This window comes from Ruegeria sp. AB10 (assembly GCF_056542745.1).
On sequence record NZ_JBQGAI010000017.1, the window covers coordinates 1 to 47,434 of the forward strand.

45 protein-coding genes and 1 tRNA gene are annotated in these 47,434 nt (G+C 60.7%); 14 read left to right on the forward strand and 32 right to left on the reverse strand.

Features of this window, described 5'->3' with window-relative positions:
* Positions 1-80: 80 nt before the first annotated feature.
* The 10 genes from ACR0NT_RS18785 to ACR0NT_RS18830 all read right to left on the reverse strand — a co-directional run bounded on the left by ACR0NT_RS18785 (position 81) and on the right by ACR0NT_RS18830 (position 10,124).
* Positions 81-842 (reverse strand): mechanosensitive ion channel family protein, encoded by a 762-nt coding sequence (locus ACR0NT_RS18785; protein ID WP_480443503.1) that lies wholly within the window; start codon positions 840-842, stop codon positions 81-83.
* A gap of 219 nt (positions 843-1,061) precedes the next feature.
* Positions 1,062-1,511, reverse strand: a complete 450-nt coding sequence (locus tag ACR0NT_RS18790) for a YtoQ family protein (RefSeq protein WP_170446365.1) — start codon at positions 1,509-1,511, stop codon at positions 1,062-1,064.
* Positions 1,512-1,615: 104 nt separating this feature from the next.
* On the reverse strand, positions 1,616-4,012 hold the full coding sequence (gene pheT, locus ACR0NT_RS18795; protein WP_170446367.1) for a phenylalanine--tRNA ligase subunit beta: 2,397 nt from the start codon (positions 4,010-4,012) through the stop codon (positions 1,616-1,618).
* Positions 4,013-4,090: 78 nt separating this feature from the next.
* Positions 4,091-4,885, reverse strand: a complete 795-nt coding sequence (locus ACR0NT_RS18800) for an alpha/beta hydrolase family protein (protein WP_170673639.1) — start codon at positions 4,883-4,885, stop codon at positions 4,091-4,093.
* 267 nt (positions 4,886-5,152) lie between these two features.
* A complete protein-coding gene (locus ACR0NT_RS18805) occupies positions 5,153-5,449 on the reverse strand; it encodes a hypothetical protein (protein ID WP_170673642.1) in 297 nt (98 codons plus the stop codon).
* Positions 5,450-6,523, reverse strand: a complete 1,074-nt coding sequence (gene pheS, locus ACR0NT_RS18810) for a phenylalanine--tRNA ligase subunit alpha (RefSeq protein ID WP_170673645.1) — start codon at positions 6,521-6,523, stop codon at positions 5,450-5,452.
* A 70-nt stretch (positions 6,524-6,593) separates the two neighbouring features.
* Complete coding sequence (locus tag ACR0NT_RS18815) at positions 6,594-7,964, reverse strand: glutamate--cysteine ligase (RefSeq protein ID WP_170673648.1); 1,371 nt, start codon at positions 7,962-7,964, stop codon at positions 6,594-6,596.
* Positions 7,965-8,029: 65 nt separating this feature from the next.
* Positions 8,030-8,557, reverse strand: coding sequence for a hypothetical protein (locus ACR0NT_RS18820; RefSeq protein ID WP_170446376.1), 528 nt, complete (start codon positions 8,555-8,557; stop codon positions 8,030-8,032).
* Positions 8,554-9,402, reverse strand: coding sequence for a GNAT family N-acetyltransferase (locus ACR0NT_RS18825; RefSeq protein ID WP_480443494.1), 849 nt, complete (start codon positions 9,400-9,402; stop codon positions 8,554-8,556). The genes ACR0NT_RS18820 and ACR0NT_RS18825 overlap by 4 nt, the downstream gene beginning before the upstream one ends.
* A complete protein-coding gene (locus ACR0NT_RS18830; protein WP_170673651.1) occupies positions 9,399-10,124 on the reverse strand; it encodes a 16S rRNA (uracil(1498)-N(3))-methyltransferase in 726 nt (241 codons plus the stop codon). Before ACR0NT_RS18830 ends, ACR0NT_RS18825 begins: the two co-directional genes overlap by 4 nt.
* Before the next feature lie 12 nt (positions 10,125-10,136).
* On the opposite strand from ACR0NT_RS18830, the gene ubiA reads away from it, so the two are divergent.
* The 3 genes from ubiA to ACR0NT_RS18845 all read left to right on the forward strand — a co-directional run bounded on the left by ubiA (position 10,137) and on the right by ACR0NT_RS18845 (position 13,402).
* Positions 10,137-11,099, forward strand: coding sequence for a 4-hydroxybenzoate octaprenyltransferase (gene ubiA, locus ACR0NT_RS18835; RefSeq protein ID WP_170446380.1), 963 nt, complete (start codon positions 10,137-10,139; stop codon positions 11,097-11,099).
* A 64-nt stretch (positions 11,100-11,163) separates the two neighbouring features.
* Complete coding sequence (locus tag ACR0NT_RS18840; RefSeq protein ID WP_170673654.1) at positions 11,164-13,080, forward strand: OmpA family protein; 1,917 nt, start codon at positions 11,164-11,166, stop codon at positions 13,078-13,080.
* Between the two features lies 1 nt (position 13,081).
* On the forward strand, positions 13,082-13,402 hold the full coding sequence (locus tag ACR0NT_RS18845) for a hypothetical protein (protein ID WP_170446384.1): 321 nt from the start codon (positions 13,082-13,084) through the stop codon (positions 13,400-13,402).
* Here the strand turns inward: ACR0NT_RS18845 and ACR0NT_RS18850 are convergent.
* From ACR0NT_RS18850 to pgsA, 4 genes are all read right to left on the reverse strand, one after another.
* Positions 13,399-14,118, reverse strand: a complete 720-nt coding sequence (locus tag ACR0NT_RS18850) for a hypothetical protein (RefSeq protein WP_170673657.1) — start codon at positions 14,116-14,118, stop codon at positions 13,399-13,401. The genes ACR0NT_RS18845 and ACR0NT_RS18850 overlap by 4 nt on opposite strands.
* 67 nt (positions 14,119-14,185) lie before the next feature.
* Positions 14,186-14,629, reverse strand: a complete 444-nt coding sequence (locus ACR0NT_RS18855) for a molybdopterin synthase catalytic subunit (protein ID WP_170673660.1) — start codon at positions 14,627-14,629, stop codon at positions 14,186-14,188.
* 1 nt (position 14,630) lies between these two features.
* Positions 14,631-14,876, reverse strand: a complete 246-nt coding sequence (gene moaD / locus ACR0NT_RS18860) for a molybdopterin converting factor subunit 1 (RefSeq protein ID WP_170673663.1) — start codon at positions 14,874-14,876, stop codon at positions 14,631-14,633.
* A 3-nt stretch (positions 14,877-14,879) separates the two neighbouring features.
* Entirely contained in the window at positions 14,880-15,548 is a 669-nt protein-coding gene (gene pgsA, locus ACR0NT_RS18865; RefSeq protein ID WP_170327279.1) for a CDP-diacylglycerol--glycerol-3-phosphate 3-phosphatidyltransferase, read from the reverse strand.
* 183 nt (positions 15,549-15,731) lie between these two features.
* On the opposite strand from pgsA, the gene ACR0NT_RS18870 reads away from it, so the two are divergent.
* Complete coding sequence (locus tag ACR0NT_RS18870) at positions 15,732-16,616, forward strand: DMT family transporter (protein WP_170673667.1); 885 nt, start codon at positions 15,732-15,734, stop codon at positions 16,614-16,616.
* On the opposite strand, the gene uvrC is transcribed toward ACR0NT_RS18870, so the two are convergent.
* The 7 genes from uvrC to ACR0NT_RS18905 form a co-directional block, all read right to left on the reverse strand.
* Positions 16,613-18,487, reverse strand: a complete 1,875-nt coding sequence (gene uvrC / locus ACR0NT_RS18875) for an excinuclease ABC subunit UvrC (protein ID WP_170673670.1) — start codon at positions 18,485-18,487, stop codon at positions 16,613-16,615. The genes ACR0NT_RS18870 and uvrC overlap by 4 nt on opposite strands.
* Positions 18,488-18,777: 290 nt before the next feature.
* A complete protein-coding gene (locus tag ACR0NT_RS18880) occupies positions 18,778-19,557 on the reverse strand; it encodes an SDR family oxidoreductase (protein WP_170673673.1) in 780 nt (259 codons plus the stop codon).
* A 21-nt stretch (positions 19,558-19,578) separates the two neighbouring features.
* Positions 19,579-20,541 (reverse strand): calcium/sodium antiporter, encoded by a 963-nt coding sequence (locus tag ACR0NT_RS18885; protein WP_170673676.1) that lies wholly within the window; start codon positions 20,539-20,541, stop codon positions 19,579-19,581.
* Positions 20,538-20,708 carry a hypothetical protein gene (locus ACR0NT_RS18890; RefSeq protein WP_170446400.1) on the reverse strand — a complete coding sequence of 57 codons (171 nt, stop codon included), beginning with the start codon at positions 20,706-20,708 and terminating at the stop codon, positions 20,538-20,540. Before ACR0NT_RS18890 ends, ACR0NT_RS18885 begins: the two co-directional genes overlap by 4 nt.
* A gap of 1 nt (position 20,709) precedes the next feature.
* Complete coding sequence (locus ACR0NT_RS18895; RefSeq protein ID WP_170673680.1) at positions 20,710-21,507, reverse strand: S49 family peptidase; 798 nt, start codon at positions 21,505-21,507, stop codon at positions 20,710-20,712.
* Positions 21,508-21,620: 113 nt separating this feature from the next.
* On the reverse strand, positions 21,621-22,382 hold the full coding sequence (locus ACR0NT_RS18900) for an ABC transporter permease (RefSeq protein ID WP_170673683.1): 762 nt from the start codon (positions 22,380-22,382) through the stop codon (positions 21,621-21,623).
* Positions 22,379-23,308, reverse strand: a complete 930-nt coding sequence (locus ACR0NT_RS18905; protein ID WP_170673685.1) for an ABC transporter ATP-binding protein — start codon at positions 23,306-23,308, stop codon at positions 22,379-22,381. Before ACR0NT_RS18905 ends, ACR0NT_RS18900 begins: the two co-directional genes overlap by 4 nt.
* 154 nt (positions 23,309-23,462) lie before the next feature.
* Here ACR0NT_RS18905 and ACR0NT_RS18910 point away from each other — a divergent pair, with 154 nt between their 5' ends.
* Positions 23,463-24,572, forward strand: coding sequence for a CaiB/BaiF CoA transferase family protein (locus tag ACR0NT_RS18910; protein ID WP_170673687.1), 1,110 nt, complete (start codon positions 23,463-23,465; stop codon positions 24,570-24,572).
* A 60-nt stretch (positions 24,573-24,632) separates the two neighbouring features.
* On the opposite strand, the gene hemE is transcribed toward ACR0NT_RS18910, so the two are convergent.
* Complete coding sequence (gene hemE, locus ACR0NT_RS18915) at positions 24,633-25,667, reverse strand: uroporphyrinogen decarboxylase (protein WP_170673690.1); 1,035 nt, start codon at positions 25,665-25,667, stop codon at positions 24,633-24,635.
* Between the two features lie 108 nt (positions 25,668-25,775).
* Here hemE and hemC point away from each other — a divergent pair, with 108 nt between their 5' ends.
* Complete coding sequence (gene hemC / locus ACR0NT_RS18920; RefSeq protein ID WP_170673693.1) at positions 25,776-26,735, forward strand: hydroxymethylbilane synthase; 960 nt, start codon at positions 25,776-25,778, stop codon at positions 26,733-26,735.
* 223 nt (positions 26,736-26,958) lie between these two features.
* On the opposite strand, the gene ACR0NT_RS18925 is transcribed toward hemC, so the two are convergent.
* From ACR0NT_RS18925 to ACR0NT_RS18955, 7 genes are all read right to left on the reverse strand, one after another.
* The gene (locus ACR0NT_RS18925; RefSeq protein ID WP_170673696.1) at positions 26,959-28,236 is read right to left on the reverse strand and encodes an aminotransferase class III-fold pyridoxal phosphate-dependent enzyme; all 1,278 of its coding nucleotides are present in this window, start codon (positions 28,234-28,236) and stop codon (positions 26,959-26,961) included.
* A gap of 1 nt (position 28,237) precedes the next feature.
* The gene (locus ACR0NT_RS18930) at positions 28,238-29,341 is read right to left on the reverse strand and encodes an enolase C-terminal domain-like protein (protein ID WP_170673699.1); all 1,104 of its coding nucleotides are present in this window, start codon (positions 29,339-29,341) and stop codon (positions 28,238-28,240) included.
* Positions 29,342-29,450: 109 nt separating this feature from the next.
* Complete coding sequence (locus ACR0NT_RS18935; protein ID WP_170673702.1) at positions 29,451-30,566, reverse strand: enolase C-terminal domain-like protein; 1,116 nt, start codon at positions 30,564-30,566, stop codon at positions 29,451-29,453.
* Positions 30,563-31,669, reverse strand: a complete 1,107-nt coding sequence (locus ACR0NT_RS18940) for an enolase C-terminal domain-like protein (RefSeq protein ID WP_170673705.1) — start codon at positions 31,667-31,669, stop codon at positions 30,563-30,565. The genes ACR0NT_RS18935 and ACR0NT_RS18940 overlap by 4 nt, the downstream gene beginning before the upstream one ends.
* Positions 31,666-32,244: a dimethylsulfonioproprionate lyase family protein gene (locus ACR0NT_RS18945; RefSeq protein ID WP_170673708.1), complete on the reverse strand. Its 579-nt coding sequence runs from the start codon at positions 32,242-32,244 to the stop codon at positions 31,666-31,668. The genes ACR0NT_RS18940 and ACR0NT_RS18945 overlap by 4 nt, the downstream gene beginning before the upstream one ends.
* Positions 32,241-33,323 (reverse strand): alcohol dehydrogenase family protein, encoded by a 1,083-nt coding sequence (locus ACR0NT_RS18950; RefSeq protein WP_480443499.1) that lies wholly within the window; start codon positions 33,321-33,323, stop codon positions 32,241-32,243. Before ACR0NT_RS18950 ends, ACR0NT_RS18945 begins: the two co-directional genes overlap by 4 nt.
* The gene (locus ACR0NT_RS18955; RefSeq protein ID WP_170673710.1) at positions 33,323-35,776 is read right to left on the reverse strand and encodes an FAD-dependent oxidoreductase; all 2,454 of its coding nucleotides are present in this window, start codon (positions 35,774-35,776) and stop codon (positions 33,323-33,325) included. Before ACR0NT_RS18955 ends, ACR0NT_RS18950 begins: the two co-directional genes overlap by 1 nt.
* A 68-nt stretch (positions 35,777-35,844) precedes the next feature.
* Here ACR0NT_RS18955 and ACR0NT_RS18960 point away from each other — a divergent pair, with 68 nt between their 5' ends.
* Genes ACR0NT_RS18960 through ACR0NT_RS18980 form a run of 5 tightly spaced genes read left to right on the forward strand, consistent with a single transcriptional unit; the run spans position 35,845 to position 39,812 of the window.
* A complete protein-coding gene (locus ACR0NT_RS18960; RefSeq protein WP_170673713.1) occupies positions 35,845-36,732 on the forward strand; it encodes a MurR/RpiR family transcriptional regulator in 888 nt (295 codons plus the stop codon).
* Positions 36,729-37,820 (forward strand): aromatic ring-hydroxylating oxygenase subunit alpha, encoded by a 1,092-nt coding sequence (locus ACR0NT_RS18965; RefSeq protein WP_170673716.1) that lies wholly within the window; start codon positions 36,729-36,731, stop codon positions 37,818-37,820. Before ACR0NT_RS18960 ends, ACR0NT_RS18965 begins: the two co-directional genes overlap by 4 nt.
* A gap of 7 nt (positions 37,821-37,827) precedes the next feature.
* Positions 37,828-38,652, forward strand: a complete 825-nt coding sequence (locus ACR0NT_RS18970; protein WP_170673719.1) for an aspartate racemase/maleate isomerase family protein — start codon at positions 37,828-37,830, stop codon at positions 38,650-38,652.
* Between the two features lie 18 nt (positions 38,653-38,670).
* Entirely contained in the window at positions 38,671-39,411 is a 741-nt protein-coding gene (locus ACR0NT_RS18975; protein WP_170673722.1) for a sulfotransferase-like domain-containing protein, read from the forward strand.
* A 17-nt stretch (positions 39,412-39,428) separates the two neighbouring features.
* The gene (locus ACR0NT_RS18980) at positions 39,429-39,812 is read left to right on the forward strand and encodes a carboxymuconolactone decarboxylase family protein (RefSeq protein WP_170446434.1); all 384 of its coding nucleotides are present in this window, start codon (positions 39,429-39,431) and stop codon (positions 39,810-39,812) included.
* A 127-nt stretch (positions 39,813-39,939) separates the two neighbouring features.
* Here the strand turns inward: ACR0NT_RS18980 and ACR0NT_RS18985 are convergent, their stop codons facing one another.
* Both ACR0NT_RS18985 and ACR0NT_RS18990 read right to left on the reverse strand, forming a co-directional pair.
* A complete protein-coding gene (locus ACR0NT_RS18985; protein ID WP_170446435.1) occupies positions 39,940-40,902 on the reverse strand; it encodes a formylglycine-generating enzyme family protein in 963 nt (320 codons plus the stop codon).
* Positions 40,899-41,039, reverse strand: a complete 141-nt coding sequence (locus ACR0NT_RS18990; protein WP_170446436.1) for a hypothetical protein — start codon at positions 41,037-41,039, stop codon at positions 40,899-40,901. Before ACR0NT_RS18990 ends, ACR0NT_RS18985 begins: the two co-directional genes overlap by 4 nt.
* Before the next feature lie 124 nt (positions 41,040-41,163).
* Between ACR0NT_RS18990 and ACR0NT_RS18995 the strand changes: the two genes are divergently transcribed.
* From ACR0NT_RS18995 to ACR0NT_RS19005, 3 genes are all read left to right on the forward strand, one after another.
* A complete protein-coding gene (locus ACR0NT_RS18995) occupies positions 41,164-41,634 on the forward strand; it encodes a YbaK/EbsC family protein (protein WP_170446438.1) in 471 nt (156 codons plus the stop codon).
* Positions 41,635-41,917: 283 nt separating this feature from the next.
* The gene (locus ACR0NT_RS19000; RefSeq protein ID WP_170673725.1) at positions 41,918-45,235 is read left to right on the forward strand and encodes an adenylate/guanylate cyclase domain-containing protein; all 3,318 of its coding nucleotides are present in this window, start codon (positions 41,918-41,920) and stop codon (positions 45,233-45,235) included.
* A gap of 359 nt (positions 45,236-45,594) precedes the next feature.
* The gene (locus ACR0NT_RS19005; RefSeq protein ID WP_170673728.1) at positions 45,595-46,779 is read left to right on the forward strand and encodes an aminotransferase class I/II-fold pyridoxal phosphate-dependent enzyme; all 1,185 of its coding nucleotides are present in this window, start codon (positions 45,595-45,597) and stop codon (positions 46,777-46,779) included.
* Positions 46,780-47,332: 553 nt separating this feature from the next.
* Here the strand turns inward: ACR0NT_RS19005 and ACR0NT_RS19010 are convergent.
* Positions 47,333-47,409: transfer RNA gene (locus ACR0NT_RS19010), tRNA-Met, on the reverse strand.
* Positions 47,410-47,434: the final 25 nt, after the last annotated feature.

The window sequence follows — 47,434 nt, forward strand, 5'->3', positions numbered from 1 at the left end:
CAAAAAAGCACCGCGCCTTAGCGCGGTGCCCGGCCCAACCAGAGGATGGCATTTCAATGCCCGATCGACGGGCGGGAGGCTTACGCCTCTTTGTGGATCTCCACCGAATGTGGATAGGGGATCGACACGCCCTTGGCATCGAACGCCTCTTTCACCGCTTTGGTCACCTCGAATTTTACGTCCCAGTAATCCGCCGCGGCACACCACAGGCGCGCGGTCAGATCGACCGAGCTGTCCCCCAGATTGGTCACCCGCACCCAGGGCTCGGGATCGCTGTGAACACGTTCATCCGCCTTGGCAACGTCCAGAATGATCTGCATCGCCTCATCCGCGCTGTCGCCGTAATCAATGCCAAACACCAGATCGACACGCCGCGTATCATGGGCCGAGTAGTTGGTGATGATCGAGCCCCAGCTTTGTCCGTTAGGCACAATGATCTGCACATTGTCCGGTGTCACCAGTTCGGTGGTGAACAGGTTCAGGTCCTTCACCGTCCCCGCGGTGCCGCCAATATCGACATACTGGCCCAGCTTGTACGGACGGAACACCACCAGCATGACACCGGCGGCCAGATCGCTGAGAGTTCCCTGCATCGCCAGACCAATGGCCAGCGACGCGGCACCCAGAATGGCAACGATACTGGTGGCCTCGATTCCGAAAATCCCCAGAACGGCGACCAGAACCATCGCAAGGATCACCCATTTGACCAGACTTGCGGCGAAATTGCCCAGTGTCGGGTCAATCTGCGGGGCCGCGTTGATCCGGCGACGCACCAGTCCTCCGATCGCGCCGGCAACGATCCAGCCCAGGATCAGAACAACCAGCGCCTTGACCGCGCTCATGATCAGCGGTGCAAACGCATTCACCTGTGTTACGACTTCATCCACGCGTCTTTCCTTTCCACAACAATAAACCCGCGTCTTTCGCGCGGGATTTGCCGAAGTCTTAGCAAAAATGGAATCGTGGTCTAGGTGCCAGTTGCCCCGGTTTTCCCCGTTGATCGGCAGGCCCAACATGGCCGCCCCGCGTGCACGGGGGGCCATAATCCAGGTTGTGCCTTTTTAACCCGGCAGCATTCCGGTCAACACATAGCGCAGCACCTCAACCACCTGGCGCGGCTCTTCGGTTACGGCCAGCGCGGCGGCGTCGACCTCTTTCAGGGCGTGCTGGTGATCGGGGCCGTGAAGAACGATCAGCGACTTGCCCAGCGCCGCCGCATAGCCCGCGTCAAAGGCGGCATTCCACTGTTTGTACTTTTCGCCAAAGCGGACCACGACCACATCGGCATCCGCGATACCCTTGCGGGTGCGGATCGCGTTGACCATCGCGCCCTTGTGGTCATGCCAATACTTGTTCGGCTCGGCGCCCAGAATAGCAACGCCACAATCATCGCTTGCGGCGTGATCGGTGACCGGGCTGTTGAAGGTTATGTCCAACCCCTGCGCGCCGTCGATGATCTGTTCGCGCCAGTCAGTATGAATTTCGCCAGAGAGATAAACGTTCAGGCCCATGACAAACTCCGCTTGTGTTCCCAAGCTTACTTATGACGCAATCCAGGAAAGCCCAACGAAAAACGCGCCCGTAGGCGCGTTGATCTGTTTCCGGACATCAGGGTTTAGCCGCGCAGAACGCCACCGGTCGCTTTGGTGACCTTGGCGATGATCTTCTCGGCCACCGCTTCGATGTCTTTCTCCTTCAGCGTCTTGTCCGTTGGTTGCAGGCGTACGGTGATGGCCAGAGATTTCTTACCCTCACCCAGGCTGCCTCCGATGAATTCATCAAAGACGCGCACATCTTCGATCAGCGCCTTGTCGGCCCCCGCCGCAGCGTTAACCAGCGTCAGCGCCTCGACGCCTTCGTCGACGACAAAGGCAAAGTCACGCTCAACCGCTTGCAGATCGCGCAGTTCCAGCGCGGCACGGGTGGCACCGGATTTACGGGGCAGAGGCACCTCGTCCGGCCAGATGGTAAACGCCATTGCCGGGCCTTTGATGTCCATTGCCTGCAGGATGCGCGGGTGCAGTTCACCAAACACGCCCAGCACCTTCTTCGGGCCGAGGCAAATCTTGCCGTGACGGCCCGGATGCCACCAGGCATCCCCATCGCGCAGAACCTGCACCTTGGCGGGTGCGCCGATGGCGGCCAGCACAGCCTCGGCATCGGCCTTGGCGTCGAACACATCCACCGGGCGCGAGGCGCCGTGCACGTCCTTGGGACCGTTGCGACCGACCAAAAGGCCGGTGATCTGGGTTTTCTGATCGCCGGGCTCGCCGTCATGGAAGACCGGACCGACCTCGAACAGCGCCACATCTGCATAACCGCGCGCCTGATTGCGGGCGGCAGCCTGCAGCAGACCGGGCAGCAAATCGGGGCGCATATGACTCATCTCGGACGAGATCGGGTTTTCCAGCTGAGTCGCCGCGTCTCCGCCACCGAACAGCGCCGCCGAAGCCTGATCGATGAAGGTATACGAGACGCATTCGTTATACCCCAGCGCCGCGCAGGTACGGCGCGCCATGGACTGACGACGCTGCGTCGGGGTCATCACCGGTTTCGGGATACCCTCGGAAATACGCGGCAGCGGTTTGCCCTGCAGCTTGGTCAGGGATGCAATTCGCGCGACCTCTTCCACCAGATCGGCCTCACCCATGACATCCGGGCGCCAGCTGGGGACGTGGGCCATCTCACCTTCCAGACGGAAACCCAGACGGGTCAGGGTCTGGCGCTGTTCGCTTTCGGGGATATCCATGCCGACCAGGGACTGCACGCGCTCGGCGTCCAGCTTATAAGCGCGCGCGTGGTTCGGGGCTTTGCCTGCCTCAACCACTTTCGACACCTCGCCACCGCAGATATCCAGGATCATCTGCGTCGCCTGCTCCAGCCCTTCCAGTGTGTACTCCGGGTCCACGCCGCGTTCGAACCGATAGCGCGCGTCCGAGTTGATCTTGAGCGCACGACCGGTCAGCGCGATCTGCACATGATCCCAGAACGCGCTTTCAAGGAACACGTTCACCGTTTCCTCGGTACAGCCGGTTTCCTCGCCGCCCATGATACCGGCAATCGATTCCGGACCTCTGTCATCCGAGATAATCATCATGCCGGGCTGCAGGGTGTATTCTTTCTCGTCCAGCGCCACCAGCGTCTCGCCACCTTTCGCGCGGTGAACGCGCAGATTGCCTTGCACCTTGTCCGCATCGAACACGTGCAGCGGGCGGTTCTGGTCGAAGGTCATGTAGTTGGTGATATCCACCAAAGCCGAGATCGGACGCAGACCGATTGCCTTCAACTGATCCTGCAGCCATTGCGGGCTGGGGCCGTTCTTGACGCCCTTGATCAGACGGCCGGTGAAATGCGGCGCGCCATCCAGCGTATCTTCGTCAATCGTCACCTTGATCGGGCTTTCGAAATCGCCCGGCACCGGCACATAGTCACGCTCTTTCAACGTCCCCACACCTCGCGCCGCCAGATCGCGCGCAATGCCTGCCACGCCCAGCGCATCGGGACGGTTCGGCGTGATCGCGATTTCGATCATCGGATCGACCTTGGACGGGTCATTCTCGGCCAGCCAGTCGATGAACTTGTCACCCACCTCGCCCGACGGCAGCTCGATGATGCCGTCATGCTCGTCCGACAGTTCCAGCTCGCGCTCGGACGCCATCATGCCAAAGCTTTCGACGCCGCGGATCTTGCCGACGCTGATGGTCAGGTCCAGACCGGGGATATACATGCCGGGCTTGCAGACCACGACAGTGATGCCTTCACGCGCGTTCGGCGCTCCGCAGATGATCTGCAGCTCACCCTCATCTGTGTCCACCTTACAGACGCGCAGCTTGTCGGCGTCGGGGTGTTTCTCGGCGTGTTTCACATAGCCCAGCGTAAAATCCGCCAACCGGTCCGCCGGGTTCACGATCTCTTCGACCTCAAGCCCGAGATCGGTCAGCGCCTCGGCGATCTCATCAACCGAAGCGTCAGTGTCGAGGTGGTCTTTCAGCCAGGACAGAGTGAATTTCATTGCACGGGGCCTTTTTTGGCAGATATCCAGTCGGCACAGGCAATGGCAAAGATTGCGCCGGGGTGCAAGCGCTGCGCGTCACGGATAGGTGGGGGTGCGGCCCAAAAGCTCGTCCAATTGCCAGCCGATCCAGCCATGGGGGATGAAATGCCCGCCGGGATGGATATCCAGTACCACCTGCCCCTGCGCGCAATCGGTCCACTCCACACGGCTGAGCGTCAGGAACGGCTTCACGCTCCAATCGCCGCGCGGGGTAGCACCGTTGCAGCTGTATTTCTCGCGCCACAGCGCCACCGGATAGGTCGTATCGCCACCCGGCCCAAAGGGGAAATCCATCACCGTATCGTCCAGCCCATGCACATGGCGCACCTCGCGCGGGGCTTCGGGGCAGACTTCCGTCTGGCGGATACTGCCCGCAACGGCCAGCAGCGCCGCCGTGTCATTGCCCGACTGACAGACATAGCGCCACGCCATCGCGCCGCCAAAGGAATAGCCCGAGACATAGATGCGGTCCTTGTCTACCGGATAGCGTTTGGCGACATCCTCCAGCACCCGGTCGGCAAAAGGCACATCACCGGTATCCGCCGCCCAGAAGTTCCAGCTTTTGCCCAGCCCGTTCGGAGCCACCAGCAACACACCGCGCAGTTTCGTTGCCCCGGCGATACGTTCATGGTTCACCACAACGGTGCCCTGCCGCGACCAGCCATGGAAATGCAGCAACACCGGCAGAGGTGTTTGCCCGTCCCAGCCATCAGGTTCCAGCACGTGATAGGAACGGTCGCCCAACGGGCAGGCGGTATCGCCGTGGCAACTCGGGGCGGTCAGCGCGGGTGAGGCCATCAGCATCAGAATGAAAATCAGTCGGCATATCATAGGCCCGAGCCTACTGCCCCAACGCCCTCTGTCACGTCACATCCCCGTGGGGCGATGTAATAAGCCGCGATATCGCCAGACCGCGGGGTGGCGATCTGCCAGCTGTGCTGAGCACTTTATGCCTGCCAAATCCGTGTACTGTTCGAGCGTTGCGCTTGCGGAGACAAATCGCCGGCCCGTCCGGGCGGTGTCGTCCATTGGGCTCGAACCAATGGCGCCGCAATGAACGACCGATAGCGAGGCGGCCTATCGGCCTTTGCTCCGCAGTTATTTTTTGAACCGACCGATGAGTTTCTTGGTCCTCCAAAGCTGATTGCGTCGATCGCTTTCAACTTGGTCACGTTTCTCCCAGACCCGATGATGCGCCAGCATAAAGAGCCCCTGAAACGGAGACATCGCAAACAGGATCAAAACACTCATCCATCCCGGCAACACGCTGGCCAGCAAACAAAAAACAATAAACCAAGCAAATAGTAGGCCCGCACCAACCCACCTGCGGTTACGCCCAGAGAAGGCGTAGCACCAGTCGTAGTATTTCGAGAAATATACGCCGAGCAGATACACTTAACGGCTCAAACCACCATGCAGATTCGGCATATCCAGCGCGGCAAATCCATAGTGCCGCAACCACCGCAGGTCAGAATCAAAGAAAGCCCGCAAATCAGGAATGCCGTATTTCAGCATCGCCAGACGGTCGATGCCGATGCCAAAGGCAAAGCCCTGATAGACCTCGGGGTCGATGCCACCGGCGGCGATCACCTTGGGGTGGACCATGCCCGAGCCCAGAATCTCCATCCAGTCATCGCCCTCGCCGATCTTCAGCTGACCGTTGTCCCAGGAACAACGGATATCGACCTCGGCCGACGGCTCGGTGAAGGGGAAGTGCGAGGCGCGGAAGCGCAGTTCGACGTCGTCGACCTCGAAGAAAGCCTTCACGAACTCTTCCAGAACCCATTTCAGGTTCGCCATCGAGATATCCTTGTCGATGGCCAGCCCTTCGACCTGATGGAACATCGGCGTGTGGGTCTGATCATAGTCGGCGCGATACACGCCGCCCGGACAGATCACACGGATCGGCGCGCCCTGTTTCTCCATCGAGCGGATCTGCACCGGCGAGGTATGCGTCCTCAGCACATGCGGCGGGCGGTTGTCGCCCTCGGCGCGGTGCATGTAGAACGTATCCATCTCGGCCCGCGCGGGGTGGTGGCCGGGGATGTTCAGAGCGTCAAAGTTGTACCAGTCGTCTTCAATGCGCGGCCCTTCGGCCACCGAGAAGCCCAGTTCGGCAAAGATCGCGGTCAGTTCCTCGGTCGCCTGGCTGATCGGGTGGATCGAGCCCTGACGGCGCCCACGGGTCGGCAGGGTGACGTCCAGCCATTCGGTGCGCAGACGCTCATCCAGCGCGGCATCGGCCAAAGCGGCCTTTTTGGCGGACAGCGCCGAGTTGATCTCATCCTTCAGGGCGTTCAGCGCGGGGCCTGCGACCTGGCGTTCCTCGGGCGTCATTTTGCCCAGCTCGCGCATCTTCAGCGCGACCTCGCCTTTTTTGCCTACGGCGGCGACGCGGATCGCCTCAAGCGCGTTTTCGTCGCCGGCCTCGGCGATTTGGCCCAGATATTTTGCCTTAAGATCGTCCATGACGCCCTCTGAATTTGGTCGCCAACCTGCTATCGGCCCCGCCCCGCGATTGCAAGCGGGACCGGGCGGATCAATAGCTGTATTCGGGGAAAATCCGGGCCAGGTCGCCGTTCCAGTCGCCGTTGTAGTGTTCCAGCAACTCATCAGCCGGAACCTTGCCGGTCTCAAGACTGTCCTTCAGCGCGTTCAGGAAATGCGTCTCGTCCGGCACCAGACCACCGGCACCGGGGAAGGCGCGGGACTTCAGACCAGCCTCGGAGATCGCAACAACCTCACGCGCCAGATCATGCATGTTGATGTTGCCGACCTGCGCCTGCAGACCGTCTTTCGCAGCCTCGATCCTCAGGGCTTCGCGCGTTTCCGCATCCCAGCCTTTGACCAGATCCCACGCCGCATCCAGCGCGCCCTGATCATAGGTCAGGCCCACCCAAAAGGCAGGCAAAGCGCACAGCCGCCGCCACGGACCACCATCGGCTCCACGCATTTCCATGAACTTCTTGATCCGGGCCTCAGGGAAGGCGGTGGTCAGGTGATCGGCCCAGTCGGACAGGGTCGGCGTTTCACCCGGCAGCGCAGGCAGTTTGCCCTGCAGGAAGTCGCGGAACGACATGCCCAGTGCGTTGATGTATTCACCGTCGCGATAGACAAAATACATCGGCACATCGAGCGCGTATTGCACGTAGCGTTCGAACCCAAAGCCGTCTTCGAACACGAACGGCAGCATGCCCGTACGTGCATCATCCAGATGCCGCCAAATATAGCTGCGCCAGCTTTTCTGGCCGTTCACTTTACCTTCGAAGAACGGAGAATTCGCAAACAGCGCCGTCGCCACCGGCTGCAGGGCCAGCGCCACGCGCAGTTTCTGCACCATGTCGGCCTCGGACCCGAAGTCGATATTGACCTGAACGGTGCAGGTGCGCCGCATCATGGCGCGGCCCATGGTGCCGACCTTCTCCATGTAATCGTTCATCAGCCGATAGCGGCCCTTGGGCATCAACGGCATCTCATCATGGGTCCAGATCGGCGCCGCGCCCAGACCGATGAAGCCCACGCCGATCTCGTCGGCGATGTCCTTCACTTCGCGCAGGTGCGTGTTCACCTCGTCGCAGGTCTCGTGGATCGTTTCCAGCGGAGCGCCCGACAGTTCCAGCGCGCCACCGGGTTCGAGGCTGACATTGGCGCCGTCTTTTTCCAGACCGATCAGGTGGCCTGCCTCGCGCACTTCGGCCCAGCCATGGCGGTCGCGCAGGCCTTCGAGAACGGCAACGATGGACCGGGTGCCTTCAAACGGCAGTGGCTTCAGGGTGTCTTTGCAATAGCCGAACTTCTCATGCTCGGTCCCGATGCGCCAATCCTGCTTGGGCTTGCAGCCCGACTCCAGATATTCGGCCAATTGTTCGTGGCGTTCGATCGGCCCGCCGCCGGATTGGGGGATGGACATGAATCGCGCTCCGATCCTGATGTGTCTGTCTAGTTGGTCAGTCGTGGGGGCAAACCGCGCCAGTGTCAATGCAGCCTAAGGTGGGCAGGACGGGATGGCGTGCGTTCCCAGATCACCACCGGATGGGCCGCACCACCGTTCAGTTCCGCCAGCATCTGTTCGGTTTTCAGCCCCGGCAGGGCCGAGAACACATCGAACAGCGCCTCGGCCCCTTCGGCATTCACAGGAATGTGAAGCAACGGTTGGCCCGGCTGTTCCAGCACCCAATGCGCAGGCGACGCGGTTGGGTCCAGCGCCAGGCGTTCGATTTCACGCGTGGCGACCATGCCACCGTCCAGCGGGCCAAGATAGGTGATTTGCCCTTCATCGATCGTCACCACGCCGGGGCCTCCGACCCCCGTGCGGAACCTAGCGCGCTGAATGCCGATCACAGCGAGCGCCACAGACACAGCCACAAGCACCCAGCCCAGCCAGCCCAGCAGCCCGCCGGGGCCGCCGATCCAGCTGAGGCCAACCAGCAGCACAAGCCCGGCCACCAGCACTTCGCGCCAGCGCCATAGGGTCAGTTTGGCTTCGGGTCGGATGAAACTCATGCCGGGTCCTCGGGATTTGTGAACAGGATCAGCGAGAACTGCCCCGCAGGTTTGAATCCAATACCCATATAGGCACGCACGGCAGAATCGGAAGCCGCGAACAGAACCGCGCGGGACGCCTCGGCGTTGCGCGCCTCAACCAGATGCAGCGCAACCGCCAGCCGGGCATAGCCGCGCCCGCGCAGGTTGGGCGGGGTATAGACCCCTCCGATCTGAACAACTTCGGGCAGGCGGGCGTTGAACCCGGTCATCGCAACGGGCTGATCATCGACCAGCAGAACCCGGTGCGAACTACGCTCAACATAGTTCGCGATGTCCTTTTTCGCCTGCACCTGCGCCCGTTCGGGGGCGAAATCCATTGCCTCGACCAGATAGCTTTCGCGCCAGGCTTCGGGCACGGAACGATCAACATCGCCCAGCGGCACCAAGGTCGCGCCAATAGTGTCCGGCAGGACAAGGTCGTCCAATTGCAGGGTAAAGCCGGGCTCGTCACTGTTCAGGGTGGCGGGCCTGTCTTCCCAGCCAGCCAGTTGCATGATCCGGCGCGCCTGCGTGGCCTCGGATGCCACACCGAACAGTTTTCGACCCCGGATCAGGGCAATTGCCGCGGCGAGCTCGGCATCCGAGCAATCGGGACATTGCGCCAACACCATGCCTTCGTTTGTGATGGCGAAAACTGCACGCGGGCCATCGCCCAGCACCCAGATGTTTACTGATCGCGGATCATCGCCACGCAGGCCGAAATCGCGCAGATTGGCCAAAGGGAACATCGAGGTCTGGATGTGCTGCGACAGGAACATATCGATCCTTGGCACATCCGCATCCGTCGCCAGACGCCAATTCAAGACCAATCCCCCAGCGCCTGTTGCCACATGGTCAGCGATGCCACCGCCGCCGTATCTGCCCGCAGGATACGCGGGCCAAGACTGACCACATGCGCATAAGGCAGCGCCGTCAGCCGCGCGCGCTCACGGTCCGAGAAACCACCCTCGGGGCCGATCAGAATCGCCCAGGGCAGACCCTTTTCATTCGCAGCCAGACGCAGGGCCGAGCCGACCTCCGCCTCGTTGCAGAACATCAGCTGTCGTCCCTCGGGCCACGCGTCCAACACGCGGTCCAGCCGTTGCAGATCGGCGACCTCGGGCACGAAGGTGCCGCCGCATTGCTCGGCCGCCTCAACCGCATGGGCTTGCAGGCGGTCCTGCCGGATGCGTTCTGAATTGGTGAACTCGGTCTGCACCGGCATGATCCGCGCCGCGCCCATTTCCGCCGCCTTTTCAACAATGAAATCAGTGCGCGCCTTTTTGATAGGGGCAAACAGGAACCACAGATCAGGCGGCAGCTGCAGGGGTTTGGTCTGTTCCACACAGCTCAGAACGCCACCGCGCTTGCCCGCCTCGGCCACTTCAGCCAGCCACTCTCCGTCCTTGCCGTTGAACAGGGCGACATGGCCGCCCACACCCAGGCGCATGACACCGAACAGGTAATGGGCCTGCTCGCGCGTCAAATCTACCGATTGCCCCTGACCCAGAGGGTGCTCTACATACAGTCTGATCTTTGCACTCATGAGACGTTACATATGCAAGGCAACGCCCCAACACCAGACGGTCAGGTCGCAGATGCGGTCAGTGGCAACTGGGTCGACACACACGCGCCCGCTTTCGCCCGCCCCTACCTGCGGCTTTCCCGCGCGGACCGGCCCATCGGCACGTGGCTGCTGCTGATTCCCTGCTGGTGGGGTCTGGCGTTGGCGATCCTCAGCGACGGGAGCCCGCGGTGGGAGGACCTGTGGATCGCCGTCGGCTGCGCCATCGGAGCCTTCCTGATGCGCGGCGCGGGCTGCACGTGGAATGACATCACCGACCGCAAGTTCGACGGACAGGTGGAGCGCACACGGTCGCGTCCGATCCCGTCGGGTCAGGTCAGCGTGCGTCAGGCGGTGATCTGGATGGGCCTGCAATGCCTGCTGGCGCTGGGAATTCTGCTGAGCTTCAATCAGGCCGCCATCGCCATGGGCGTGCTGTCGCTGTTGCCGGTGACGATCTACCCCTATGCCAAGCGATTCACATGGTGGCCGCAGGTGTTTCTGGGGCTGGCCTTCAACTGGGGCATCCTGCTGGCCTGGGCGGCGCATACGGGCACGGTCGGCGTGCCTGCGATCACGCTCTATCTGGCAGGCATCGCCTGGACGCTATTCTATGACACGATCTATGCGCATCAGGACGCCGAGGACGACGAACTGATCGGCATCAAGTCCACTGCTCGGCTGTTTGGCACCGATACCGCACGCTGGCTGAAATACTTCCTTGTGGCCACGGTGTTCCTGATGGGGCTGGCGATCATCGACGGGGCGTTGGCGCGGGCCTCGGTTCTGGCTCTGGCCGTTGCCTTGGGCGGGCCGTGGGCGATGGGCTGGCACATGGCGTGGCAGTTGCGCGGACTGGATATCGAGGACAACGCGAAACTGCTGCAACTGTTCCGCGCCAACCGCGACACAGGCCTTATTCCGCTGATCTTCCTCTGCGTCGCGCTGCTGCTCTGATTGCACCTGCCCGCGCGCCTCTGTAAGAGTTCGCTCAATCGCTTGAGGAGTCGATAACCCGCACATGCGTTTGCCCTATTTCTTAGCCGTTGCCCTTATCTTCCTCGTATCGGCGGGCCTGTGCCTGCTGGCCGCCAGCTTTGCGGTGACCAAGGTCGAAGAAACGTCCGAGTTTGCCGTACGCCGGGCGTTGGACCTGAAAGGGCATGACTGGGCCGAGGTGCATTCGGACGGTTTGCGCGTCGTGCTGACGGGAACCGCCACCGATGAGGCGACCCGCTTCAACGCGCTGACCGCAGCGGGCACCGAGGTCGACACCTCGCGCCTGATCGACCAGATGCAGGTGGCCCCGACAACCGAACTGGCCGCGCCCCGGTTCTCAGCCGAGATTCTGCGCAATGACAGCGGCATTTCGGTGATCGGCCTGATCCCGGCCAGCGAAAACCGCGAGGCACTGATGGAACGGCTGAGCGATCTGGACGGTGGCGCCCCTGTTTCCGATCTGATGGAAACCGCCGACTACCCCAAGCCCAAAGGCTGGGACGCCGCAATCACCTATGCCGTTGACGCGTTGACACGCCTGCCGCGTGCCAAAATCTCGGCCAGCCCCGGGTTGGTCAAGATCACCGCGATTGCCGACAGCCAGCAGGAAAAGGAAAAGCTGGAGCAGGACCTGACCCGCGCCGCGCCGCCAAGCCTGCGGATCGGCCTGTCGATCTCGGCCCCGCGCCCGGTGATCACGCCTTTTACCCTGCGCTTTCTGATCGACGAGGATGGCGGCCAGTTCGATGCCTGCTCGGCACAGGACGAGAAAGCGCGCGAAGCGATCGTCGCCGCCGCGCAAGAGGCGGGCATGACCGGCCCCTATAGCTGCACCATCGGGCTGGGCGTGCCGTCACCCCGCTGGTCAGAGGCCGCCGCGCTGAGCATCAACGCGCTGGCGGAACTGGGCGGCGGTTCGGTGACCATGTCGGACGCGGATATCACGCTGGCCGCGGCAGAAGGCACCGAAGCCGGGACATTCGATCGTGTCGTGGGTGAGCTGGAGAACGCCCTGCCCGCGGTCTTTGCCCTGCACGCCATCCTGCCGCCGCCCGAAACCGAGGGCGAAGAAGGCCCCCCCGAATTCAATGCCACGCGCAGTCCGGAAGGGCTGGTGCAGATGCGCGGGCGTCTGGGCGACGAGACCCAGCGCGACATGGTCGACAGCTATGCCCGCGCCGCCTTTGGCTCGGAACAGGTTCACATCGCGACCCGCATCGCACCCGACGGCCTGCCGATGGGCTGGCCGGTGCGGATTCTGACCGGGCTTGAGGCGCTGGCCCAACTGCATAACGGCGCTTTGACGGTCACGCCGGATGATCTGGTCCTGAACGGAATCAGCCATGACCCCGAAACGAAGGCACAGATCGCCGGTCTGTTGTCCGAGAAACTGGGCGATGCGCAGGAATTCACCCTGTCCATCACCTATCAGGAACCGCCCGAACCCGCCGACAAGCTGCCCGACCCCGAGGTCTGCGAAGAGCGCATCGCCGAGGTTCAAGCCAGCACCAAGATCGCGTTCGAGCCCGGCTCGGCCACCGTCGCCGCCGATTCGCGCGATACGGTGAACCAGATTGCCGACATCCTGCGCGAATGCGGACCGATCCGGTTGGAGATTCAGGGTCACACCGACAGTCAGGGCCGCGAAGAGATGAACCAGCAGCTCAGCCAGGCGCGGGCACAATCCATCCTGAACGAGCTGCGCGGGCGCCGCGTGCCCACCGCCAGCTTTACCGCCGTGGGCTATGGGGAATCGCAACCGATTGCGGACAACGACACCGAAGAAGGCCGCGAGGAAAACCGCAGGATCGAGTTCCGCCTGATCCGGCCCGAGCCGGTGGAAAACACCGAAACCGGGCTGGACGCGATCGAGGCAGAATCGATCGAGGCCGAACAGACGGACACACCCGCCTCAGATGCGGATGCAGGGGACCAGTAAAGTGAACAGAATCGAATTCATCATCGCCACCGCCATCATCCTGTTCGCGGCGTTCTGCATGGGCTGGTTCGCCAACTGGCTGGCGCATCGCCTGTCACGCGTCCGCCAAAGCGACGTGGCCGATCTGGACCGCATGAGCCAGGAATTGCACGAGGCCGAGGAAACCCGCGATCAGGCGATCACCTACCTGCAACAGCGCGAGGCCGAACTGACCAATCAACTGACCCAGACCGAGGCCGAACTGGCCGCCGCAATGGATGGCCTGCGCGCCGCCCGGCAAGAGGCCGAGGAACTGCGCGGCCGCATCAATAACGCGGACTAAGACCGCGGCTCGAGTACGTGCCCGTGGTCTGCCAGCGTCTTTCTTGGAAACTCGCCTTTGACCTCGTTTATGTCTATGTCGTTGACCATTCGGCCATCACCGAACCCGCCCAGTAGCATGAGGTACTTGTCTGCCACCCTGCGGGTGAACAACTCGTTGCTCTCAAATTTCTTGGTGCCAAATTTGAAAGCTTCATACTCGAGTTCTTTTTTGCTCATGTCTTTTTGAACAAACTCATGGAACCGGTCAAAAGCATCCACAAATGCAGCATAGTTGGCCACGGTTATACTGGCCCCCAAGGAATTCAACGCGCGACGCGTGTATTGATCATAGGGTGAGAACTCCCAAGGGTTTTTGCAGAACAGGAATTTCGAGACCATCGAAACAGGTCTGCCGTAAGTAAGGCCGTCCGGTTGCGACTCGGTAATTCGCAAACTGTCAATTTCTGCTTGGAACCCAGGCCGCTTGATTGCTTCTCGATCTGCATAGTTTTCAGCAATAGAACCGAGCCGCTTTAGAAGTTGTCGCCGACTCTCCGGACACGCTTTGGCATTCCGCCTGAGTTGCCAGACTTTTAGGAATTGTGCGAAATCGCCGTTGCCTGTTTCGGACTTCGAACTGATCGCTTTCTGCAAGGTTATTTCGTCAGAAAACCATGCGCGGCTCGCTTCGAAACACGCCAGAACCAAACGGTTCTCGGGGGCATAAAATGTCATCAATGATCTCTCCAAAAGCTACACGATACGTAGTTTTGGAGAAGCTGCAATGGAGTATCCTATCTCTTCACCACCGGGTCAGCGCGTCTTCGTCCTCGTCCTTGGCGGCCACCCATTCCTCACCGGATTTGGTGATTTCCTTCTTCCAGAACGGCGCGCGGGATTTCAGGTAGTCCATCAGATATTCCGCCGCCCCGAACGCGTCCTTGCGATGCGGTGCAGCCGTGGCCACCATCATGATCCGATCCCCCGGCGCCAGCCGCCCGTGGCGGTGGATCACCAGCACATCCCCCAGAGACCAGCGTGATTGCGCCTCTTCGGCGATCTTGGTCAGCGCGCGTTCCGTCATGCCGGGGTAATGCTCGATCTCCATCACATCCAGATCACCCGAAGCCAGATCGCGCACGACGCCGGTGAAGGTCACGATCGCCCCGTTGGCCGCGTTGCCTGCCGCGAATGCGTTGGCTTCGGCCCCCAGATCAAACGCTTCTTCCTGAACAGCGATACGCATCTCAGCCACCTGTCATCGGCGGGAAGAACGCAACCTCGCGCACGCCCGCCAACGAGGCGTCAAAGTCCGAAAGTTCCTGATCCAGCGCCACCCGCAGGGCGGACAGATCAGCAAAAGCCGCGGCATAGCGGTCCTCGCGCGCGCTAAGCTCGGCCACCAGATCATTGACCGTCGCGGCCTGTGTTTCGACCTTTTCCTTCGGCAGGCCAATGCGTTCGCGCACCCAAGCGAAATATAGCACGTCCATCGGTTAGCTCTCCTTCAGATGGGGCATGGCTTTACGTAGGTAGTCATAGCCGGTGATCAATGTCAGCGTGGCGGCAATCCACAGCAGCCACAGGCCGATGCGGCCCGACCAGAACATCCCTTCCAGATGCCAGCGGATGTGGTTCAGGTCCTCGACCTGCCCGGTCAGAACCTGATCAATGACCGTAGGGTCCATCCCAAAGGTGGCCATGACAAAATTATGCTCGAAGATCCCCTGCGAGAACAGAACCGCGATGGCAACCATCTGCGCGGTCGTCTTCCACTTGGCCAGTTTGGTCACCTTCAGCGTTCCCGCCGTATCGCCCAGATATTCACGCAGGCCCGAGACGAAAACCTCACGGAACAGAATCACGGTGGCGGGCAGCACCAGCCAGGGCGTCCAATGCTCGGTCGAATAGCCCACAAGGATCATCAGCGCGATCACCACCATCGCCTTGTCGGCAATCGGGTCCATCATCGCGCCAATCTTGGTTTCCTGTTTCCATGCACGGGCCAGATAGCCGTCGAACCAGTCGGTGATCGCTGCTGTCAGGAACAGGATCAGCGCGAACCAGTCGGCATAGGGGCGGGTGAAATACAGAAACATTACGGCCAGGCCGGGGGCGGCCAGCAGGCGCAGCACGGTCAGGATATTGGGCAGGTTCCACTTCATGCACCGACCCTACATCGCCGGTCCGGGACAGGAAAGACGGGGCGGCAAAAAACTGACCCGATCACAGGCGGTTGCAGGGCCAAAAGGCAAAGGGTCGCAACCGGGAACTCTCAGCCAGATACTGCTTGGCGCGCGGCGTCTTTGCGGTCAGATTGGCGGGCGGCTCAGGAGCACCAAAACGCCATGACCGCACATATTCAAACCGACCCCCGATCCAACCTGATCGGCGGTGCATGGATGATTACCGGAATGGCGCTGTTCGCGCTGGAAGACGCACTGTTGAAGGGCGCTTCTGCCGCGTTGCCGATCTGGCAGATTCTGGTTCTGTTCGGCGCCGGTGGAACGGTGATCTTTGCGGCGGTGGCCGTGTTGCGGGGCACGAATCTGTTTCACAGGGATGTGCTGTCCCGCCCGATGAAGGTGCGGGTCCTGTTCGAGATTCTGGGGCGGCTGTTCTATGTGCTGGCGATCACGCTGACGCCCTTGTCTGCGGCAACCGTGATCCTGCAGGCCACGCCTCTGGTCGTGGTCGCAGGCGCGGCGCTGTTCTTTGGCGAGGCCGTCGGCTGGCGCCGCTGGAGCGCCATTCTGATCGGCCTGATCGGCGTGGTGATCATTGTCCAACCGACCGGAGACAGTTTCTCGGCCCTGTCGATCCTTGCGGTGTTGGGGATGCTGGGCTTTGCCGGGCGCGATCTGGCCAGCCGCGCTGCGCCCGCAACACTGGGGACCGAGGTGCTGGGGTTCTACGGCTTCCTCTGCATCGTTGTTGCCGGGCTGGCCTATCGGTTCTGGGAGGGCACACCGATGGCACCGCTGGACCTGCACACAAGCCTGCATGTGGGCGGGGCGATCCTGATGGGCACGGCGGCGTACGCAGCGCTGATGAAAGCCATGCGGACCGGCGAGGTCTCGGCCGTCACGCCCTTCCGCTATTCGCGGCTGTTGTTTGGTGTCGGTCTAGGCGTGGTGATGTTTGGCGAGCAGCTGGACCAGACCATGTGGATCGGCAGCGCGCTGATCGTGGCCTCGGGACTGTATATCCTATGGCGCGGACGACAGGCCTAGCCCTTGTCGTGAAAGAAATCATAGACCTTCTGCGCCAACCCGGCTGAGATCCCATCGACCGCTTTCAAGTCGGCCAGATTGGCGCGACTGACCGCTTTGGCGCTGCCGAAATGGGCCAGCAGGGCACGTTTGCGCGCCGCGCCCACACCGGGGATTTCATCCAATGGCGTCGCGCCCACGGCCTTGGCCCGTTTGGCGCGGTGGGTGCCAATGGCGAACCGGTGCGCCTCGTCCCGCAGGCGCTGGATGAAGTACAGCACGGGATCGTTGCGTTTCAGCGCAAAGGGGTGCTGACCGATGCGGTGGAATTCCTCCTTGCCGTGGTCGCGGTCGACGCCTTTAGCAACGCCGACCATCGGGATGTCTTCGACCCCGTACTGCGCCATGATCTCATGCACCGCGCTCACCTGCCCGGCACCGCCGTCGATCAGCAGAAGGTCAGGCCACATGCCCTTGTCGCGTTCCGGGTCTTCCTTTTGCAGGCGGGTGAAACGGCGGGTCAGGACCTCTTTCATCATGCCGAAATCGTCACCGGGGGTCAGGTCGTCGCCGCGGATATTGAACTTGCGGTAGGCGTTTTTCATGAACCCGTCTGGGCCCGCCACGATCATGCCCCCGACCGCATTGGTGCCCTGAATATGGCTGTTGTCATAAACTTCGATCCGGGCCGGAGGCGCATCAAGGTCGAACGCTTCGGCCACACCGCGCAGCAGCTTGGCCTGCGTGGCGCTTTCCGACATGCGCCGTGCAAGCGATTCCCGCGCGTTGCGCAGGGCACCGGCGACCAGCTCCTGTTTTTCGCCACGCTGGGGCACAAGGATTTCGACCTTGCGGCCTGCCTTCTCGGACAGAGCCTCTTGCATCAGATCGGCGTTTTCGATCCCGTCCGACAAGATCAACTGCCGCGGCGGTTCCTTGTTGTCGTAGAACTGGCCCAGAAAGGCCTCCATCACCTCGGCCGGGGACACATCCGCCCCGACCCGAGGATAGAAATCCTTGTTCCCCCAATTCTGGTTGGCCCGGATAAAGAACACCTGAACGCAGGCCTGTCCGCTATCCATATAGAGGCCGATCACATCCGCCTCGGCCACGCTGCGCGGGTTGATGCCCTGGCTGGTCTGCACCTGCGTCAGCGCCCGGATTCGGTCGCGCAGACCGGCGGCGCGTTCGAACTCCATCGCCTCAGACGCCGCCATCATCTGTTCGGCCAGATCCTCCTGCACCTTGGTCGAGCGGCCCGACAGGAACCGTTCGGCGTCGCGGACGCTTTCGCGATACCCTTCTTCCGAGATCAGCCCGACACACGGCCCCGAGCACCGTTTGATCTGATAGAGCAGACAGGGCCGTGTGCGGCTATCGAACATCGAATCCGAGCAGTTGCGCAGCAAGAACGCCTTCTGCAGCTGGTTCAGGGTCCGGTTCACGGCACCGGCGCTGGCGAAGGGGCCGAAATAGGCCCCCTTTTCCTTCTTCGCGCCACGATGTTTCTTGATCTGCGGATAGGCATGATCCTTGGCGACCAGAATATTCGGAAAGCTCTTATCGTCACGCAGCAGCACGTTGTACTTGGGCTTGAGCTGCTTGATCAGGTTCTGCTCCAGCAGCAGCGCCTCGGTCTCAGTCCGCGTGGTCAGGAACATCATCGAAGCGGTCGAGACGATCATTTTCTCGATCCGACCGGAATGGCCGGGGCGCGTATAGTTCGACACCCGCGCCTTCAGATTTCGCGCTTTGCCGACATACAGAACCCGGCTGTCCGCATCCAACATCCGGTACACACCGGGCGAGCTGTCCAGCGTTTTCACATAGCGCTGGATGCAGGCATAGCCGGTGGGCTGAATGTCCGGATTTGATTCGTCCTGGGTCGTCATGGGCCTGAGATATGATTCCCTGACAATGGCTGCAATCTTGAGGCCCCCAGATCAAGAGAAAACAAATCCACGGTTTCTGTGGATAACTATGCAGATAAGTTTCCGGGGATGGCGAAATTCCCTTGTATACTTATGGATTCAATGAGTTGCACAAAAATTAGGCACATATTTAAGCTGTTGTTTTTAGGCTATTTTATTTTGTGCACAAGACAAGCATATGAAAAAAAAGACAATTTTGTAACGGGCAGGTAACGCGAACGTGAGCAGTGCAAAACTTGCAGCAAATTTACCTATTCTACCCCCAGAACATCCGGCGTTTGCCAGCCCAGATGCTGCCCGCCATCCACGCATAAAAGCTGGCCGGTAACCGCGTGCGCATCCAGAAAATACCCCAGCGCGGCAGTGATATCCGAGGGGTTCGCGCCACGCTCCAGAACCGTGTTGGCGCGCTGTGCCTTGAAGTGATCTTCGGATTGCCGGTGCCCCTGAATCGTCGGTCCCGGCCCAATCGCGTTGACGCGGATCGCAGGGGTCAAGGCCTGCGCGGCGGTACGGGTCAGTGCCCACAGGCCCATCTTGGCGATGGTGTAGGACATGAACTCGGGCGTCAGCTTGCGCACCCGCATATCGACCATGTTGACGATCAGCCCGGTGGCGACGGGTTCGCCCGCCTCATCCGTGCCGGGCGCCAGCCCTTGTGCTGCCATGGCCTGCGTCAAGACGAAGGGCGCGCGCAGGTTGCTGTCCATATGCCGGTCCCAGCTTTGCCGAGTGGCGGTGCTGATGTTGTCGTATTCAAAGATCGAGGCGTTGTTGACCAGACAGGTGACCGGCCCACCCAGTGCCTCGGCTGCGCGGGGCAGCAGATCGCTGACCTGTGCCTCATCCAGCAGATCGGCCTGCAACGCCACCGCCTTGCGGCCCAGGGCCTGAACTTCGGTCACGGTCTCCTGCGCGGGCTGTTCCGAGGTGGCGTAATGCACGGCGACGTCATAGCCGCGGCGGGCCAGATACAGCGCCATGGCCCGGCCAAGGCGAATTCCGGCACCGGTCACTAACGCTCGGGTCATGGGTGTTCCCTCTCAGTCAAATCACGCCAGCAATGCGATGACGTAGACCGCGTATAACAGCGTCAACACAACGCCCCAGATGCGCGTGATGTCCTGCTTGAAAAACACGAACGGGATCAACAGCAGCGAAGCGCCCAGCATGACCCACAGGTCGAACCGCAAGAATTCCGGGTCAACGGGAATCGGCCCGACTAGCGTGGCAATCCCGACGATGGCCAGCAGGTTGAACATGTTCGACCCGATCACATTGCCCAACGCCACATCGGCCTGTCGCCGCAGCGCAGCCATCACCGTGGTTGCCAGTTCCGGCAAAGAGGTCCCGACCGCAATCAGCGTCAGGCCGATCACCGTTTCGCTGACGCCATAGGTGCGGGCGATCACCGTGGCGTATTCGACCAGCAGATGCGCGCCCATCGGCAGGCCGATCAGGCCCAGCACCAGATAGATCGAAATCTTCCAGTAGGCCATGTTGGGGTCGGCCTCTTCCAGGCCCTCCAAATCCTCATCATCGGCGCAGGCCTGACCGCAGGCTTTGCGGTGCGCATACGCCTCGCGAAAGGCGTTCCACAGGATCAGACCCAATGCCGTCAGCAGAATCGCCCCGCTGAACAGGGTGAACACGCCGCAGAAGGCCAGCCCGATGAACAGGACCGAGGCCATCAGCATGAACACATAGTTCCTGCGGCTGTTGCATTCGCTGGTGTGCAGCGTCGACAGCAGGGCCGGAACGCCCAGAACCAGCAGGATATTCGCCGTATTCGACCCGACCACGTTACCCAGGGCGATCCCCGGCGCGTTTTCCTTGATCGCGCTGATGGCGATCAAAAGCTCGGGCGCCGATGTACCAAAGGCCACGATTGTCAGACTGACGATCAGCGCAGGCACGCCCAGACGCAGGCTCAGGTTTACCGCGCCGCGCACCAGCGCGTCACCCGCCAGCAGCAGGATCAACAGACCAAGGCCGGATAACAGCCATGCCGTCATGTACGGCCTCCTTTTTCGCAGGCACACGGGCCTTTGCCGATCCTGAACCGCCCGCAGCGCGGACATCTTGAGGATTGCAGCCGTTTCTGCCCCGGAAAGCGCAGCTTGCCGAACATCGCCAGCACGCCCATGGCGATCAGGAAAAGGGTGACAATCTTGATAATCACGTCACAAACCGAAACGCGCGTAAGCAGCACGCTCCTCAAGCCCGGCGATGGCATCCTGCGCCAGCGACGCTCCGAACCGTGACCAGATCGGCTTGCGCAGCCCGTAGCGGCGGAACTTGACCTTGTCGCCAAAGCGGTCCTGCATCTTCGGTTTCAGATGCGCGATGCCGTCGATCAGGCCCAGTTCCTGCGCCCGCCGGGCCAGCCAGATTTCCCCTGTGAACAGGTCCTGGCTTTCGTCCAGCTTGCCGCTGCGCCGGGTTTTGACATGGGTGATGAAGTTCTCGTGGATATCGGCCAGCAGGCGTTCCAGCCGTTCGACATCCTCTTTCTTTTCCGGCGCAAACGGGTCGAGCATGGATTTCGACTGCCCCGCCGTGTGCACGCGCCGCTCGATCCCCTGCCGCTTCAGCAGGACATGGGCGCCAAAGCCGGACGAAATCACCCCGATCGAGCCCAATACCGAACTGTCATCGGCATAAATCTCATCCGCCGCAGCTGCCAGCCAGTACCCGCCCGAGGCTGCCACATCCTCGACAAATGCGATGACGGGGACATTCAGTTCATCAGACAGACGCCGGATTCGCGCGCCGATCAACGAGCTTTGCACTGGTGAGCCGCCGGGCGAGTTGACCTCAAGCGCGACGGCGGCGGGTTTGCCCTTGCGAAAGGCTTTCTCAAGCACCGGGGCCAGCGTGGTGTCGGACATCGACCCACGCCCGGCCATTCCGATGGCACCGGACAGGCGCACAACGGCCACGCAGGGTTGCTTTTTAAGAAACGGCAGGCTGAGTTTCATGGAAGCCGATGTAGAGTGCACCCAACCGGTAAACAAGGGACCGTTTGGCCGATAGTTGTGACGTGAACACATTTCCCAAGGTCAGTGGGCAAAAATGCAACGCCTGATACAACCTAGCTGCGAATGCGCCAGCCGGTTTTGAAGATCCACCAGATAATGCCCAGACACAGGCCGGTAAACGCTACAATGGCTAACAAGCTGAACCCGATTGGCACATCCGCCAACCCGTAGAACGACCATCGAAACCCCGAGATCAGATAGACCACAGGGTTGAACAAGGTGATGGTCTGCCATACTGGCGGCAGCATGGACACGGAATAGAAAGTCCCGCCCAGAAAGATCAGCGGCGTCACCACCAGTTGCGGCACCAGCGACATCTGTTCAAAGTTGCTGGCCCAGATGCCGATGATGAACCCCAGCAGCGAAAAGCTGAGGCAGGTCAGGATCAGGAACGCCGCCATCGCAAACGGGTGTTCGATGCGTAAATCCACAAAAAATGAGGCTGTTGCGAGGATCACCAGCCCCACAAACAGCGCCTTGGTCGCCGCCGCGCCGACATAGCCGATCACGATCTCGATAAAGTTCACCGGGGCCGAGAGCAGTTCGTAGATCGTGCCCAGAAACTTGGGGAAATAGATGCCGAAGGATGCGTTGGAAATCGCCAGCATCACCACCGACAGCATGATCAGCCCCGGCACGATGAAGGCGCCATAGGACACGCCCTCGACCTCTTGAATACGGCTGCCAATGGCGGTGCCGAACACCACGAAATACAGCGAGGTCGACAGGACCGGAGACAGAAAGCTCTGCGCCAATGTGCGGAAGAACCGGGCCATTTCGAACCGGTAGATGGCGGCGATGGCGGACCAGTTCATGCGGGCTCTCCGGACACCAGATTGACGAATATCTCTTCCAGACTCGACTGGCGGGTTTGCACGTCGCGCAACACCAGCCCGGCCTGCGCCACGTCATTCAGCAATGTGGTGATGCCGGTGCGGTCGGCATGAGTGTCATAGGTATAGACCAGCGCATCCCCATTGCCATTCAGCGCCAGATTATGCGCCGCCAGACTGTCCGGGATGGCCTGGATCGGGTCGGCCAGCATCACCTCAAGCTGTTTCTTGCCCATCTGCGCCATCAGCGTGTCCTTGTCCTGCACCAGCAGCAGTTCACCCTTGTCGATGACACCGACGCGGTCGGCGATGGCCTCAGCTTCTTCGATATAATGGGTGGTCAGGATGATGGTGACGCCAGCCCGTTTCAGCTCGGCCACGATCTCCCACATATCCTTGCGCAATTCGACATCGACGCCAGCGGTGGGCTCGTCCAGAAACAGCACGCGCGGCTCGTGCGCAAGTGCCTTGGCGATCAGCACCCGGCGCTTCATGCCACCCGACAGTTCCTTGATCGCGTTCTTGCGTTTGTCCCAAAGGGACAGCTTGCGCAGAACATCCTCGATCATGGCGTTGTCACGGCCCAGCCCGAACAGCCCGCGCGACAGCCGCACCGTGTTCCAGACCTTTTCGAAGGGCTCCAGCGCGATCTCCTGCGGCACGAGACCGATCATACGGCGCGCGGCGCGAAAGTCGGCCTGGATGTCATGGCCACCCACCGTCACCGAACCCGAGGTCGGCGTGGTGATCCCGCAAATGGTCGAGATCAGCGTCGTCTTGCCCGCTCCGTTCGGGCCAAGCAGCGCCAGAATCTCCCCCTGCTCGATGTCCAGAGAAATGCCTTTCAGCGCCTCAAACCCGTCGGCATAGGATTTGCGCAGATCTTTGATCGAAAGAATGGTCGTCATGCAAGTTCCCTGTTCTGGCGGCGACCCTACCCCGGCCCACCGGCGCAGAACAGGCCAATTTCGCACAAGGCCCTGCGCTTTTTTGCGGGTTTGACCTCTGGCCTTGCAATTTACCGGCGATCCCGGAACCCTGCGGATAATCGAAGGGGGGACCATGCTGAACGGTATTCGGATCATTGAGATTGAGGGGCTGGGCCCTGCCCCTTTTGCCGCCATGTGGCTTGCGGATATGGGCGCCGATGTGATCACCATCCACCGCAAGGGTCAGGCTGCAACACCGGGGATGCCCGAACACTCGGTGCTGGACCGTGGCAAAAGGTCCATTGATCTGGACCTGAAAGACGCACGCAATCTGGAGATCGCCAAACGCCTGATCTCCTCGGCCGATGCTCTGATTGAAGGCTTTCGCCCCGGTGTGATGGAAAAACTCGGCCTCGGGCCGGAGCCCTGCCACCAAATGAACCCAAGGCTGGTCTACGGGCGGATGACAGGCTGGGGCCAGGACAGCCCCCTTTCGGACACAGCCGGGCATGACCTGAACTACATCGCTCTGTCCGGTGCGCTCTGGTACGCCTCTCAGCCCGGCCAGCCACCGCAAACACCCGCCACGCTGGTCGGCGACATAGGCGGAGGCGCCATGTATCTGGTCGCGGGCCTTCTGGCCGGGCTGCTGAACGCCCAGAAAACGGGCCAAGGTACCGTGGTCGATGCCGCCATCTACGATGGCTCGGCGCATATGATGAACCTGCTCATGAGCCTGAACCAATCCGGAAACCTGTCGGAAACCCGCGGTCAAAGCCTGCTGGACGGCCCCCATTGGAGCCGCACCTATACCTGTTCCGACGGCGGCTTTGTGACGGTCCAATGCCTCGAACCCAAGTTCTACGCGCAGTTCCTGCAGAAAATGGGCCTGTCGGACGACCCCGGCTTCCAATCGCAATTCGATCCCGCGACATGGCCCGCCCTCACCCAACGCCTGTCCGACATCTTCGCCAGCAACACCCGGGATCAGTGGGCCGATCTCTTCCAGGGCACCGATGCCTGCGTCGCGCCGGTCCTTAGTCCCATCGAAGCACACGCCCACCCGATGAACGCCGCCCGCCAGACATGGCACAAGGCAGATGGCACCCTACAAGCCGCCGCCGCACCCAGATTCTCAACCACCGAATGGCACCACAAACCCAGCCCTGCCCGCGGAGAACACCGTCACGACATCCTGAACGAGCTTGACGCGCAGCAAACATCCGCCGCTTCATCTGTCTAAAAATATCCCGGGGGATGAATTGGCCACAGGCCAAGAAGGGGGCTGGCCCCCTTCCCTTGCTTACCGCCCGCGCACCGTGTCGATCATCAACTGCACGTTTTCCGGATTCGCATCCGGCGTGATCCCGTGACCGAGGTTGAAGATATGCGGCCCTTTCGAGAACGCCTCGACAATCCGCCGCGTCTCATCCACCAGGGTCTGCCCACCGGTCACCATATGCGACGAGGCCAGGTTGCCCTGTACACAGCCGTCAACCTGCACATGCTCGGCCGCCCATTCCGGCGACACCGAGTTGTCCAGCGCCACACAATCCACACCGGTCGCCTTGGCAAACCCGATATAGCCGTCACCCGCCTCACGCGGGAAGCCGATCACCGGGATACCGGGGTGGCGTGCCTTGATGGCCTGCGTGATCACGCGGCAAGGCTCGACCGCGTATTTCCGGAATGCTTCACCTTTCAGCGACCCGGCCCAGCTGTCGAAGATCTTGACCACCTCGGCCCCGGCTTCGATCTGCGCCGAGAGGTACTCGATGGTGGCCAGCGTGATCCGCTCCAGCAGCGCTTCGAACAAAGCAGTGTTTTCCTCGCGCAGCGCGTGGGCGGGGCCTTGGTCCGGTGTGCCACGCCCGGCGATCATATAGGTCGCAACCGTCCAAGGCGCACCCGCAAACCCGATCAGGGTCGTCTCGGACGGCAATTCCCGCGACAGGATGCGGACTGTTTCATAGACCGGCGACAGGGTCTCGTGGATGGCTTCAACCGGTTTCAGCGCGTCGAATTCCGATTGCTGCGTGATCGTCGACAGGCGCGGACCTTCTCCGGTGACGAACCACAGATCCGCGCCCAGCGCCTGCGGCACCAGCAGAATGTCGGCAAACAGAATCGCCGCATCGAACCCATAGCGGCGGATCGGCTGCAGGGTCACTTCGGCGGCCAGCTCCGGGTTGTAGCACAGCGACAGGAAATCCCCCGCCTGCGCCCGCGTCGCCCGATATTCCGGCAGATACCGCCCGGCCTGACGCATCATCCAGATCGGCGGCACATCCTGTACCTCACCCGCCAGCGCCCGCAGCAGTTTCTTTGTCTCGGCCATCTTTTGCCCCCAATCATCAGGTTTGCCGCAACGGGTCTTCCTTCGGCGGCAATTTGTCAAGCCATGCCCCCATTGTCAGGGCAATGTGACGCGACTAAAGCTGTGCGCATGACACTGACCCTGCCCTCCCCCGACTCACCGCTCAAGATCGGCACCCGTGGTTCGCCCCTGGCGCTGGCACAAGCCTATGAAACCCGGCAACGGCTGGGAACGGCATTCGACCTGCCCGAAGAGGCGTTCGAGATTGTGGTGATCAAAACCACCGGCGACAACCGCGCCATGATCGACGCGGACCGCCCGCTGAAAGAAATCGGCAACAAGGGCCTGTTCACCAAGGAAATCGAAGAGGCAATGCTGCGCGGCGATATCGACATTGCGGTGCACTCCACCAAGGACATGCCGGTGGAGCAGCCTGACGGTCTGGTGCTGGACACGTTCCTGCCACGTGAAGATGTGCGCGACGCGTTCATCTCACCCAGCCTGAGCTCGATCCATGACCTGCCGCAGGGCGCGGTAGTCGGCACGTCATCGCTGCGCCGCCGGGCGCAATTGCTGAACCGGCGGCCTGATCTGAATGTGGTCGAGTTTCGTGGCAACGTGCAGACCCGCCTGAAGAAATTGGCCGACGGCGTGGCGGACTGCACGTTTCTGGCCATGGCCGGCATCCGCCGCCTGAATATGGAGGACGTCCCGGCCACGGCAATCGCGCCCGAGGACATGCTGCCTGCCATCGCGCAGGGCACGATCGGCATCGAACGCCGCAGCGAAGATTCCCGTGCTGCGGGTATGCTCGAGGCGATCCACCACGCCGAAACCGGTCAGCGTCTTGCTGCGGAACGCGCCTTGCTGGCGGCACTGGATGGCTCTTGTGAAACGCCCATTGCCGGGTTGGCCGAGATACAGGGCGACCAGCTGCGCCTGCGCGGCGAAGTGCTGCGCCCCGACGGGTCCGAGGCGATATCCGAGGACATCACCGGCGCAATTGCCGACGGCGCCGAGATGGGCCGTGTCATGGCTGAGACCCTTCTGAAACAGGCAGGGCCGGGTTTTTTCGACTGGAGAGGCTGAAAAACTTATTCAATGTGAACAACTTCACTGTAACCAACATCCGGATCGGGCATAAATTAGTCATACTGGTTGCGATGTTGGATCGGTCTCGAATAAGTCGAAAGTTTTTGTTCAGTTAACTTGATTAAGTGGTATTCGAGGGGGCGAGACCAACCTTGATATCCGATTGGTAAGGGCCGCTGTCACATTATGACAGCGGCCCACTTTATTCCGTTACAGCACCTCAGACCGCACTGATCGCCCGCACGGCGTAATCGACGGCCGACCGGGTCTGTTCCAGATCACCCTCGGTCACCGCCAGCGACGGGTAGAGCTTGCCCGGAGATTTGAATATCCCATGCGCACGCAACGTATCGTTGTAAAGCGCATTGCGGCTGGGGTCGTCATGATTGGCGCTGCGATAGTCGCGGCAAGCCGCATCGGTGAAATAGATGTCAAACAGCGTCTCATCCCCGACGATCTGATGCGGAATACCGGCCCCGGTCAGCGCCGCCCCCTGCATCTGCTGCAACGCCGCCCCGGTTGCGCGGAGTTGGTCATAGACACCCTCACGCCGCAGAACCTCCATCGTTTTCAGCCCTGCGACCGAGGCCACCGGGTTGCCTGACAGGGTGCCCAACTGCATCAGCCAGCCCTCCTCGCCGACCTTGGCCTTGTCGAAATGCTGCATGATCTCGGCGCTGGCGCCCAGCGCGGCCAGAGGGAAGCCGCCGCCGATGATCTTGCCCAGCGTACAGATATCGGGCGTCACCCCGTATCTTTCCTGCGCACCGCCATAAGCCAGTCGAAACCCTGTGACGATCTCATCGAAAATCAGCAGGACATCGTGCTTGTCGCACAGATCACGCAGCCCCTGCAGGTATCCGGGCAGCGGCGGGATGATCCGCTGCAGCGGTTCGACCATGATCGCGGCGATGTCGTCATGTTCATCCAGCAGGGCCGCGACGGCCTCAAGATCGTTGTAGGGCGCGATCAGCATCTGTTCGGCCACGCTGTCGGGAATACCCGCACTGTCCGCCACCGCCTGAGGGAAATTGACCCGACGGCTGGGGGCGAGGCTCATCTGTGCCTCGGCGCTCATGCCGTGATAACCGCCTTCGAATTTCAGGATCTTGTTGCGCCCGGTATAGGCGCGGGCCAGACGGATCGCGTACATATCCGCCTCACCGCCCGAGGCAACAAAGCGCACCTGTTCGCAGCAGGGCACGGCATCAACGATGGCTTCGGCCAGCTCGATGCCTTTGGCGTTGTTGGCAAAGAAGGTCATGCCCTTGGGCAGTTGTTCCAGCACGGCCTCCATCACCTCGGGGTGGCCATGGCCCAGCAGCATGGGGCCGGACCCGATCAGGTAGTCGATATATTCATTGCCGTCCTCGTCCCAGACCCGGCTGCCTTCGCCGCGGGCGATGATGATACCGGGGTCGAAATTGCCAAATCCCCCGGCGGGCAGAACCTCGTTCGCGCGGGCGATCCATTCGGATTGGGTGTTGATCTTCAGCATCTCACACGATCTCCAATATCGGGGAACCAAGGATTTCGGGGTCAGGGGTTACACCTAAGCCCGGACCGTCGGGCGGGGCAATCCGGCCCTCTTCACGGTTTGGTGCGTCCGGGCAAAGGCGCGGGGCCACATAAGAGGACAGGTCGCAGGTATTCATCAGCGATCCGTGCGGGGTCGAGGCTGCAAAGTGCAGCGAGGCGGCGGTTACAATATCCGAGCCCCAGGTGCATTCGGCGCAAATCTCGGCCCCCAGATGCACGGTCAGGTCCCGCGCCCGGCGCATCGCCGACAGCCCGCCGAATTTCGACAGTTTCAGGGCGACAGCATCCATGCAGCCCAGCTCATGCGCGCGCAGCAGCGAGGCCAGATCATGGGCGTTCTCGTCGATCTTCATTGGCAAGCCGGTGGCCTGCCGCACGGCAGCGCAATCTTCCAGCGTTTTGCACGGCTGTTCCAGCATCACGTCCATATGCGCCACGGCCCGGCCTGTTCGCGTGGCTTGCAGACGCGACGCGCCACAGTTCCAGTCGCCATAGACCAGCGGCCCCAGCCCCACGGCCTCGCGCACTTTGGTCAGGCGTTCGGCATCGGCCTGCCAGTCGCCCTCGACGCCCAGTTTGACCTGAAACTGCCGAATACCCGTCTGGTAAGCGGTTTGGGCGATGCGGGCCATCTCGTCCGGCGAGATACAGGTGATCGAGTGGTAAAGCGGCATGTCCCTGCGCGTCCGGCCGCCCAGCAACGCATAGACCGGCTGGCCGGTGGCCTGCCCGAACAGGTCCCACAGGGCGATATCGACCATCGACTTTGCATAGCGGTGCCCCTGCAGAAATCCGTCCAGTTTGCGCATCGGCGCATCGGCTCCAAACGGGAACATGCCCAGGATCTCTGGCCCCATTTCCCTGATCGCACTCGGCACACCCCCCGCATAGGCAGGCAGGTAATGCGGGATCGGGCAGACCTCGCCCCATCCCATCAGACCGGTATCCGTTTCAAGACAGAGGATATGAGAGGTCACGGTACCGCAGGTTTTGCCTTCGGCCATGTGATAGGTTTCATGGCTGGTCAGGTCGACGGACCAAAGCGTTATCTTGTTGATCTTCATTCAACCCGTCCTTTGCGTTTGGGCGCGGCGCTGTCAGAGGGGCCAGCCCCTCTCTTGGCCTGTGGCCAATTCACTCCCCGGGATATTTTTGGACAGATGAAGAGGCGGATCATCGCGGGGCCTCGTAGGTTGCGATTGGGGGGGCGAGGGCGTCTTCGTCGGGGTAGACGCCAAGGCCAGGCGTTTCCGGCAGGTGCAGGTGGCCATTGATGTTGCGCGGCCCGCGACCACCGGCGATATCGACGGTGATCATGTCCTGACAGGCCCAGACGGCGTGGCAATTGCCATCCGGGATGGTGGCGGCCAGATGCAGCGCCTCGGTATCAGCCAGAACCGAGCCTCCGGTCGCCATCACGAACATGTCGATTCCATGCGCCAGCGCGATATCCCTCATCCGTGCGGCCTTGGTCAGGCCGCCGACGCGGTTGAGCTTGATCCCGAACACCTCGGCCAGGCCATCACGAGCAATGCGGGCGGCGTCCTGCAGGGTGACGAGGCTTTCGTCGACCGACACGGGCGAGGCATGACGGCCCGAGATCGCGGCGATGTCGTCCAATGTCTCGCAGGGTTGTTCGAACATCACGTTCAGGTCCTCGCAGGCGCTCATCACCCGCAGGGCCTGTTGCCGGGTCCAGCCCCGGTTCACGTCGTAGAGAACGATCTCACCCGGATGCCGGATGCTTTCAACGTCGCGGATGCGGGCGATGTCGCGTTCCACATCGCCGCCGATCTTGACCGAATGGGCGATGTAGCCTCGGCTGCGATAGCGGTCCATCACCTCGCGAGTTTCGTCGATGGTTTTTGCGCCGACCGACGAGGCAATCGGGCGCGGGGTGCGGGACCCGCCGCCCATCAGATCGGCAATCGGCAGGCCCGCCGCCTGCCCCGCGATATCCCAGCAGGCCATGTCGATCGGACTTTTGGCATATAGATGCCCCGGCAGCGCAAGATCCATTGCGCGTTCCACATTCAGCACCTTGCGAGGATCAAGGCCGAGCAGGAACGGTGCCATCGTTTCAATCCCTGCGCGGATGCCCGGCCCATGCGCGGGCACGTAGGTATGGCCCCATGGGGTGCCCTCGCCCCAGCCAATCAGGCCGGTATCGGTTTCGATTTTCACCACCGTCGCGTCGAGCGTTTTGAACTTCAGCCGCCCGCCGGACAGCCAATAGGGATGCTCCAGCGGCAGATCGACTTGGAAAACTGTTATGGTCTTGATTTTCATAGGGCATACTCCGCCACCGGTGCGCCGAGGCTTTCGAAATCCGGGGTTACGCCCAACCCTGGCGTATCCGGGGCGTAAAGCTTGCCATCCCGCGACGCCGGGCCGCCGTTTCCGGTGGATCGGGTGTTGTAATTCATCAGGTCAGTGGTGTTCTGCAGGAATTCGGGCGGCGTCGAGGCCGCGAAATGCGCCACGACCGAAGTGGTGATCTCACCACCCCAGGTATCCTCGCTGACCACCGGAATGCGGTTTTCCACCAGAAAGTCCCGCACCCGGCGCGCCTTGCTGAGACCGCCGAGGTTCGAGATTTTCAGACAGCAGATCTCGGCACCCCGATCCGCAACGATCCGTTGGGCCATGTGCATTCCGGTGAGGCATTCATCCAGCTTCATCGGCTGTTCGGCAACACGGCGGACCTGCTGACATTCCTCATAACTACGGCACGGCTGTTCCAGGATGAAGTCCAGATCGCGCGTCGCCCGCGCCACCCGGATCGCATTGTCCACGCGCCAGCCCTGATTGGCATCGGCCATCGCCCTTTCACCCGGTTGCAGCAAGGGCACCGTGGCGCGAATGCGGTCAATGTCACTGACCCAATCGCCGCCAACCTTGATCTGAAACTGGCGATAGCCCTGATCGCGGTAGGCATTCATCTCGGCCACCGTCTCATCCACCGCCTTTTGCGGCGCCACCCGGTACATCGGCGCACCATCGGTCAGCTTTCCGCCCAGCAGCATCCAGACGGGCTGATCGCAGGCCTGTCCCAGAATATCCCAGCACGCCGCGTCGAACGGAGCCTTGGCGTATCCGTGCCCCTGCACCAGATGGTCCAACAGTTGTTCGATCCGTGCCACCTGCCGGGGGTCTTCCCCCAGCAGCGACGGTGCCACCAGCCGGGCCAGCGCAACGACGCCCTCGGAATGAGCAACCATGTAGTTCTCACCGCAGGGTGTGAACTCACCACAGCCCTGCAATCCGGCGTCGGTGTCGATCACAACCACCGACGCCGTGGCCGTTTCAATCGCATTGCCCGCACCCCAGACATAGGCCCCGCCCACATAGGGCAGACCGGTCTTATAGATGCGGATGCGGGTGATCTTCATGCGGCATCCATCCGTGGCAAGTCATCCATGCCTTCCCCACGCCAGAGTACAAAGGTCAGGATTGGCTGGTCTGTCGTGGTCATCGCATGGCTTTGCCAACTGTCATGGTGGCGCGTCTGGTTCGGCCCGACAAAACTGTCATCGCCTGCGACGCGGAACACGGCCCCTCCGGCCAGCGTCAGATACAGCTCCTCGGCCTGATGGCTGTGCCAGTCATAGTGCAGGCCCGCCCCCCAATAGGCGACATAGCCCCGCAACTGGGTCGAGTGGAAATGACCGGTCGGACCGAACAGTTCGTAATACCCATAGCGATTGAGGAAATCGGCACCGACTTCATCCTCGGTATAGGTCAGCTTCCATTGGGCCAGATGCGCGGTGGCCCCGATCGCGTCGGACAAGGCTCGGGTGGTTTCGCTGCCGCCTGCATCGAAATTGCGCACCAGATCAACTGCGGGAACGTGGCTGGGCTCTAGTTGGATTGCGGTCAGATCTGTTGGCCACGCGCCGAACGCTGAGAGATCGGGATGCGCCTGATGCAGCTGCCGTGCGGCCTCTAATACGTCGTCCAGGGTCATGGAAGCACCACAATATTCCCGGTGTGCTGTTTGGCGATGAAGGCGGCTTGCGCCTCGCGCAGCTCCTCCAGCGGATAGGTTGCGGCGAGGGCGGGTTTGATTTCTCCAGCCTCGATGTATTTTACGAGGTTGCGCATCACCTGAGGGTCGATCACGGTCGAGCCGGTAAAGGTCAGGTCACGCAGGTAAAAGGTCCGAAGGTCGAAATCGACCATCGGGCCGGCGATGGCACCGGAACAGGTGTACCGGCCGCCACGTTCGAGGATGTCGATCAGGTTGGGCCAATAGGGGCCACCGACCACATCCGCGACCACGGTGATCTTTTCATCGCCCAGCGCGGCGCGCAGGTTTTCGGGTGCCCGAGGCAGGATCATGTCCGGCCCCAGCTCTGCCACGTCGGCATGTTTCGCCTCGGACGCCAATGCGATCACACGGGCACCGCGCCGTTTGGCGAGTTGCACCAGCGCGCCACCAACACCGCCCGAGGCTCCGGGGACCAGAACAGTGTCGGCTTCGGTCACGTTGGCGCGGGTCAGCATCCCCTCGGCAGTAGAATACGAACACGAAAAGGTCGCCAGTTCCGCATCCGACAGGTCGGACGTGATCGGCACCGCGTTCACGGCCAGCGTCGTGGCGTATTCGGCAAAGCCGCCGTCCCGTTCCGAGCCGAAATAGCCGGTCTTGTCCATATTGCCGGGATCTGACGGATCGCGCAGCCAGCCATCGGTGATGACACGTTCGCCGATACGGGTGGGGGCCACGTTATCGCCCACGGCGACGATTTCGCCGCAGATATCGGCGCCTTGAATGCGCGGGAAGGTGATCGGCGCGCCGCCCCATGTGGGGTCCTCTTCGCCGACCTCGTCAAAGGCACCTCCGGTGGTCGCATCGGTGACGGTCTTGGAATACCAGCCTGAGCGCGTGTTGACGTCGGTGTTGTTCAGACCGCAGGCGGCAACCTTGATCAGCACCTCTCCGGGCGCGGGGGCGGGCCGGGGCCAGTCTGTGTGCAGCACCATCTGGTCCAGACCGCCATGGCCCATCGTGACCATGGCTTTCATCGTGCCGGGCAGGGTCATCACGCGGTCTCCAATGCGGCGTCGGTGCGCGGCAGCAGGCTTTGCGGGTCATAGGCTGGTTCGCCCAGCACACGCGCCGCGCGGGGCGAGCCGTGGATCACGACCTGCAGGGCGGTTCCGGGTGTTGCGGCTTCGGGCCTGATATAGGCAAAGGCGAGGATTTTGCCGACCGTATGCCCGTAGACCACCGACGCAGTGGACCCCACGACGCGACCATCCAGCATCACCGCCTCACCACCGTGGCCATCAATCTCGCCGTCCGGTTCGATTTCCAGATAGGCGCAGACCCACGGCAGGTCAGAGTTCAGGGTCATGTCCTTACCCAGATAGCCCTTGTCGGTACGGGCAAAGCGCAGCACATCCGCCTCGGCCAGAGTGACTTCGTTGGTCAACTCGCCCGCACCCTTGAAACCCTTCTCCATCCGCATCACGTTCATGGCAAAGCTGCCATAGTCGGTGATGCCATGCGGCTCACCCGCCGCCCACAGCTTGGTGTAGACATCCAGACAGGCGGCATTGGGCATGTGCAACTCCCACCCCAACTCACCTGCATAGGACATGCGGAAGGCCCAGATTTTATGCCCGGCGACGGTGATTTCCTGCGCAGACAACCAGCGGAACCCGGCATTGGTCAGATCGGCATCGGTGCAGCGCGCCAGCACGTCGCGCGACCGAGGGCCGTTCAGGGACAGGGCCGACCAATCGGCGGACAGCGCGGTGATCTGCACATCCTCTTCCACGCGGTGTTGCGCCAGGTGATCCAGCAGGCGTTGCTCGAAGAACGCCGCGCAGACCAGATAGAAGCGATCCTCGGCCATGCGGACAATCGTGGTCTCCAACTCGATCCGGCCCCGGCGGTTCAGCATATGGGTCAGCGTGATCGAGCCGACCTTTTGCGGCATCCGATTGGCAGTCAACCGATCCAGCAGGGCATAGGCGTCAGGGCCAGAGACCTCGACCTTGGTGAAGGCGGTGACATCCATGATGCCGACGCGTTCGCGCACCGCTTTGACCTCGGCCGCGACCATGTCGTCGGCGGGGGTACGGCGGAAGGAGTAGTGATCGCGCTGCTCGACCCCGTCCCGCGCGAACCAGCGAGGGCGTTCAAAACCGTAGACCTCTTCATGCACAGCGCCTTTGGACTTCAGCAACTCATACAGCGGCGATGGCTTGATCGGACGCCCCTCCAGACGGTTGAAATGTGGAAAGGGGATTTCGTGGCGCAGGCAGTAATCTTCCTCGGCCTTGATCACCTGCCAGCCCTTGGTGGCATAGCTGCCGAACCGGCGCGGGTCGAACTCGCGCATCGAGATATCGGCGGCCCCATGCACCATCCAGCGCGCCAGTTCGCGTGTCAGGCCCGGCCCCCAGCCGATGCCGATCTGGGTGCCACAGCAGCACCAGTAATTCCGCACACCCGGCGCGGGCCCGATCAGAGGGTTGCCGTCCGGCGGGTGCGAGATCGCCCCATGCACGTCACGCTGAATACCCAGCTCGGCAAAGATCGGCATCCGGTTCAGGCTTTCCTCAAGCCACGGCATCACCCGGTCGTAATCCGCATCGAACAGCCAGTTCTCGTATTCCCAAGGGCAATGGTCATGCCAGACCGAGTTCGGGTTCTCTTTCTCGTAAATCCCGATCAACCCGCGCTGCTGCTCCATCCGGATATAGCCCGAGACTTTGCGGTCATCGCGGATCACCGGCAGTTCCTTGTCCAGATTCTGGAACTCGGGCACCGGCTCGGTCACGAAGTAGTGGTGGGTCATCGAGGTCATCGGCAGTTGCAGCCCCGACCATTCGCCCATCTGCCGCGCATAGGTGCCGCCTGCGTTCACCACATGCTCGCAGGTGATGGTGCCCATTTCGGTTTCGACCACCCACTCGCCATTGTCAGCCTGCGTGATGTTGGTGGCGCGGCAGTTGCGGAAAATGCGCACGCCTTTCTGACGCGCACCCGCAGCCATCGCCATGGTCACATTGGTCGGGTCAACATGGCCATCATCCGGCGTGTGCAACGCGCCCAACACACCGTCGAGATTGTAGAACGGGTGCAGCTCAGCCACCTTCTCAGGGCCAACCAATTCGATGTTGAAGCCCAGCGACCGGCCCACCGACAGAGTATGGCGCAGCCAGTCCATCTCATCCTCGGTATAGGCCAGGCGGAAGGACCCGCAGCCGTGCCATGTCACCGGCTGGCCGGTTTCAGCCTCCAACGCGCCGGAGTAAAGCCCGATATTGTAGTCCACGCATTTGCCCAGCCCAAAGCTTGAGGTCGAATGGGTGATCTGCCCCGCCGCGTGCCAGGTGCTGCCGCTGGTCAATTCTGCCTTTTCCAAAAGGACGGTATCCGCGCCCCAGCCTTCATGCGCCAGATGATAGGCCAGACCGACCCCCATGACGCCGCCTCCGACGATAACCACGCGCGTGTGGGTGGGCAATTTCTTCTCGGACATGACATTTCCTCTTCCCGAGTCGCTTTTCTGCTCGACAGGCTAATTCCACATTTGTACCATCGTCAATCATGAATGACACAAATGTATCATCAATCGTTCTCGACCGCCTGAGCGCCGAATGGGAGGCCCTGACACCCGAGGCCCAAAAAGCCGCGCGCTACGTGCTGGAAAACCCAACGGATGTTGGGGTTTCAACGGTGCGCGAGATTGCCGAGGCCGCCAAGGTCAAACCCAACACCTTTGTGCGGATGGCCCGTCAAGTGGGGTTTGAAGGGTATGAGGATTTCCGCGCGCCCTTCCGCGATGCGATTCGGCAGGGCAGCGTGTCGTTTCCCGACCGCGCACGCTGGTTGCAGGATATCGGCAAGTCCGGTGAGTTGGGCGGCCTTTACGCCGATATGGTCGGCGCCGCGATCCGCAATATCGAGGACACCTTTGCCGGGATCGATGCCGCGCGCCTGAAGGCAGCGGCCGAGGACATCTGGAACTGCCGCCAGATTTTCACGCTGGGCGTGGGCGTCAACAACGCCAACGCGCGCAACTTCACCTACCTCGCCTCGACGGGGATGAAGCAATTTCACGCCATCCCCCGCCCCGGCTCGACCCCGGTGGATGATCTGGCCTGGGCCGATGAGCAGGACGTGCTGATCGCCATCACCTGTCACCCCTACCGGACCGAAGTGATCGACGCGATCAAACTGGCCCGCCTGCAGGGGCTGACCGTCATCGGCATCTCGGACAGCCCGGCCAGCCCGGTGATCCTGAACGCGCAGCATGGCTTTGTTGTCGCCGCCGATACGCCGCAATTCTTCCCCTCTTCCGTCTCGACCATCGCCCTGCTGGAAACGTTGCTGTCCTTCGTGATCGCCGTGTCCAGCGACGAAATCGTCGAGCGGGTGGAGCGGTTTCACCAACGCAGACACCAACTTGGCCTCTACGCGGAGGAGCCCGAATGAACGCACCGCTGACGCACTCATTGGACGCGCGCTATTACACGGACCCGGCGATATTCGCGCAGGAAATGCAGGGGCTTCTGGCCCGAACGTGGCAATTCGCGGGCCATGTGGCGCAGGTGCGGGAAACCGGCGACTATTTCGCGTTCGAAATCGCCGGGCAAAGCCTGTTCTGCATCCGGGGCCGTGACGGCGAAATCCGCACCTTCTACAATGTCTGCCAGCACCGCGCGCACGAAATGGTCAGCGGCGCGGGCAACACGCGCGTCGTCGTCTGCCCCTATCACGCCTGGACCTATGAACTGTCCGGCCAGTTGCGCGCCGGACCGAACATCAAATCCGTCCCCGGCTTCGACCGCAGCGCCATCTGCCTGACCTCGGTGCGGACCGAAGTGTTCAACGGCTTCATCTTCGTCAATCTCGACGACAACGCCGCGCCGATGGACGAATGGTATCCCGGCGTGCGCGAGGAAATCCGCGCTTTTGTTCCGCAGATCGACGATCTGGAACCGCTGGAATGGGTCGAGATTCCGGAACACTGCAACTGGAAAGTCAGTATCGAGAATTACTCGGAATGCTACCATTGCCCCACCAACCACCCGACCTTTGCCGAAGGTGTCGTCAAACCCGAGACCTATGACATCCAGCCCGACGCCAGCGGCGGCTACGTTCTGCGTCATACGACCGAATGCCAGAGCCTCGACAAGATGACCTATCCCGTCGATCTGTCGGTGCCCCATGCGGGGGATTACCAGTCATGGTTCCTGTGGCCGATGTTTTCGTTCCAGTGCTACCCGGGCAATGTGCTGAACACCTATCACTGGCGCGCCAACGATGCCGATCACTGCACCGTTTGGCGCGGCTGGTACACCGAGGGCGGCTCGGAAAGCGCCGTGATCCGGCAACTGGCGGTGCAGGACCGCGAAACCACGGTCGAGGAGGATATCCGGCTGGTCGAGTCCGTTCATCGCGGCCTGAAATCCCGCGGCTACCGCCCCGGCCCGCTGGTGTTGGACCCCGGCTGTGGCGTGATGTCGGAACATTCGATTGCCCGGTTGCAGCAATGGATGCGCGAGGCGGTCGATCCTTGACCGGTGAATGCCCATGCTGATGCCCGAGGACTGGCGACCCGAGCACAAGCTGTTCCCGCATCAGGTGGGCTTCACCTGCCCGCCCTTCGACTTTGACGCGGCTCCGTCGGATTTCCTGCGCATCTGCCCCGAGAAGGTCGGCGTACATGGCTGGATGCTGCATGTGCCGGACTACGCGCACGGACTGGATCAGCGCAAGCAGAACTTTGGCATGCTCGAGGATTTCGTCCATTGCATGTCGCGCAACGGGGTGGATGTGTGCGGGCAGGTCGGGTCCAATTGGGTGCATGCCTGCGGGTTGGGGGTCGAGGGTGTCCGTCAGCACTGTGCCCACCTGTCCGATAAATACGGCACGCAGTTTCACATGGCCGGTTACGCGATGGTCGAAGCCCTGCGCGAGATGAACGTCGAGAAAATCGCGCTGAACGCCGCCTATCATTGGCCCGAATGGTGGCAGGGCACGGTCGGATTTCTGCAAGAGGCCGGGTTCGATGTGCTCTATGCGGGCAATTTCCACGATCAGGGGTGGTTTGCCAGTCAGGAGGATATCAACGCGTGCCGCTGGGTGTTTGACGGTGATCTGGCGGTCAAGAGCTTTGAATTTGTGGCCGAGCAAGCCCCGCAGGCCGATGCGATCCTGATCAACGGCATGTGCAATTTTCGAACTGGTCCGAATGGCTTGCCACAGCGCCCGCTGCATCTGGCCGACGCTTTAGAAGCTGCCCTTGGCAAGCCGGTGATCGGCCACGACATCGCGCTCTACTGGCGAATCTTCAAATCGCTCGGCCTGTCACCGGAAACGCCACATGGCCAGCTTTTGAAACGGCTCTGACCCGGAGGTTCCAAACCCATGCACAAAATCCTCGCGCTCTGGGCGGTGCCCCGGTCCACCTCGACGGCCTTTGAATGGATGATGCGGCAACGTGGCGATCTGGATTGCCTGCACGAACCGTTTGGCGAGGCCTGGTATCAGGGCGAAGACCCGCTGTGGCACCGGTTCCAGCCCGGCGACGTGACGACGCCCGGCCTGACGCTGGACAGCGTGTGGCAGGACATTCAGGCGCGCTCCGAAAACGGTCCGGTCTTCCTCAAGGACTTCCCACATTACATCAACCACATGTGGGATGCAGAGTTCCTGTCGCACTTCACCCATGCCTTCCTGATCCGCGACCCGGCAAAAACCATCACCTCGATGCACAAACGCTGGCCCGATTTCGCCGAGGGCGAGGTCGGCTTTCCCGAACAACGCGCCCTGTTCGACTTGCTGACCGCGCTGAACGGCACCCCGTCGCCGGTGATCGACAGCGATGATCTGCTGGAAGACCCGCACGGCATGACGCAGGCGTTCTGCGACGCCGTCGGCTTTCCCTTCATCGAAGACGCCCTGAGCTGGGAGGCGGGCGGCGACCCCTCGGCCCATAGCTGGTGGGATGGCGGGTCCTTCCACGCCAACCTTGCGAATTCAACGGGCCTTGCACCGCAGCCCCGCCGCTATGTGGAAATCGACGATGCGCCGGATCGGGTGAAACAGGTGCATCGCCGCATGAAACCGCATTATGATCACCTCTACAAACACCGCCTGACGCGCTGAAGCACCGGAGACCCCACATGGCAGATATTTTTGACGAAGACCTTTTCCTCAAAGGGCTGGAACAACGCAAAGGCACTCTGGGCGCTGAATACGTGGAAAAGAACCTTGCGGCCGCGGATGATTTCACCCGCCCGTTTCAAGAGGCGATGACCGCCTGGTGCTGGGGCTTTGGCTGGGGCGATGACGTGATCGACGCAAAAACCCGGTCGATGATGAACCTTTCGATGATCGGCGCATTGGGAAAGATGCACGAGTGGGAAATTCACTGCAAAGGCGCACTGAACAACGGCGTCACCAAAGAAGAAATTCGCGCCATCATCCACGTGATCGGCATCTACTGCGGCGTGCCCCAGGCACTGGAGTGTTTTCGGGTGGCGCGGCGCGTATTGGAGAATGAGTGACTACGTCCCCTACTGCGGAAAGTCCGAAGTCCGAGAGCCGTTTTATGTGAACTGGCCCACACCTCTATCGTTCCGGCCTGTGTGCGGGAAAGCAACTTCTGTGCCCGTCACTTGTGGGCAAGAACACTCACTTCAGGTCTCTCAAAACACGGAACCCCGACACGCTTGTTCGGGTGTCTTCCAATCCGCTGCCCCGTCCGGCAACACGTGAGCTATCCATGGCCGCCGGGTACGCCCCTCCTCGCGTAACGCGTCTTTCGCAGTTTGGTTCGCGGGCCTTTTCCAAGTAGAGGCTGGAGGTCTGCCACCCCTCATACGTGTCCGTCCAGCAGGATATTGTTCTTTCCACCACATTGCCGGACATGTGCCGCAGACCCCATGCATTGGCTGCATCGAGGGTATCTACCGGCACAGGTTTCCCGCGTGAGACAAGGTCAGGGAATTCTTCGCCCAACATGATCTCGGTCGCGCTGCCCAGAAAGTTCACCTGATCCGTTGTCACCTCTTCGCCCTGGGCAAAAGGAGTTTGGGTCCCGGCGCGGGCGGCATATTCCCATTCTGCTTCGGTTGGCAGGCGATAAACATCCGCCCCCACCTTGCTGTTCAACCAATCTGTGTACAAAGCCGCGTCCAGGTTAGAGACAGTGATGACTGGATGTTTCCCAATGACCTTCGCGCGCTGCGATTTTGGTAACCGAATGAAATCCTCAGGTTCGTACCCGCCGCACCCGCCATCATTCACGCAGGCCATCCATTCATCATAAGTGACTTCATTGCGGCCCATGGCAACGGGCAAGTCAATCGTGACAGAATGAACCGGCCCTTCATGAAACGCTATGTAGGGATCATCTGGAGTGACAAGTATCCAATTTCCAGCTTCATCAAATTTGACATTCTGCTTGGATTCACCCGGAGGACCACCCATTTGGAACTCACCAAGGGGCAAGACAATCATTTCAGGGCAGACATCGCATTCCTGAAACATCTCCAGATCGTTTACCTGTGTTCCATCGGCAATCCGGTACTGCGCCTGGGCGGGTGTCGTGATGGCCGACAACAGAAACCAGATGCCCAGAAAACCGTATTTCATGGAAATAACTCCTTGGCGCAAATACCTGATGATGTCTGGAACTGGCGGTCGATAAACAGATTTCCCGACATTTCGGATTTTTCTTGGGTTTCAAACAGCATGTTGTCAAGACGGTCCGATCCGTTCCAGCCGATCACCGTCCCGCCCCCTTGCCCGATCCGGCCAATCGGCGCACAATATGGGCTCACACACACTTGCGCCCTAGTTGCGCACCGTCACACGTTTCGCGACCGGGACGCCTTCGATGATACGGAGGGCTACATGACCATTGCGACTCGTCTGAAACATCATCTGGATGCCCAAGGGCTTCCGTTTGACACCGTTCCCCATCCTTATGCCGCAACCGCTGCCGAATGTGCCGAAGCGGCGCATGTCCCCGGCGACCACCTCGCCAAATCGGTTCTGATCCATATGGAGGAAGGACCTCTGCTTGCGGTTCTGCCCAGCAATCACCGGGTTGACCTGACCGCCCTGCAATCGATGATGAACCGCCGTCTTGGATTGGCACCGGAATCTGAAATGGATGGACTGTTCGATGATTGCGCCCTCGGCGCGGTGCCGCCTGTGGGCGAAGCCTATGATCTGCCGACCGTCGTCGACGACAGCCTGACCGGGTTGGACAAGATCTGGTTCGAAGCAGGTGACCACAAGACACTGGTCGAGATGCGCGGCAAGGATTTCGATACATTGATGAAAGACGCTCCGCACGGGGCCTTCTGCTGTATGCACTAGGTATCGAATGAAATCTGGCAGACAGGTATTGGACCTATCGGGTTGGGTCTAACCAGTTGGTTTGCGTTTGCGCCAAGCCCAAAACGGTCACGGAATTGTTGGCGGCCCCGCCCGGTAAAGCGCCATGACCCCCTTGACCAAAACCGGATCGACGTACTTCATTGACAAAAAGGACTGGATACTCCGGCACGGTGTGTCCTGCACAGACCAAGTAAACAGGGGGATGCGCGCTGTTGGGGTGCAGACGACGGTTCTGCTGAAACAGCAAGCGAAACGATCAAATATGTCCGATATCGCGGTCTGGTTGGAAAATCACGGATTGTCCAAATACGCAGCAGCCTTTGAAAAGCACGAAATTGAACTCGGCGATCTGACAGAATTGACCGACGAGGATCTTGTCATGATCGGGCTTCCTCTGGGTCCGAGACGGCGTTTCCTGAAAGCTGTTCGTGCCGGCGCCGAGGACGAGCGACGCCCGCAACACTCAGCGCCTGGCCCCGCCATTGTGGCAGAGCGCCGGCAACTGACCGTCATGTTCATCGACCTTGTCGGGTCCACCGAAATCGCCCAGCGTGTCGATCCGGAAGACCTGGCCGAAGTTCTGCGGCTTTTCAAGGAAACATGTGCGGCGTCTGTTGCTGCCTTTGATGGCCACATCGCAAGCTATTACGGCGACGGGATCATGGTCTTTTTCGGATTTCCCCATGCCCACGAAGATGATCCCGAGCGTGCGGTGCGTGCGGGTCTGCGGATCATCAAGGAAATCCCGGACATCCGGACCCATGCGAAACTGAACGTCCGAATAGGGATCGCGACCGGGCTGGTTGTGGTCGGCGATTTGCGCGGCGAAAAGATGTTCGAGGACGGCACAGCAATGGGCGAAACACCAAATCTGGCGGCGCGTCTTCAGGCGATGGCGGACCCTGGCACGCTGATTATCGCCCCCAGCACCCATCAGTTGGCAGGGGACGCTTTCGAATACGTTTTGCGCGGCGCCTTCAAGCTCAAGGGTTTTGCGAAAGAGGTCGAAGCCTGGCAAGTAACCGGCGCGCGGGAAACGGTCAGCCGCTTCATGGCGGTGGACGATGTTTTACTGAACCCCTTGGTTGGCCGTGCAGCCGAATACGGGACCCTGAACGAAAAGTGGAAGCTGGCCAGTGGTGGTCAGGGGCAGGTTGTGCTGGTGTCGGGTGAGCCGGGAATTGGCAAATCTCGGCTGGTTGAAGAGCTGCGCCAAAACAGTTCGGGGGCGTCGCACACTCAAATTCGATACCAGTGTTCGCCCTATCATTTTGCGAGTGCGTTTTACCCTGTCATTCGCCAATTCGAGAGCGCCGCAGGATTTCGCCCCGACGATTCAAACGAAACCAAGCTTGCAAAGATTTCCTCGGTTCTGGGCGATCCAGCCGACGGCATATTGAAATTGGCAGCGTCCCTTCTCTCGGTTTCATTCGAGGACCAATTGGGGCCATTGGAACTGACGCCTCAGCAAATCATGGATCAGACGCTGACAATGTTGTTGGAAAAACTGGCGGCTCTGGCAATGGAAAAGCCAGTGCTGCTGTTGTTCGAGGATGCGCATTGGGTTGATCCGACAACCAAATTGCTTCTGGACCGGATCGTGGATCGGATTCGGGACCTTCCCGTGCTGGTGGTGATGACATTCAGGCCCGAATTCGACCCGGGCTGGGCGCTGCAATCCAACCTCACGAAAGTTGTCTTGAGGCAACTGGATTTCCATCAGGTCAAACGTATTGTGGATGAGGTTGCGCACGGTCAGCCAATCTCGGACGCGATGTATGAATTGATCGCGGCCAGATCAGATGGCGTACCGCTTTACGTGGAAGAAGTGACTAAAGACCTTTTGGAATCAGGCGCTTTGACCCAAGGCGGGGACACTCACCCGATTGGTACGTCCTCTCAGGCAAGCCCGGTTCCCAGCACATTGCATGATGCGTTGATGGCGCGCCTCGACCGGCTGAGTTCGGCCAAGGAAGTGGCCCAGATCGGCGCAGTCATCGGACCTCAGTTTTCCTATCCGCTGATCGCCGAAGTCTCGCACCTTGGCGAAAAGGCGTTGCGGTCCAGCCTCGAGCTGCTGGTTGACGCCGGCATTGTCACCACCGCCGCAACAGAAGGTCTGGAAACCTTCAGCTATCGTCACGCCCTAATTCGCGATACCGCCTACAACAGCCTGTTGAAAAGCGAGCGTCGTGTCCTGCATGCGCGGGTCGCCGAGTCGCTTGATCACGAAGCCCCTCACATCGGGGATGCCAGTCCGGAAATCTTGGCGCATCACTACACGATGGCCGGGATGGGCAAGCAGGCAATCGACTGCCGCTACCTCGCTGGTCAGCGCGCGGTCAAACGTTCGGCGAACATCGAAGCAAACACACAGCTTTCCCTGGCGATCGAACAGTTGCGCAAGCAAAGCCACAGCAACGACCGTGACCGAAAAGAAATCGAGATACAGGTTCTCAGAGCAGGTGTTCTGCGATCAACAGCCGGAATAGCCGCCGATGAAACCGGCTCTGTCTACGAGCGAATTCGCGACCTGTGTGAGCGCGTCGAGGAAACCGGGCATTTGTTCCCGGTTTTGAACGGTTTGTATTCGTTTCACCTGGTGCGCGCCGAATACGATCTGGCACGGGATGTCGCCGGTCAACTGCTTAAATTGGCCGGAACGACCGGTGAAACGCAGCATCAGATGGTGGCCCACCGCGCGATGGGGGCCGTGCTGTTTCACATTGGCGAACTGAACCCAGCCTACGCGCATTTGAAACAGGCGCTCGGCCTCTACAACCGGGAACGGGATGGGCATCTGGCTTTTATTTATGGATCGGACCATGCAGCAATCACCTCGTGCTTTCTGAGTCTGGCCATTTGGATGCGCGGCGCCCCGGACAAAGCACTTGAGGTCCAGAAACAGGCGGTTGCGGTCGCCCAAGAGCTTGAGCATGCCCATAGCATCGCCCAATCACTGACCTACCTGTGCATGTTGCATCTTCTGCGCCGCGAACCCGATCAGGTCATCAAGTGTGTGGATCAACTCGAGGATCTGGCCTCAAAACACTCATTCACGTTCATGTCCGTGACCGCAGTCCTGTGGCGCAGTTGGGTGGATGCGTTTGTTTCACCCGACCAGACCACGATCCGGGCGCTGCGAAATGCGGCCGAAGCCTGGTGGGCCAGTGGCGCAGGGAACTACAAGCCGTTCTTTCTGACGTTGATTGCCGAACTCACCCTTAAAACAGGTGACAGGGAAGGTGCTCTGGAATTGCTGGACCAAGCACGCAGACACCAAGGCCTGACGAATGAAGGTTGGGCACAAGCTGAAACGGACCGGGTCTACGCGCTGGCGCTTTCCGGAAACGGGCCTGCCGAAGCGGAGTTTCGTGACGCGTTGGAAACTGCACGGCGACAGCAAGCAGGGATGTTCGAGCTTCGAACCGCGGTAGACTACTTTAAGCAATGCAAGAATTTCGCATCGCCTGCCGCCCCTTCCCTACTAAATACCGCCTTGAAAACAATCACAGGAGGCGAACATACGACAGATGTAATCGCTGCCCGTGACTTGCTTGATGAGATAACAGCGAGGTGAAACTCAAAGTCCCGCGTGACGCCTGGAACGATCGGATGCAACCAGACAAACGGTTTGGTTTATCGTTTTTGGATTGGACATTGTTTGGGCGAGAGCGGTTTGGCTTTCTGACTCTGCACTTTGCGCGTTTGTCAGGATAACGGTTCCTGTTCTTCCTGCGCCTTAGACGTTGCCGGTCACTGATATGGGTGCCGGTTGCGAGACACATATGCAAACAGTTTCACGGCCGGTCTTTGCAGTCGCACAAGTCAAATGGGGAAAAAGGCTGCAAAATGCTGTGAATCGGGTATCTATATTCTGTTCGCCAATACAGTGTTCGTTCTGTGGTTACAGGGCCGACATCTTGTTAGGAGAGTTCAATGTCCATGACTGCCCGCCGTGCAAACAGTGCTGCGCATTCCATCCGGAAAGTCGAAGCCTTCTTTACAACCTACAATGCCGCGGTGAAGGAAACGCCAGCTGTCGCAGATTTCACATTTGGCAATCCGCACGAAATGCCTTTGCCCAGTGTCGTCGATGCGCTGAAGACACATGCCGAACCTCAGAGTGTGGACTGGTTCGCGTATAAGACCAACGAAGCAGACCCGTGCGCCTTTCTGGCAGACGCCTTGTCCAAGGAGTTGGGGCTTCCGTTCGAGGCGGAAGACATCGCGTTGACCAAAGGCGCCTTTGGGGCCATCAAGATGTGTTTCACCATGCTTCTTGAGCCCGGAGACGAATGCATCGTGCCGCTGCCGGGTTGGTTCTGCTACGGGCCGATGCTCGCCGCAGCCGACGCCAAAGAGGTGCAGGTGCCTCTGGATCCGGACAGTTTTGACCTAGACCTTGAGGCTATTGCCGGCGCCATTAGCCCGCGCACCAAGATCGTGGTTGTTAATACGCCCCACAACCCGACAGGTCGCATTTACTCGCGTTCTGATCTGCAAAAGCTCGCCGACCTGCTCGAAGTTAAGTCGGCTGAGATCGGTCATCGAATTTGGATATTGTCTGACGAACCCTACCGCCGCATTCGGTTTGACGGTATTGGATTTACGACACCGGCGGCTGTCTATCCCCACACACTGATCGACTATTCCTATGGGAAAATTCTTCTCGCACCCGGTCTGCGCCTTGGTTATCTTGCAATCTCTCCAACCTTGCCTGCAGCGGAACGAAGAGAGCTTCAAAATCTGAGGTTTGCCGTGCAGATGGCGGATGGTTGGAATGTCCCGGATGCTCCATTGATCTATGCGCTGCCGGATCTTGAGAACATCTCAATCGACATTTCCGCCCTTGCCCGCCGACGTGAGCGTATGCTTGGTGCTCTTGGCCAATGGGGATACAGGATGACAAGGCCAGAAGGCACCTTTTATCTATGGGGTCGGGCCCCGGGCGGTGACAGCGATGCCTTTGCTGAATGTCTTCAAAAGCGTGGTGTCTATGTGATGCCAGGAACGGTTTTCGACCGGCCAACGGATTTTCGTATTTGCCTTACTGCTACTGACGAAATGATAGAGAATGCATTGCCCGCATTTCAGGCGACCGCGAACCAAATGTCGCAATGAGAGCTGGCATCCGATCGAGTTATTGGCATCTCGTTTGCATGACAGCTTCGTTGCGCAGAACCAAAAAGCCTCGCGTGATGCGAGGCTAAGTGTTTGATATCCGACCGTTTAGTTTGGTTGCGGGAGTAGGATTTGAACCTACGACCTTCAGGTTATGAGATAGCTTACGCTCACTTGCACCAACTACGCCACAAAACGCTGCTCTACCCTATCTCATTGGAATCGTTGTTTTATTATTGACGACCGGCACGTCCCGTTCCTACCTCTTACGCCATGAACCGCTTCCAGTTGCTTCCACAATGCTTCCACGGGGCGATGACAGAGAAACCGCGCCCGGTGGCCCACTCATGAGCTTTGGCGACAATTTGAGGCCGTGGTTGGGAACGACCTGCTTCAGAACTGCGCGGGTATAGGCCTTAGGTGCCAATGCCGGAAGACGCCTACTACGGGGTCAGATGCAACGCTTACTCCACAGTGCTTCCAGTTGTGTTTGTATAAATAGAAACACCGCCCGAAGGCGGCGTGTAAGCTATTGTTTTCTGACCTAGAAGATTGGTTGCGGGAGTAGGATTTGAACCTACGACCTTCAGGTTATGAGCCTGACGAGCTACCGGGCTGCTCCATCCCGCGACACTTTATGTGACCTACCGCTTAC

Excerpts from the sequence above, each read along its gene's own strand:
- ACR0NT_RS18905 (WP_170673685.1), bottom strand. The coding sequence starts at position 23,308 with ATGACGACCATTCTTTCGATCAAAGATCTGCGCAAATCCTATGCCGAC.
- ACR0NT_RS18850 (WP_170673657.1), bottom strand. The coding sequence starts at position 14,118 with ATGACATTTTATGCCCCCGAGAACCGTTTGGTTCTGGCGTGTTTCGAA.
- ACR0NT_RS18900 (WP_170673683.1), bottom strand. The coding sequence starts at position 22,382 with ATGAACTGGTCCGCCATCGCCGCCATCTACCGGTTCGAAATGGCCCGG.
- pheS (WP_170673645.1), bottom strand. The coding sequence starts at position 6,523 with ATGGACGATCTTAAGGCAAAATATCTGGGCCAAATCGCCGAGGCCGGC.
- ACR0NT_RS18945 (WP_170673708.1), bottom strand. The coding sequence starts at position 32,244 with ATGACCCTGGACGACGTATTAGAGGCCGCACGGCAGCTGCATCAGGCG.
- ACR0NT_RS18940 (WP_170673705.1), bottom strand. The coding sequence starts at position 31,669 with ATGAAGATCACCCGCATCCGCATCTATAAGACCGGTCTGCCCTATGTG.
- ACR0NT_RS18935 (WP_170673702.1), bottom strand. The coding sequence starts at position 30,566 with ATGAAAATCAAGACCATAACAGTTTTCCAAGTCGATCTGCCGCTGGAG.
- ACR0NT_RS18785 (WP_480443503.1), bottom strand. The coding sequence starts at position 842 with ATGAGCGCGGTCAAGGCGCTGGTTGTTCTGATCCTGGGCTGGATCGTT.
- ACR0NT_RS18885 (WP_170673676.1), bottom strand. The coding sequence starts at position 20,541 with ATGACGGCATGGCTGTTATCCGGCCTTGGTCTGTTGATCCTGCTGCTG.
- ACR0NT_RS18840 (WP_170673654.1), top strand. The coding sequence starts at position 11,164 with ATGCGTTTGCCCTATTTCTTAGCCGTTGCCCTTATCTTCCTCGTATCG.
- ACR0NT_RS18925 (WP_170673696.1), bottom strand. The coding sequence starts at position 28,236 with ATGCTGAAGATCAACACCCAATCCGAATGGATCGCCCGCGCGAACGAG.
- ACR0NT_RS18960 (WP_170673713.1), top strand. The coding sequence starts at position 35,845 with ATGAATGACACAAATGTATCATCAATCGTTCTCGACCGCCTGAGCGCC.
- ACR0NT_RS18965 (WP_170673716.1), top strand. The coding sequence starts at position 36,729 with ATGAACGCACCGCTGACGCACTCATTGGACGCGCGCTATTACACGGAC.
- pgsA (WP_170327279.1), bottom strand. The coding sequence starts at position 15,548 with ATGAAGTGGAACCTGCCCAATATCCTGACCGTGCTGCGCCTGCTGGCC.
- ACR0NT_RS19000 (WP_170673725.1), top strand. The coding sequence starts at position 41,918 with ATGTCCGATATCGCGGTCTGGTTGGAAAATCACGGATTGTCCAAATAC.
- ACR0NT_RS18955 (WP_170673710.1), bottom strand. The coding sequence starts at position 35,776 with ATGTCCGAGAAGAAATTGCCCACCCACACGCGCGTGGTTATCGTCGGA.
- ACR0NT_RS18985 (WP_170446435.1), bottom strand. The coding sequence starts at position 40,902 with ATGAAATACGGTTTTCTGGGCATCTGGTTTCTGTTGTCGGCCATCACG.
- ACR0NT_RS18820 (WP_170446376.1), bottom strand. The coding sequence starts at position 8,557 with ATGAGTTTCATCCGACCCGAAGCCAAACTGACCCTATGGCGCTGGCGC.
- ACR0NT_RS18980 (WP_170446434.1), top strand. The coding sequence starts at position 39,429 with ATGGCAGATATTTTTGACGAAGACCTTTTCCTCAAAGGGCTGGAACAA.
- uvrC (WP_170673670.1), bottom strand. The coding sequence starts at position 18,487 with ATGACGACCCAGGACGAATCAAATCCGGACATTCAGCCCACCGGCTAT.
- ubiA (WP_170446380.1), top strand. The coding sequence starts at position 10,137 with ATGCAAGGCAACGCCCCAACACCAGACGGTCAGGTCGCAGATGCGGTC.
- hemC (WP_170673693.1), top strand. The coding sequence starts at position 25,776 with ATGACACTGACCCTGCCCTCCCCCGACTCACCGCTCAAGATCGGCACC.
- ACR0NT_RS18855 (WP_170673660.1), bottom strand. The coding sequence starts at position 14,629 with ATGCGTATCGCTGTTCAGGAAGAAGCGTTTGATCTGGGGGCCGAAGCC.
- ACR0NT_RS18995 (WP_170446438.1), top strand. The coding sequence starts at position 41,164 with ATGACCATTGCGACTCGTCTGAAACATCATCTGGATGCCCAAGGGCTT.
- ACR0NT_RS18800 (WP_170673639.1), bottom strand. The coding sequence starts at position 4,885 with ATGATATGCCGACTGATTTTCATTCTGATGCTGATGGCCTCACCCGCG.
- pheT (WP_170446367.1), bottom strand. The coding sequence starts at position 4,012 with ATGAAATTCACTCTGTCCTGGCTGAAAGACCACCTCGACACTGACGCT.
- ACR0NT_RS18970 (WP_170673719.1), top strand. The coding sequence starts at position 37,828 with ATGCCCATGCTGATGCCCGAGGACTGGCGACCCGAGCACAAGCTGTTC.
- ACR0NT_RS18910 (WP_170673687.1), top strand. The coding sequence starts at position 23,463 with ATGCTGAACGGTATTCGGATCATTGAGATTGAGGGGCTGGGCCCTGCC.
- ACR0NT_RS18870 (WP_170673667.1), top strand. The coding sequence starts at position 15,732 with ATGACCGCACATATTCAAACCGACCCCCGATCCAACCTGATCGGCGGT.
- ACR0NT_RS18880 (WP_170673673.1), bottom strand. The coding sequence starts at position 19,557 with ATGACCCGAGCGTTAGTGACCGGTGCCGGAATTCGCCTTGGCCGGGCC.
- ACR0NT_RS19005 (WP_170673728.1), top strand. The coding sequence starts at position 45,595 with ATGTCCATGACTGCCCGCCGTGCAAACAGTGCTGCGCATTCCATCCGG.
- ACR0NT_RS18975 (WP_170673722.1), top strand. The coding sequence starts at position 38,671 with ATGCACAAAATCCTCGCGCTCTGGGCGGTGCCCCGGTCCACCTCGACG.
- ACR0NT_RS18950 (WP_480443499.1), bottom strand. The coding sequence starts at position 33,323 with ATGACCCTGCCCGGCACGATGAAAGCCATGGTCACGATGGGCCATGGC.
- ACR0NT_RS18815 (WP_170673648.1), bottom strand. The coding sequence starts at position 7,964 with ATGTCCATCCCCCAATCCGGCGGCGGGCCGATCGAACGCCACGAACAA.
- ACR0NT_RS18895 (WP_170673680.1), bottom strand. The coding sequence starts at position 21,507 with ATGAAACTCAGCCTGCCGTTTCTTAAAAAGCAACCCTGCGTGGCCGTT.
- moaD (WP_170673663.1), bottom strand. The coding sequence starts at position 14,876 with ATGGACGTGCTATATTTCGCTTGGGTGCGCGAACGCATTGGCCTGCCG.
- hemE (WP_170673690.1), bottom strand. The coding sequence starts at position 25,667 with ATGGCCGAGACAAAGAAACTGCTGCGGGCGCTGGCGGGTGAGGTACAG.
- ACR0NT_RS18790 (WP_170446365.1), bottom strand. The coding sequence starts at position 1,511 with ATGGGCCTGAACGTTTATCTCTCTGGCGAAATTCATACTGACTGGCGC.
- ACR0NT_RS18830 (WP_170673651.1), bottom strand. The coding sequence starts at position 10,124 with ATGAGTGCAAAGATCAGACTGTATGTAGAGCACCCTCTGGGTCAGGGG.
- ACR0NT_RS18930 (WP_170673699.1), bottom strand. The coding sequence starts at position 29,341 with ATGAAGATCAACAAGATAACGCTTTGGTCCGTCGACCTGACCAGCCAT.